Here is a 57671-nt window from a genome sequence, read left to right on the forward strand (position 1 = left end):
GAACATTTTGCATTAAAAAGGGAGGAATAGGCATGCATAAACAAGAAGTGCTTCAGCTTTTTGATAAAGAGATGAGAGTAGAAATGAACGATCCGCAGGTTCGACGAGAAGAAACAGAACATATTGTTCGCCACGTTTCTCTCTCAGATGAGCCAGGAACAGTCTTGTTTTCTCGTCTGTCTGCGGATGATGCAGATCAAGTCATCGCGCAAGAAATCGAGTATTTCTCAAGTCTTCAGCAGTCTTTCGAATGGAAGCTGTTTGACTATGACCAGCCCGCCGATCTGCTCGAACGGTTGAAGGCCCATGGTTTTACCGCAGGAGAGGAAGAAGCGCTGTTGGTGATGGATGTGACGCAGTCAGAGGACATGCGAAGCCGCAGCATTCCTCCTGAGATTCGCCACATTACCGATTCGGCAGGCATTGATGATATCATGCAGTTGGAGGAACGAGTATGGGGGAGTGCGAATCCGGAACTTGCAGAGAGATTAAAACGGGATTTGGCGGAAAACCCCGCAAGCTTGCTCGTATATGCCGCATACAGTGGCGATCAGGCAGTGAGTGCGGCTTGGATGTATTTGCATGAGGGGACGTCCTTTGGCAGTCTGTGGGGAGGCTCTACTTTGCCTGACTTCAGAAACAAAGGCTATTATACGGCACTCGTGGCAGTACGGGTACAAGCAGCGCACGAGCGCGGGTATCCGCTATTGATGGTTGATGCGAGTCCGATGAGCCGACCGATTCTGGAGAAGAAAGGCTTTGAATTTCTCGCCTATTCTTATCCTTGTTTTTTTGAGTATAAATAGTATCGCGGAAAACGGAAAAGGAAGCTGCCCATTGTTACGAAGGGCAGCTTTTGTAGTTGCAGATATACGCCTGTGTAACTATTATGAGAATAAGAATCATTTGCAAGAATATCCTACATATGGTTAGGCAGGGAGAAGGTCATGAATCAAGCATCTGTACATTCCATATACGATAGCTATATCAATGCATTGCCAGCTACAAAAAGTGATCGCATTGTGACCGAAGCGAATCGGTATACACTGACGAATAATGATGGCTACTTTCGGAGACTGACTCCTCGACCGGGATTGGAGCTGGTCGAATCCAGCTACACACCCGAGGAAAACCGCGTCATGGATATACAATCGCAGGCAGCCATGGTTGAGCTTAGCTTTTGCTTGGAGGGGAGCGGTGAGTTCGTCGTCTCGGGAAGTCAACACGAGTTTTTGCCTGGGAGCTGCTCCCTTCAATTGATGAACGACTTCCATGCACATTTTATGTATCGGGCGGATGTTGCGCATCGATCTGTCGGGATCGGTATTTCTGTGGAGCAATTTAATGAGTGGGTGGCTGAGAGCGATGTGGGAGCAGCGTATTCGTTTCAAGGACTGCTCGGCAATCAAGCCTACCGTCTGTTTCGGATGCCATTGCAAGCGAATATGGCTCGGATGCTCCAGCAGTTGAACGATTTTTCATCCTCCCATTTGAAGCTACGGAGATTGCATACAGAGGGCAAGATGCTTGAGATTGTGTCGTTAGCGCTGGATACGTTTTTATTCGAGCGGGAAGAGAATCGACCAAGGTCACAGTTATCTCGGAGTGATCGGGAAAAGATTCACACCGCCCGTGACATTCTACTCGAAAATATGGAGTCTCCGCCTTCCCTGATCGAACTGGCGCGTATGGCACAGCTCAATGAATACAAGCTGAAGATCGGCTTCAAAGAAGAGTTCGGGACGAGTGTTTTTGCCTATTTGCGGGAAAGACGTTTGGAGAAAGCGCTTGGATTGCTGCGGGAGGGCAATCTGAATGTCAGTGAGGTTGCACTCATCGTGGGATTCTCCAACTTCAGTCATTTCTCCGAGGCGTTTCGCAAGCAGTATGGACTTAATCCTTCCGAAGTGAAGAGGGGGAGGGAATGGACATGATCAGGAGGGCATAGGTTAATGCTCGTTTGGCCATAATCGCGCTTCACTCCGTCTCCTCTCTTCTAGCGATTCATCGATCACGTATAGTAAAATGATACAAAAAAGGGAACAGAAGGTGTAAGCCATGTGCCGAAACATCAAAACCTTATTCAACTTCGACCCACCCGCGACAGAAGATGAGATTGAAGCAGCAGCCCTACAATTCGTGCGAAAGCTCTCGGGCTTCAACACGCCTTCGAAGGCCAATGAAGAGGCTTTTCACCGGGCGGTCCAAGAGGTCTCCGTTGTGGCGAAAAACCTCCTGGATTCACTGATGACGAATGCAGAGCCACGTAATCGAGAAGTCGAAATCGAGCGTGCTCGCGCGAGAAACGCCAAACGGTTTGGTACGACAGAGTCTTGAGACAATGAAGACAAGCAGTCTATTTTACGGGCAGTCCATTAGGGCAACTGCCCATTTTTATTATGTGAGCAAATACGAGGTGAGCCTATGGAGGATAATCAGATATTTCAGCATCTTATCATCGTCTTATGAGATGATTTATCATTTCGCTACTATGTCTCTCTCCTGCAAATTATATTATCGTAGAGTGCAAAGGGGAGAGGATCATTATGGAAAAGGTGAACGTCGCACAACATTTATCACGCTTGCAAGATTCCTGGGGCTCTCTGGTTGTCGGAGAGATGAATGATACGTCTATTAAGCTAGAGAAGCTGCAAGGTGAGTATCCTTGGCAACAAAATGACCAGAAAGATGAACTGTTGTTTGTCGTCAAAGGCAGACTGCTGCTGATGTACCACGAGCGCAATATATGGGTGGAAGCCGGAGAGTTTATCGTTGTTCCAAAGGGAGTTTCCTACAAGCTGTTTATCCCGAATGGCGATTGTCATCTACTGGCGATTGAACCGAAAAAATTCGCTGCTCTCAAGCGCTGCTCCTAAGGCGATCAACATAGAAAATCGAGCGCTATTCGTTCACGGATAGCGATGATATAGAGCTGTCAATCGACCGGTCACTTGCGTTGGCTGGATAGTTGGCGGCTTTTTTGCTATGAATAAATGTTCAATTTGAACTGCCGCTAAAATAAAAAAGTGTTGACTTATGCGTAATTTGTAATGTAATAAATACTGATAGCTCCAACTCTTTTCGAGGTGATGAATGTTGGACGACGGCATATATGTATTGATTAAAAAAGGAGACCCTGAGCAGCTTCAAAAGCGTCAGTTTCTTCATAAGGAAGAGTGTACGATTGGGAGACGGGGCAATCAATTACAACCAGACATTGCTTTTTCCAGTCCGTATATATCCAGAAGGCATGCTGTGATACGGAAAATCGATAACCAGTATACGATTTCTGATTTGCAAAGCAAGCATGGGACAGAAGTGAACGGAAGTCCGATACAATCCCCGCATTTTCTTTATCACGGTGATCATATTACGCTGGCCAAGGGCGTGGTAGAGATGATATTTTTTGCAGAGGGTAGCGAGATGGATGTGACACGGGAGTTCTCATTTCCTTTGGCGAACCCAAAAGAAACAACCTCCACTTCTGGCTTGGTCATCAATCTGGAACGCAGAGAAATCCGTCTCGATGGCGCGAGAATCCATTTGACCGGAAAAGATATGGACTTGCTCATGCTTTTGTACCAACGTGCGAATCAGGCGGTCAGCTATGATGAAATCATGGTACTCGTCTGGCCGGAGCGGTTGTTGAATGCGGAGAGCAGCGTCCCGGATGTGGGACGAGCGGAGATCAACGCTCTCGTTTATCGTTTGCGCAAGCGGTTGGGCAGATATGGCGAGAACGTCACCACGATCCCGCGCTTTGGTTACATGTGGGAAGAATAGCAGGCAGTACGACAGACACAGGATGAATTTCCTGTGTTTTTTTGCATTTGATGTAACTGTCTGACACTTATCATCGTCCTATGAGAATAGTCTCATCTTGTCATCATATCTCTTCCATATATTATGGTATCCGACTGTAATATCGTGTGATAGGGAAGGTGAATGACTAGTGAAAAAGACATGGTTGGTATTTTGGACAGTGTTTGTCGTTGTTCTTTCAGGGTTTTTCTATTTTTTCTGGGACTTTTTAAAGGACACCGCGAAGTCGGATGGCGATAGGGCAAAGGCAGCATTCACCGCGTATGCGACAAAATGGGGACAACAGGAATTCTCTGGCATGTACGAGCAGCTTTCTTTACATACAAAAAAGACCATCAGTAAAGAAGATTTCGTTTCGCGTTACCAAAACATTTACGGAGGAATCGAGGCCAAAGCGATAGCGGTCGAGCCGATGTACAATGGCGACGTGACGCCAGGTGAGGATGGGCAGATCAACTTTCATTACCGGCTGACGATGGAAACTTTCGTCGAACCGATTTCCTTTACAGGGAAAGCAACGCTTGTCAAAGAAACACAGAACGACTTGGAGGACTGGTACATTCATTGGAATCCTTCTTTTATTTTTCCGGAAATGAAAGAAGGGGACAAAGTAAGAGCTAATACGGTGTATCCCAGACGAGGTGAGATCACGGATCGGGCAGGGCGTCCATTGGCAACAGAGCGTGTCGTGGTAGATATCGGGATACATCCGGGAGAATGGGGACAGACGTCACAGGCTGGGAAAATGGAGGTCAGCAAGCTTTTGCAAATTCCGTTGGATGACCTCACATCAAAGGCCCAGGCAACGACAAGCAAGTCGGTCAAGTTTATTCGGATCGCGACGCTGCCGCAGGACGATGCACGCATCCAGCGATTAGAAAAAATAGAAGGGCTCAAATTGCATAAAAAGCAAGTCCGCTATTATCCCTATCACGAAGCGACGGCCCATCTGGTTGGATACGTAGGCGCAATCAATCAGGAAGAGTACGAGAAGCGAAAGGATCAAGGCTATAAAACGTCCGATGTGATTGGAAAATCAGGACTGGAACAAATTTTTGAGGAGCAGCTAAGAGGGAGTGCAGGTGGACGTATCGTCATTACGGATGCAGATGGAACGGAAAAAAAGAACGTGGCGGAACGCTTCGCCAAGCATGGACAGCCACTGGCGTTAACGATCGATGCGGAGGTACAGAAAACGATTTACCAGGAGCTGAAAAACGAAGCAGGCACGGCTGCGGCGATTTCACCAAAGACCGGGGAAATCATGGCCCTCGTCAATTCTCCGTCCTTTGATCCGAATGCGTTTGTGCTTGGGATGTCGGCTACGGAGTGGAAACAAATCAATGAAAATCCGCAAAAGCCGCTTCTCAATCGATTCGCGCGCGGGTTTGCACCGGGTTCTACCTTCAAACCGATTACGGCAGCGATTGGCCTTACGTCAGGAGCAATTACCCCTGCGGACAGTATCCACGTCCGTGGACTGCATTGGCAAAAAGATGCGTCCTGGGGTGGATACGAGGTAACGCGGGTCAGCGACTACGGTGGGCCTGTCAATTTAGAGAAAGCATTGGTGTACTCCGACAATATTTATTTTGCGAAAGCGGCACTTTCCATGGGGGAGGAGCAATTCGTGAAAAAGAGCGAGCTGTTTGGATTCCATGAAGCTCTTCCACTTCCCTTTCCACTGGAAAAGTCGAAGCTGTATAACGACGGTTTTAAAAACGAGATTCAATTGGCGGACTCCGGATACGGTCAGGGCGAAGTAACGATGACGCCGCTTCATCTCGCGTTGGTGTACAGTGCTTTTGCAAATGACGGAAATATCGTCTATCCATCACTGTTGCAGGAAGACAAAAAAGAAGGGTATTGGAAAACGAATGTCATACCTGCTGATGTGGCTGGCACAGTGAAGCAGCATCTGATACAGGTTATGGAAGACCCACGCGGAACCGGACGAGGAGCACGCGTGTCTGGTATACGCATGGCGGGCAAGACTGGAACAGCTGAGCTGAAACAGAAAAAAGGCGAGCTCGGAGTGGAAAACGGATGGTACGCCGTTTTTAATGTAGATGATCCGCGTTTGCTGGTTACCATGATGATCGAAGACGTTCGTGGTCGAGGGGGTAGTCACGTACTCGATGCACGTATTAAACGGATATTCACGAAGGTACTGAAAGAGTAGGGAGAGCAAGTATGAAGAAAGCAAAAAATGATCGTTTGAAACGACTGCAAATCGTCTATATCGTCGTATTTCTCATGTTTGTGGCAATCATATTGAGATTGGCGCAAATCCAAATCCAGCAAGGGAGCGTTTATGCAAATGAGCTGGCAGACCGATCGTATAAAAAAGATTACATTCCCGCTATGCGAGGAAACATTTATGACCGCAACGGGTATGTCATTGCCGAAAGTCGACCTTCCCATCTCGCTGTCTTCCGTGAACAAGAGATTATGGGGAAGAAAGCGTACTTTGACTTGGTGGAAAAGCTGGAGAAAATACTGAAGCTCGACAAAGCCACGCTGTTAAAAAAGATGGATGTCGGCTATGCCTACGAGAAAGGCAATTATGTGGCAGCGGCGCGACAACTGCCGCGCTATTTGGAAAAAGAACTGAAGGTGGATTTGACGGAGAAAGAAATCGCGGTACTGGGTGAGCATCGCGGTGATCTGCCGGGGATTGAAGTGGTGACAAAACCGATCAGGAAATACGATCCCAAGCAAATCGCTGTACAGGCGGTCGGGTATGTCCGGCCTTATCACATTGCTGAAAATGTGAAGCTCGCCTCCTACAAGGATGAGAGCGCGCTGTATTTGCCCAACCAGTTAGTCGGGTTCGATGGGATTGAGCTCTCTTACGAAAAAGAGCTTCGCGGGAGTAACGGTTACCACATGTATGAGGTCGCAGCAGATCAGACGGTTGTGAAGCAAGTGGAGGAAGTTCCATCCATTCCCGGCAATCATGTGTATCTCACCATTGATCAGCGGGTACAGCTAGGTATTCGGGATTCGATCCGAGAGTTTCTTCCGAAGATGCGTGCAACAATCCCTGAGGCAAGGGCTGCAAAGGGAGCGTACGTCGTGGCAGTCGAGGTTAAGACAGGCAAGGTCGTCGCGATGGTCAGTTATCCGGAATACGATCCAAACGTATGGATTGAGGGACCGGATCAAAAAACGTATGACGAGATCAAGCTGGTGGTGACGAATGGGACGATTCGGGAAGCCCCATACGATACGCGGCCATTAAAAGGCGAAGCCGCCATTCAGGAGGGCTACAAGCACCCGGGCTCGATTGTGCCGTCAGGGTCTGTCCTCAAGCCGATTACGGTATTGCTCGGTTTACAGGAAGGCATCATCTCTCCCGCCGATCGTTGGAATGATGCAGGTGTGTATCACTATGGACGTGGTACCGACCGAATTAAGAACGACAGTTCCAAAGCGCATGGTATGATTACACCTGCAATTTCCCTGCAAAAGTCATCGAATACGTACATGGCGAGAATCGGGGAGGAGCTGTCCCGTCGAAAGGGAAAAGAATCAGCGTCCATCCTGCAATCGTACTATCACGCATTCGGATTAGGGGTTCAGACTGGCGTGGATTTGCCGAATGAAAACAAAGGCAAAGAAGACTATTTGGTAATGAATGAAAATTACGGTCCGTTAGCATCGATGGTGCAGGCTTCCTTCGGGCAGCAAGTACGGGCAACGACGATGCAATTGGCACAGTTTGCGGCGACATTAGCGAATAAAGGCGTTCGTTTGCAGCCGCAAATGGTTGATAAAATAACCGACCCAGAAGGAAAATTGGTGAAAACGTACACACCCAAAACTATGAGCACCTTCCCTCACCCTGATAAATACTGGGACATTCTAGAGCAAGGCATGGTGATGGTGACGAAGCCAGGGGGAACAGCAGTCCGTGCGTATGAAGGAATGCCGTTTCAGGTTGCCGCAAAAACGGGAACATCTGAGCAAGATATTTATGTACCGACGACCGTGACAGACGAAAAAACAGGAAAGCAAAAGACAAAGTGGAAAATGCACGCCCGCATTACGAATGGTGTCAGCATTTCGTATGCGCCTGTCGACGATCCTGTCCTGGCAGTAGCCGTGATTGTTCCTGAGGGTGGTTATGGGGGAAGATCGGCTGCGATCATTTCCCGTTCCGTGTACGACGTGTATGACAAGCATATCGGATTTAAGAGATAAGAATAGGCTGTTCGAAGTGGTTCTGGAGGGAAGCATGCGCTTCTTCTCCCGGTCGCAGCTCTGCTCGGTGCTACGCTCATGGTCGCGGCTGATGGGCTAGGCAGATGGCTTTTGCCGCCGATGGAGGTTCCCGTGGGAATCGTGACAGCTGTCATTGGGGCTCCGTATTTCTTGTATTTGATTGGAAAAGAGAAAAGAAGAGGAACATAAAACAAAGGACCGAATCTTGCAAAATGACTTGCGAGATTCGGTCCTATTTCATTACTTCGTATCTGCTTTTTGCAAAAAGCTGCGGATGACTTGTACGTATTCCTCGGTCTCTTCCAAATAGCCGACATGCGAGCTGTTCTCGAAGACATGGAGCTCGGCGTTTGGCACCAGAGACTGATAATAACCGGTCGATTCTGGAGTCGCTTCATCATAACGACCGCAAACGAACAGAGAAGGGATATGGATTTGATGCAGCTTGGGTGTGTAGTCGAACGTTTTCAAGTTCCCTGTCGGGCAAAACTCGGACGGTCCCCACATCGTCATGTACACCTCTTTGTTCGCTTTTGGACGACTTTCTGTCATGACTGTTGGCATTGGTTCAAGGCGGCACACATGGCGCTTGTAGTATTCCTTCATGGCATCCTGGTATTCTTGTGAATCAGTTGTGCCCTGCTCCTCGTGTGTGGCGATGGTTTGTTGCACATCAACTGGCAATTGCTCGATTAAACGATCGGCGTCCTGTTTCCAGCGCTCTGCACTCAGACATGGGCTGGAGAAGATGACGCTCTGTACCCCTTCCGGCTTGGCATCCACCAAATAAGCGGCTGCCAGCATCGTGCCCCACGAGTGCCCCAGGATGTGAACCTCTTTTAAGTTAAGTGCTTGTCTTACGCAAGCCAGCTCTTCCACAAAGCGCTCCGTTTTCCAAAGAGACAGATCAGTTGGTCGATCGGAATTTCCTGACCCGAGCTGATCGTAGAAAATGACAGGTCTGTCGTTTCCCAAGACATGAAGCGTTGATTTGAGCGGATCGTGCGTATTGCCTGGTCCTCCGTGAAGGACGATTAGAGGCGTTTTCTCCCCTTCGCCGACACGACTGTACCATACTCTTCCGCCAGGAACTTCAATATAGCCTTCTTGCATGCTCATCGATAATGCCTCCACTTCAGGTTCATGCTGATCTTTCCTTCTCTCAATATAGCATATGGAATTGTTTTTACACTTTTTTTAGAATTGATTTAGAGCGTGTTTAGACCCTCCTTTTATCATCACTGGTATAGAAAGCGATGACAGCTGCTTTCGATAAAATAGGAGGGATCAACATGCGAAAAAAATGGTTGGGTATGGGCTTGTCGGTTGGAATCACAGGAGCATTGATTTGGGGATACGGGGCATCGGCGAGTGCGGATAACACGACAATGGGCGTGTATAAATCAGCTCTGCATCAAACGAAGGAAGCGAAGAGCATGACGGCCCACGCGCAGCTAGCACTCACAGACAACGGAGCGCAGCTGCTCACTCTGGAGGGAGTCGCAAAGATCGATCATAACCAGCACATCGGAAATGTGGACGTGACTTTTACAGATATGTTGGGCGAGAAAAGCATGCAAGCCTTTCTGGAAAAAGATCAAGTCGTTGTTAAAAAAGGGGATAGTAACGTTTATCGGGTCATGGAAAAAATGGATAGAAGACACCAACCAGAAAATGACGCCGATAACAAACGCGGGGCAATGATGCATAAGCTGTTTGCTACGGTATTCGGCGATCTCGGAAAAAACGCGACCGTTGAGAATCTACCGGATGGAGGTAAGCGTACGTCGCTTCAGCTCTCCGAGGAGCAAATTCCGGCATTTATCCAGGCAGCCGGACCGATTATCTATGATAAGCTCGCCGAGCATAGTCAAGAAGCGTCTTCCGCTGAAAACCATCTAACTGTCAAGCTCCCTCGCTTGCAGGAGGATTTTCAAGTGGACCATGTATTGCTGAACGCCAAGATCGACGAAAAAAATCAAATCGAACAGCAATCTGCTGTGGTGCACCTCTCTGGAACGGACGCGTCTGGTAAAGAGCATAAGCTTCAGCTTTCTTTGAATATCCGCCTGTCCGATCTAGGTACGACCACACCTGATCGCATTGATCTTACTGGCAAGCAAGTCGAGAAGGTTTCCCGTGAGGACATGAAGAACAAATGGAGAAAAGACTGGACGAAGCATTCCGATTCCGAGTAATCCAAGACTGCAAGGGGGTGATGAACGATGTCAATCAAAACAAGACTGTTGCTCTCCTATATTGCCATGATTATCATTCCCCTTGTTTTGTTTGGTTTGGTTGCCTCGGGATTGGCGAATTACTTTTGGGGGGAACGAGAAGCAGGCAAACCGTTCCTTCGTGATACGCTCAATAAACGGGATGAGTTGTTTGCCGGTGTCACATTCATGGCCAAATACGCTCCCAATCAATTGACGAACCAGAACATGCTGACAGAGACGGATGAGCAGCTACAAGCAGTAGGCGGAGCATTGATACTGACAAAGGATGAAAAAGTGCTATTCGTCTCCCAGTCGATTGATGACGCTGACTTGCCTGACTATATGAAGGCTCAGTCGGATCAGGGGCGTATGCATAGCTGGAAACAGTTTAAAGAGGACGGCTACACGTTGGATACGGTCGAGTTTACGTTTGCTGATCAGAGTAAAGGAAAGCTCTACTTCCTCGCGAATTCTTTCCCGTATATGCAGACAGGCATTTATTTTTCTATCGCATTGATTCTCAGTTTGCTTACGATTGTGGCGTTGACGAACGGTGTACTAACGTTTCTTGTCTCACGCAGTATCATTCGACCCTTGTACGCCTTAAAGCAGGCAGCGAACGAAATTAAGGAAGGTAATCTGGAGCGCCCTGTTCAACTCCATCGCAAAGATGAGCTGGGAGAGCTGGGGGAAGCATTTGAAGAGATGCGTGGCAGATTGTATGATTCGATCCACTTGCAGCTTCAGTATGAGGAAAATCGCAAACAACTGATTTCCAGTATTTCGCACGATCTGAAAACACCCATAACTGGAATCAAGGCATGTGTGGAAGCAGTTCAGGAAGGGATTGCGGATACGGAAGTGAAGCGGGAAAAATATATGCAGATGATTGCCATCAAATCAGAACAGATGGACCGCCTGATTGATGAGTTGTTTTTATTCTCGAGACTGGATTTGAACAAGCTTCCGTTTCACTTTGAAGAAGTCGATATGCGAGCATATATGGCTCAGTTAGCCGAGGAGCTGCGGCTAGACCCGCGGATGCACGGCGTTCTAATTCGCTATGATGAGGAGAATGAAAGTCCGATTCCAGTCATGGCTGATCAGGAAAAACTCCATCGCGTGCTCATGAATATCGTGGACAATAGCCTGAAGTACTTGAACAAGGAAGAGAAGCTGATCCGATTGGAAGTGGAGAAAGCCGACGGTGAAGTGGTCGTGGCGATCTCCGACAATGGGACAGGAATTGAAAAAGGTGCAATGTCTCATATTTTTGACCGCTTTTATCGGGCTGATCCTTCGCGTAATTTGGCCACGGGAGGCAGTGGACTTGGACTCGCCATCGTCAAACAAATTGTGGAGGGGCACGGTGGTCGTGTATGGGCGGAGAGTGAGCGCGGACGCGGGACTCGTATTTGTTTTACCTTACCAGATCTCAAGAGAGCCGGGGGTGACACGGAATGAAGCACATTTTAATCATTGAAGATGACGCGGTGATCGCAGAGGTGCAAAAGGATTACTTGGAGGCAAACGGCTACTCGGTCGATGTCGCTATTTCTGGCGATACGGGCTTGCAAAAGGCACTGCAAGAGGAGTATGACCTCCTGATTCTAGACCTGATGCTCCCGATCGTGGATGGCTTCGAAATCTGCAAGCAAGTCCGGGAAGCCAAAAATATTCCGATCCTGCTCGTTTCCGCTAAAAAGGAAGACATCGACAAGATCCGTGGGTTAGGTTTGGGGGCCGACGATCATATCAGCAAGCCTTTTAGCTTAGGAGAACTGGTAGCGAGGGTCAAAGCCCATCTGGCCCGTTACGACCGTCTCGTCTCCGATTCCAAACCACGTACAGCAAAAGAGGAGATCAGGCTTCGTGGAATTCGCATCGACAAGCTAGCGAGAAGAGTTTACATCAACGGAAGCGAAGTGGCTTTCACTTCCAAGGAATACGACCTCCTGCTCTTTTTGGTAACCCACCCCAACTGGGTGTTTAGCAAAACAGAGCTATTTGAAAAGATTTGGGGTCTCGATTCGTACGGGGATATCGCCACGGTGACAGTGCATATCAGCAAGTTGCGGGAAAAAATGGAACGTGATCCGTCTAAGCCGCAATACATCGAGACGGTATGGGGTGTCGGATATCGATTTTTACTATAGTAGGTGGATTCGAGTAAAGCTTGGGTAAGAAAAGAAATGCTGCATACGTAAACACTTGGGTAATTAGTACCAAGTGTTTATTCTGTTTACCATAAATCGACAAACTTCGGTAAAATAAATGGCAGACATGGAATAGTGTGTGAGTAATGCGAGCTAAGGGAGACACAGATTATGGAGAGAAAAATCAAAATCCTCGGAACAGGGAAATACTTGCCCACTCGGCGAGTGACAGCGGCAGAACTAGAAGAAAAGCTGGGACTTGCGGCTGGATGGGTAGAGAAAAAGTCCGGGGTAAGCGTCAGGCATTTTGTGACGAATGAAACGGCTGCACAGATGGGGGCCATCGCTGCTAGGCGTGCTTTGGAAGTGGCGGGACTTTCCCTTCACGATATCGATTGTATCGTATGTGCAAGTGGGACGGCGCAGCAGGAAATTCCATGCACGGCTGCCTTGATTCAAGAAGAGCTTCAATTAAACAAATCAGGTATTCCCTGCTTTGATATAAATGCGACATGCCTAAGCTTCGTGACTGCACTGGATGTGATGTCGTGCCAGATAGCGCTTGGTATTTATGAGCGAGTTTTGATCATTTCATCAGAGATATCCTCCGCAGGCTTGAATTGGGAGCAAAAGGAGAGCTGCGTGCTGTTCGGAGATGGAGCTGCGGCTGTTGTCATCGGCAGGACGCCAGACACAGAAAGCTCCCGCATCTTGGGTTCAAGCATGAAAACATATAGTGAAGGAGCGCACTATTCCGAAATAAGGGGTGGCGGTACGCTTATCCACCCGAGCCAATTTGCACAAGGAAGAGAAGCTGACTTTGCATTCGATATGGATGGACGGAAAATTTTTCGACTGACCTCGCAGTTGATTACCGGATTTGTGGATCGCTTGCTGTCCGGAGCCTCCATAACCAAGGAGCAAATCCGTACAGTTATTCCTCATCAGGCAAGTGGGATGGCGATGCGGATCATGGCAAGCAAGCTCGGGTTTAACGACCAGCAAATGGTGAACATTCTGGCGGAGCACGGCAATGTCATCGCCGCTTCGATCCCGATGGCGCTGCATGAAGCGATTGGGCAGAATCGGGTACGGCGAGGCGATCATTTGTTGCTGCTGGGCACATCTGCCGGATTGTCTCTCGGAGGAATTGTGCTTGAATACTAAACAATCAGTCTTGCTGACAGGAGGCCGAGCTCCTGCTACGTTAGAGCTGGCGCGCTTGTTGGGCTCTGCAGGACATCGGGTCATTGTAGCGGAGAGTGCGCGGCGACATTTATGCCAGCACTCTCGTTATGTAAAAAGCTCCTATCAAGTTCCGCCTCCCCGCCAGCAACCCGATGCTTATATTGAAAAGTTGTGTGAAATCATGCAGCATGAGCGCATCGATCTTTTGATCCCGACTTGCGAGGAGATATTCTACGTATCGCGCGGGCGGGATCGCTTACTTGACTATGGTGAAGTGCTTGTGGAAGGAATCGAGGTACTGCGATCGTTGCACGACAAATGGCTTTTTGCCGAAATGGCGTGCGAGGTAGGAGCACTGGTTCCACAGACAGTGCGGGTACAATCTCCTACTCAATTGCGGGAGGCCATGCTGCAAGCTAGGGGGGCAGTTGTACTGAAGCCCGTGTATTCTCGCTTCGCAGCTCATGTACGGATCGTGGCAGACCCGTCATCTGCGGTAGGGCAGTCTACGCTACCCGAACCGACAGGTAGGCAACCATGGCTAGTCCAACAGTTTATAAAAGGGAAACAGGTGTGCAGCTACGCTGTAGCTCATAATGGACAGCTCACTCTGTACGCCGATTACGAAACAACACATACAGCAGGGCAGGGCGCCTCGATTCACTTTGCCTATTCAGCCCATCTACAGGTAAAAGATTTTGTTAGTCGCTTCGTGCAACGGCACAAGTTTAGTGGACAAATCGCATTTGATTTCATAGAGAATGAGCAGGGAGAGCTATATGTGATCGAATGCAATCCACGCCTGACAAGCGGTGTGCACTTGTTTACAGGACAGCTAGAGGCTGCGACTGCTTATTTTTCTGATCGGGGAAAAACCGTCGTTCCGGCTGGAAAACAAGCTAGCATGCTAGGGATGGCGATGCTGACATACGGCCTTCTTGGCATGACGAATGGCGAGGAAGCAAGGCGTTGGGGGAGAGACCTGCTTTCTGCAAGGGATGTTCTGTTTAGGCGGGATGATCCGCGACCTTTTTTTGATCAGTTCTCCATGCTGGCAGATTTGGCTTGGCAAAGTTTTCGAACGAGAAAAAGCATGATCGCTTGCAGTACAAGCGATATCGAATGGAACGGAGAAGAGGCGTAAGGACGTGAGGAAGAAATGAACAAGCGAGTTCTAGTAACAGGGGCGACGGGGTTTCTCGGACAGAAGCTGGCTACACGACTGCATGAAATGGGCTATGAGGTGACAGCGCAAGGACGAGACGAGCGGATCGGCCGGCTATTGCAGGAGCGAGGTATTCGATTCCTTCGGGCAGACCTAAGAGACAGAGAAGCCATGTTAAAGGCATGCCGCGATCAGGACATCGTGCATCACGCGGCTGCTTTTTCCTCCCCGTGGGGAACGTACCGTGACATGTACGAGACGAATGTGACAGGAACGATTCATGTCATCGAGGGCTGCCAGCAACACGGGACCCGGAGGCTGGTTCATGTATCGACGCCGAGTATTTATTTTGCTTTTGACGACAAGCTGGGAATCCGCGAAGATGAGCCGATGCCCGTACGGTTTGCTAATACATACGCACAGACCAAATATCAGGCGGAGCTGGAAGTCGACAAGGCATTTCTTGCAGGGCTTCCGACAATAACGATTCGTCCTAGGGCCTTGTTTGGCCCAGGGGACAATGCCATTCTTCCCAGACTGATTCGCGCTAATGAAAAGAAATTCGTTCCACTTATTGATGGAGGCAAGGCGATCGTTGATTTGACCTATGTGGAAAATGTCGTGGACGCGTTGATCTTGTGTATGGATTCTCCAGAGCACACATTGGGACAGGCTTACAACATTACAAATGGGGAGCCAGTGACGATGATCGAGGTGTTGTCAGATGTGTTTCGTCGCTTGGGAGTTCCGTTGAAAACGAAGGAGCTGCCCTATTGGAAGGCGTATGCGGTAGCTTGGGTGCTGGAGGCATTCTCCAAGACCGTTTTGGGCTATCGCGAGCCGGTTTTGACACGTTACTCGGTAGGTGTGCTCGCCAAATCACAAACCTTGGATATCTCCAAGGCAAAGCGCGATCTGGGCTATGAACCACGGGTGAGCATTGCTGAGGGCATCGAGACGTTTACAGATTGGTGGAGGATGCACGATGGACGTTAAATTGACGCTGATGGACACAGGTTACTGCAAGCAGCTCGAGATGTTTTCGCGAAAAGGCGGCCGGATGAAAAACATTCCGTTCCACGCCATCGTAGGGCTTATCGAGCACCCCGTCCACGGCTTGCTGCTCTTTGATACGGGCTATTCGCCGCGCTTTTTTGAAGCCACGAGCAAGCTTCCTTATTCGCTATACGGCAAAATAACGCCCGTATTCTCGGAGGCACACGAGAGCATTTCTGAGCAGCTCGCAGCACGCGGAATCAAAACGACAGACATATCGGGAATTCTCATTTCCCATTTTCATGCGGATCATATCGGCGGCTTGCGGGATTTTCCACACGCGAGACTATATTGCTTCGAGAGCGCCTACAACCACGTAAAGGGAAAGACGGGTTGGGCGGCGCTACGGGAGGCGTACTTGCCTGATTTAATGCCTGACGATTTCGAAGAACGGGTGACTTTCATTGATCGCGGAGGGCTTGTGGCATTGCCTGAGACTTACGCGCCATACGACGAAGGTTACGATTTGTTTGGGGATCAGAGCTTGTACATCGTCGATCTGAACGGACATGCAATCGGGCAGTTTGGCGTGTTCCTGCGCGATCGGGATCATGGGGATGTATTTTTGTGCGCGGATGCCGCTTGGTCAAGTGAAGCCTATCGCGGCAACCTGTTGCCTCATCCTCTGGCTAGGATGATCATGGCGGATCGACAGGCATATCGCGAGCAATTGCACAAGCTGCATGTGTTATCCCGCCAACGTCCCGATATGAAAATTATGCCGACACACTGCGGGGAAGTCTGGCAGGCCAGCAGAGGAGAGTTCACATGGAGATCATGACCCTCTTGAAGCAGTATGGAAAAACGAAGTGGCTTGCCCGTCGTTTTTCCACGCGTGAGCAGCTGGTGAAATGGCAAGAAGAGCAGGTCAGAGCGATGCTGTCTCGCATTTTGCCAGCCTCTCCTTTTTACCGAAAGAGATTGGGAACACAAGAACAATGGAGACAGATGGAGCCGATTGATAAAAAGCACATGATGGACCATTTTGACGAGCTGAATACGTGCGGGGTCAAGAAGGAAGAAGCGTTTGCAATTGCTCTGAAAGCAGAATCGACCCGCGATTTCACTCCCCAATTAAACGGCGTGACCGTAGGCTTATCCTCTGGAACATCTGGCAATCGCGGGCTTTTTCTCGTAGGGCCGCAGGAGCAAGCGAAATGGGCAGGGGTGATTTTGGCGAAAGCACTGCCTGGTCAGTTATGGTCTACACATCGGATTGCGTTTTTCTTGCGAGCGAACAGCAACCTGTACACGGCGGTCAACAGGCGGCGCATTCAATTCTCGTTCTTCGATTTGCAAATACCGCTCGATCAGCACCTTGATCATCTGAATCAGTATCAGCCGACGGTGTTGGTTGCGCCAGCCTCGATGTTGAGAATGCTCGCGACGGCTCAGCGACAGGGGAAATTGCGGGTATCTCCGACTAAGGTGCTCTCGGTGGCGGAAGTGCTGGACCCGTTGGATCGAACGTACATCGCAGAAGTGTTCGGGCAGGTCGTGCATCAAATTTATCAGTGCACAGAAGGGCTGCTTGCCGTGAGCTGCTCACACGGGACGTTGCATGTCAACGAAGACCTTGTGGTGGTGGAAAAGGAGTATCTCGATGAGCAAAAGGAGAGGTTCTTTCCGATCATCACAGACTTTTCCCGGACGACACAGCCGATTATCCGTTATCGTTTGAACGACATTTTAACGGAAAAGCGTACGCCATGTCCGTGCGGCTCTGTATTTATGGCGCTGGAATCAATTGAGGGCAGGGCAGATGATCTGTTTGTATTTCGCCATGAAAACGAAGCCCGTTGGATATCGGTCTTTCCCGATTTTATCCGTCGGGCTGTCATGACCTCGTCTGATGCGATTGAAGAGTATACGGTACGGCAGCTCAGTCATGAGCAAGTAGAGGTAGCACTGCTCATGAAGGATGGGGAAGGACCGTCCATGCGAGAGCAGGAGCGAGTGCGCCAAAGTCTGGAGCAAGTCATTGCCGATCAGCAAGGACAATTGCCAGCGATTGTGTTTGCGCCGTACCAGTTGAATCTCGGTACGAAAAAATTGCGTCGCGTAGAGAGGATGTTTGTTCAAGGTGAGCAGACAAGCGATTGAATGGTATGAAGAGGCCTCTGAGGGACACATCCCTTGGGAACAGGCGCAGGATCCCGACTACGTCAAAAGCTACTTGTTGCCCATGATGACGGAAGAGCCATCCCGTTATGTGCAAAACGTACAGACGAAGCTACATGCACTCCGTGTAGGCGATAGGATCATGCCCGTAACAGTGAACGATACCGAGTACGACAATTCGTATGTCAGTTCGGTGTTTACCCATTACGTGACGTATGCGAGGGAAGAGCTGGGCATGCTCGATTCGAGGCTGTTGAGGCGGGTATTGTCGACGGTTCTGACAGGGCTTGGACGCTGGATGAAAAAAAGCCAATGCAACAAAATGGTCATCGTTAACAATTGGCTGTTATCAACAAATCTGTATCATGATGTGAGTGCAGATGAAGTGAAGATGATCACGGACAGCTGCGTGCAAAAGTTCCCTGATCATATCATCGCGTTTCGTTCTGTTTGTCGCAGGCTGTATCCGGATTTCCACAAGGGGCTCGTAGAGAAGGGCTATCTCATGGTCCCCAGCCGCTACGTCTACCTTTTTCACCCCGACTGGCCATCCCAGGGCAAGTGGCGGGTCCGCAATACGCTCAACCGCGATCGAAAAATGCTTGCCAAATCCGGCTATCGCATCCTGCGTCATGAGGAGCTGGGGGAACAGCATGTCGAGCGAATCGTTGCTTTATATAACGCGCTGTATCTGGATAAATACTCCCAGCATAATCCACAGTTTTCGGTGGAATTCGTCCGACTGGCGATACAAAAGAAGACATTGACCCTCATCGGCTTGGAAAAAGATGGACGATTGGACGGCATTTTGGGCTACTTTGAGCGAAAAGGTGTGATGACGACACCGCTATTTGGCTACGATACGACTCTCCCCAAAGAGACCGGGCTGTATCGGATGTTGTCGTGTCTATTGGTACAAGAAGCAGAGAGAAAAGGCATCCTGCTCCATCAAAGTGCAGGCGTAGGCGCATTCAAAGCGGACAGAGGAGCCGAGGGGGAACCCGAATATACAGCGGTGTATGTCAAACATTTGCCGTTTTATCGTCAATCGGTTTGGAATGTGCTCGCTTTCTTGCTGAATCAGATCGGGATCAAGATGGTGGAGAAGTACCAACTATAATAGCATTTGACACTTCGACCCTCATCGAACTAACCGTCAGGTACACTACATGTAAGAAGAAACAAGTAGCTAGCCTGAAACGGGGGAACAACGCAATGAATCGAATTTTGTTCGGCATCCTTGTCGTCGTGACGACATCATTGATGGGCTCGTCTTTTGCGGTAGGAAAGATTGGATTGACCTATTTTTCACCATTGCTGCTGGTAGGTCTGCGTTTTACGTTGGCAGGACTGATCATGGCAGCGTGGGTATGGAAAAAGCCGCTCCCGAAGTCGGCGGGTGACTGGGGGAAGCTGTGTATGATCGGATTTTTGCAGACGGCCGCCGTCATGGGGTGTATCTTTTTGAGTCTGCGTACGATCACAGCGGGTGAATCCTCGATTCTGACATTTATGAACCCACTGCTCGTGGTCATATGGGGAACGTTGTTTCTAGGAATATCTTATCGGCTGACGCAATGGATGGGCGTTCTGATTGGATTGGTTGGGGTGTTCATCACGCTTGGCTTCCATCTGCAATGGGAGACGGGGACGCTGTTTGGCATCGGATCCGCCCTGGCGTGGTCAATTGCCACGATTCTCGTCAAAAAGTGGGGAGTCCGGTTCAACGTGTGGGTGATGACTGCCTATCAGATGTTATTCGGAGGAATTCTTCTCCTTGTAATGGGGTTCACGCTGGAAACGCCGAAGCTGATTGTGACACCAACCGCTGTGTTCGTCGTCCTATGGCTCGCGATTATGGCTTCCATTGTGCAGTTTGCGACGTGGTTTTATTTGTTGAATCACGGAGATCCGGGCCGAACGAGTGCCTTTTTGTTCCTCGCTCCGTTCTTCGGTGTTTTGTCGGGCTGGTTGTTATTAGGTGAGGTAGTGCAATGGCATGTGTATGCGGGAGGATTGCTGATTTTCGGAGGGATTTTCCTCGTGAACTGGACGTTTGCCCCGCGGAGGCGAGTAAGTGAAAAGGCACAGCTGGCAGAGTAGCTAGCTGTGCTTTTTATTCTGAAAGGGCGCTAAGTAATTGTTTCGAATGAAACTATTGGTGAGCTACAAATAGCTGACTTGAAAGAAAGCGATCTCTTGCTAGATTCGAGAAGGGGACGCCTTTTTCAAATGCCGGCATAGTCTTCAGCATGTAGTTAATTGAAAATTATTTTCAATTAGAAAAGAGTGTGTTATGCTCAGAATGTTTCGTGCGAAACAAAATAAGGAGGAGTGGTTTCCATGCAAGTCGATTATGAAGTGATTATTGTTGGCGGTGGACCAGTTGGAATGATGCTGGCTGCAGAGCTGGCGTTGGCCAAAGTGAAGGTGTGCGTGCTTGAGCGCTTAATGGAAACAACCCCTTATTCACGGGCACTCTCCGTACATCCGCGTACACTGGAAATCCTCGATATGCGCGGGTTGAAAAAGAAATTACTTGATAGAGGAAAAACGATTCCAACAGGGCATTTTGCAGGACTTGATACCCGCTTGGATTTCTCCGTATTGGATTCCTCCTCCAACTATTCATTGATTATTCCCCAACATGATACGGAGAAGGTACTAGAAGAGTGGGCGAAAAGTCTCGGGGTGGAAATACGTAGGGAAGAGGAGGTGGTAGCAGTACACCAAGATCAGCACAAGGCAGAGGTTGTGGCTGTTGGGCCACATGGAAAGTCTGTACTGACGGCACAGCGAGCGTTGTCCGCCAGCAGGGATGCATCGGGTGATCCTGATCGATCCGGAGCGAATGGCAGTCCCAAAGGAAGAACCAGTAAGATTGGAGGAACTACGTACTAGTTTACTGCGTATTCTTGGGGACGATTTAGGGATATCCGATCCGTTTTGGATGACTCGTTTTGGAAATGCGACCTTGCAAGCTCAGCGTTATCGGGAGGAACGGATTTTTCTTGCGGGAGATTCGGCGCATATTCATTTACCAGCTGGTGGACAAGGGATGAACGTTGGCTTGCAAGAGGCAATGAACCTAGGGTGGAAGCTGGCAGCCGAGTTAAAAGGCTGGGCACCAGATTGGCTGTTAGACAGCTATCATACGGAGCGTTTCCCCATCAATTCCGCATTACTAACGAATACACAGGTGCAGTCGCTGCTGTTCGGTGGTTCAGAATTCTCCCCATCCATCAAGGCATTGAGGGATATGCTATCCAACCTGCTGCAAATACCCGGGGCTAATTATCGGTTCGCCACCCAAATCTCTGCGTTCAATGTACAATATGAACTGGATGGGAAGACGAAACCGCATGTATTGAGTGGTCGACGTTTTACAGATTTGAAACTTCGCCTGGATAACGACGTGTGCCAGAATGCATACGAGCTTTTTCACTCAGGTTCTTTCCTCTTGCTCCATTTCGGCTCGGATGAACGATTGTACGATGCTGTAGATTGGTCGAAATACAAGCATATCCAAGTAGTTTTCACTTCGCTTGCTAAGGATGCTGCTGATTGGTATGACGTTCATACAGCATTGATTCGACCGGATGGATATGTCGCTTGGGCGGTTTCCCAGTCGGAGTCTAACCCGATGGAAGCTATTCGGAAAGGAATCATTCACTGGTGCGGACATGATTGATTGAAACAAGATTGTTTTGTGCAAAACAAAACAAAATTGTTTTTTGCGAAACAATCAGTATATAATGGAAAGGAGATGGTAATCTAGGAGACATGATATGCAAAACAAAGAGCTTTCCAAGCAGCGGATCATACAGCTCTACATACAACTCGTCACGCAGCAAGAGTTACGAGAAAGTAAATTGACTACGCGAATGGCGGAAGAGATGCAGAAGCTGGAATCCGAGATGGGAATGAAGCTAAACCTTACGCTAACCGAAATTCATTTCATTGCTTGTATCGGAGATCATGGTCCGATCAACGTCACCACGATTTCAGAAAAAATCAACTTAACGAAAGGGTCCATAACGCGGATCAGCAAAAAGTTATGGAAACTTGATCTAATTAAGAGGCAGCAGCTGGTTGATAATAAGAAAGAAGTGTACTATCGGCTAACTGCAAAGGGACAAAGGCTGTATAAGATTCATCACCGGATTCATCAAGACATAGAACAGCGATTTATGAGCTTTCTAGATAAATACACACCAGAGCAATTAGCATTTTCTCGCGAATTGCTGGAGGACTTGCTGGATTTGGATTTCTGAAATAGTAGACAAAGGGGCGCCATCACACAGATGGGGTCCTTTTTGTGCAGAGATAATAATAATGTTTTAGACTGATTAATAAAGTATTAGACTGGATAATAAAGTTCTAGGCTGGCGACCAAGTTAAACTAACGGGCAGAATAGTGTAATAACATAGAAAAGGCCCGTCCTCAAGGGGCCTTAGCATACCATCGATTAATTTATTATTTGGTATCCAATTTAACCATAGACTTTAGTACTTTTACTAATTGCTCTGGTGTAGTTCGCCCAGTTATTATGTACCACGTTTTTCCATTATCATAAGACCAACCAGCATCCGAACGGACACCCTCATTTGTATCAATAGCTGTAATCTGTCCATTTATTGCACCATGAACAGGATTACTTCCCTTTGGTATTGTAGCCATGACACGCTTCATGATATTAATAGCATTGTTAGTATTCTCTGCCTATACTAAGTATTCCCAGCCGTTATCTTTCCAGATAAATGCTCTTTTATTAGCAGAATACTTTACATCATACCCGTTAAATTTAGTGGCTCCTTCTGGTATTTCGAACATTTCGTATGTAGAGAAAGGCTGTTTTCGGTAACTAGGAAGAGTACCTGCTGACATTGTCATTACGTCAAAAGTAAGCATTTTTGATTCCCCATCACGCACTCTTTGGCGTGATATCTCGAATAAATAATGGTCTTTACTTACTTCAAGTTTGCTTACAAATAAAGAACCAAGTTTTCGAGAAAATTCAGATGAAGCTACATAAGAAGGAACATACACAGCAACATCTACTTTTTTTAGTTCATCAACATACTGTCTATCCCAAGTAAACGGTTCGACTTCCTCGTCTTGAATAGCGACAGCAACAGAAGCAAAACTGATAAGCAATGTAACAAAGAGCAAGATAACTTTCTTCTGCATAAAGCACCTCCTTACCTATCTTTTGTATATTGGTAAATTCTATGCGAGGTGTTTTATGAATCAAAAAGTGGATAGTCATTTGTCCAGTATTGAACTAACGGGTTCGTTAGTTCAAAAAACCAAATCCAGTCTAACACATTATTTTTGTGCTGTGACTGAATTTTTGCATGATAGGATTGAATAGTCTAATACCTAATTTTTTTCTAAGGTATGAGCATTTCTTATACAGAAATAGCGACAAATCAACAACATCAGTCTACTACTTTTCCTTGAACAACCTTGGCAGTCGCAACGCCTTCGCCGCGGCCGGTTCCTGTGAGGTGACCAGGCCCACCACACTCCGGGTGTGATGCGCCTCGATCTTTGTTTAGTTTGGGAATTCCTTAATCACCGTTTCAAGGTCTTTCTTAAATGAATCCAATTTAGACTTATCGTTACTGAAAAACCTATCATCATTTATTTTTCTCATAAGTTCACTTAGTTTCTTGAGTTCATCCTGTTTTCTTTGGATCTCCATAAGATTATTTTCATTTACTAATGGCTGAATTCTTTTTAGATAATCTTTTTTCTTCGAGTACAACGTTACGATTTCAGTTTGCAATTGTTCATCGGCAATAATCTGCTTTGTTTCTTGATTGTTAAAGATAATGGATGGAAGGAAAAGAGGGTTGGAAATCAAATAGCTATCAATCATTCCTGATAGATATGCCAACCTCTCTTTGTCTTTTATAGTGGAGAGTTCTTTCGTAATAAGTTCAAACTGATACACCGAGGAAATGTGTTGATGTTTGAATACATCGGTCAAAGTAATTTCAAATTGATTATGCGTAGGCTCCGATGATGTTGTGCTGCAAGAAGCCAAAATGAGGGATAAACCCAATATTATGGAGAATAATCTCTTCATGAGGTGTTTTCTTCCTTTCTTAAGATAAAAAAGCATTCGGTAATCCGAATGCTTTTTTAAATTTTCATATTATAATACTACCACTGCAAGGCACCATCGTCCCAGACTTGCCAACTTCTCTCTGTCATGCTTGGAGAAAGTGAAAACGATGCACCACCAGTTGGACCTAATTTTTCCCAAGTAAAGTTAGCCTGGAAATTACCGCTCCATGATACAGTATCATAGGTGTGAACATATTTAGAACCATACTCTAACGTAGAGTTAGTCTTTTTAGTTACATAGACAGCTGCATATGAACCAAAACCCAATTTATAATCGTGTACATTAAACAGGTAAACTCCTTCTAAACGTTTACTTCCATCTCTAGCTGTTGTATAACTTGTACTTCCTACGTTAGAGGAGTAATACTGTCCTACTTTAGGGTCCCATTCAATAGATACCAAATCATAAGTTGCGGGATATACTTCCGATATAGCAGGGTCCCAGGAAGCGATAAGGCGATAGAAAGATTCTCCTGTTCGCTTCGCGCTTGAAACTGAGAAATTCAAGTCACCTGCTTCAATTGCTGTAGGACCAATCCTATCATTTTTCTTTGTTTCTAATTCTACTCCAATTGGTTTTAATTTTTCTTTCAGTCCTTTATCATTCTCTTTGTTAGCCATTACCAAATTGTGAATAAATGAATCAAACTCTTTGTCTGAAAGCTTAGCGATGGCTGACTCCAAAGATTTTTGTTCTGATTTTACTTGTTTACTGCTTAAAGAAAGAACTTTACTGGCTAAATCTTTACTACTCAAACTCGAATAATCCGCTTTAGCTGCATCAGCTACCGGTGCAAGAAAGACTGATGTTAGCAAGACAGCACAAGTAATTATAGAAGATAAATTTTTCTTCATAAAATACCTCCACATTTTTTATTTGTCAATTAATTACATCTCACAACACTAGTTTTATCAGAAAATAAGCGCAAACGTTGTCAAAAAATGTATAAATATTAAAAACAGTAAAAAAGTCCCAAAGATAGATGTAAATTTACAATCGAAGAGCTTTTCTACCACTTGCTGTTCTGAGTACATAAAGTTTGTGGACTGAAAAATAAAGTGTTAGACTGGCTTTTTGTACGTCAGGATTGAATAGTCTAGAACTAATTTTTTTAAGTAAGAGCTTTTCTAATGCAGAAATTCCGTTTAATCAACTACGCCAGTCTAATACTTTGTTATTCTTGAACACTTTTTATTGCCGAGGCTAGATTTCCTCCATTTAGACTATTGAATACCGATATATGAAAATCGCCTGATAGCAACTCTCGAAAGTGTGTAAGGGAATCGTCTTTTTTAGTTCCTCTATTTCACTAAAATTGTACAGTTCAAGCTTTCTAACTCCTTTTGGTAGTTCTTCATAACGCATTGACAGTAGTGGACCTAATACACTGCTACGAATAAACGTAATATGATCGATTAGTTCAAACCCTTCTCCTCTTCCTAGCCCTGTGGCGCCATAATGAATCCAGACCCAGAAGCGGTCCTCAATCTGACTGCTGGGCCTAGTCGTAACAATCGTTGTTGCCCTGACCAAAAAGAAATGACCGCCCTTGAGACTGGCATCCAAGGCGGTCATTCTCGACTGATGTAAAATGTTGTTGAACCAATCCCCTTGTAGGGAAACGTCTGCTGTGCTGACCGGCTTAGGATGTTGAAAACATCCACAGGAGCTTTCACCCCGCGCTTAGCTGTGCTTTTTGCCTTCATCCACATGCAGTCCGAACTCAGTCATAAATCCAGAGCAGCCTAACGGCGTGACACGGATTGCTCTCCCTCCTGGCACTCGCTCGATCCAGCCGAGCTCAAATAATCGGTTGGTGAGTGAGGCACCAAGGCTACCTGCCAAGTGGTGGCGACGCTCGCTCCAATCCAAGCACGGACGGGCATAGCGACGTCTGCTTTTCGGCTTTGCTTGAAGGTCTACGCCGAGTGATTGCAGCTTGGTTTTTCCCGCTTCACTGAGCACGTAGTCTTGACCGGATGCTTCAATCAACTGCATTTCCAGCAATTTCTGCGTCAGGGCAACGCCCACTTCACCTGCGAGATGGTCGTAGCAGGTGCGAGCATAGCGGATGGCTTGCAATTGGTCGGACTCGCGCAAGGAACGGACTGGCTTAGGGGCAGCGATCGTCATTAATGATTCTAGGGCATGGGCGACATCAGGGCTGGCTAGTCGATAGTAGCGATGTCGGCCGTGTGATTCGCTGACCAAAAGACCGCCTTCCACCAGCTTTGCCAAATGCGTGCTTGCCGTTTGGGGGGTGATTTTTGCATTTCGAGCGAGTTCACTGGCAGGGAGTGCCTTACCGTTCATCAGGCTGACTAGGATGGAAACGCGGGATGGTTCTCCTATGAGGGACGCGACCTCTATAATATTCGGGCTGGTACTCATCAGACAGCGGATCTCCTCCATCATTTTTTATCTTCTTATCCATGACTCTAGCAGATTGTTACAGCTAAAAAAACAAGAGATGTTCCGCGTGGAGTTGTTGTAAGCTATATCCAAAGACGAATGGGGGGGATATCTACATGGAGTCCAAGCAATGGCGAGTAGGAATCTTTTTGTTTGACGATGTGGAAGTGTTGGATTTTGCAGGTCCACTTGAAGTTTTTTCGGTCACATCTATGGAAAATGACAGCCACACACCATTTCTTGTCAAAACGGTATCGGAAAAAGGGAACATGATTCAAACATTGAATGGTCTGAAGGTCCAACCTGATTACAGCTTTGCCAATATGCCTGTTTTTGATATTCTCATCATTCCAGGTGGGGTAGGTGCGAGAGAACGAGAAGTACATAATGAGCAAGTGATCAATTGGATTCGTGAGCAAATGCAGCAGGTGGAGCTGATGGCCTCTGTCTGCACAGGAGCCTTTTTACTTGCAAAAGCAGGTTTATTAACAGGAAAAAAAGCAACGACCCATTGGGCAAGTCTCGAACGGCTGGAAAAGGAGTTTCCCGAAGTCATTGTGCAAAAAGGAGTAAAATTCATAGATGAAGGAAATATCGTGACATCTGCTGGGATCTCAGCGGGTATCAATATGTCCTTCCATATCATCAAACGATTAGTAGGTGCGGAAGTAGCAGAACATACTGCAAAGATAATGGAGTACGATATTGTCCTCTAGAATAAAGCGGCAGTCTGCGATGGACTGCCGCTGATGAACAACTATACGTTTTACTTCGCGGTAATGCTTTCACCTTGACGCGGATTCAATCCGTTTTCCCATTGTATGCGAATGGATTTGTTATTAAACAAATCTTTGCCGTCAGAGACCTGATAATGCAGATGAGGCTCGCTGGAATTGCCAGAGTTGCCGCATAACCCGAGCAAATCTCCTTTCTCCACACGATCGCCAACCTTTACCTTGGCGGAGCCTTCCTTCAAATGGGCGAAGTAGCTGAATTCTCCGTTGCCATGATCGAGGATGACGACGTTGCCAGCAGGCTGCTGCGCGTTCATCGCTCCGACAGGGACATTATCCTTGATATCGTTGACGACATGCACGACTGTCCCTGCCTGCGGTGCGAGTATTTCTTGCCCGAATGCGAAATAGCTCTCGTTTTTTGCAGGCTCACCCTTGTAGGATAATCCGTCTTTGACCTGAATCAGATCGTATGCGTAGCGTTGGCTCTCCACCTCGTAGTGATAGTTCGAAAGGACATTCTGACCTCCCCAGAATACATACCACTCACCTGTAAACGGTGCGCTGTACGCCAGCTTTGTCAAAGCATTGTCGGTGTCAGGGTAGCTTTGCAGCGGCTTTAATAAAACGCCCGTAATGATCCCTTTTTCATCCGACGTAAGGACAAGTCCCCGTTTGGCGTCCTGATCCACCCAGGTGTCATAATAGCTGCCGTTTACGGACATGTGGGAATGATGATTCCACGATTTCAATCCCTTGCTAAAAGCGGCATACCCTTCTACAAACTGTGCTTTTGAAACCTGCTGTTTGAATGACGAGCTGGTCTGCTCATATACATCCTCTATTTTTCCGTCATGGAGAGCTTGCACAAAAGATTCCGCTTGAACAGTCATCGTCTTTGCCCCTTCTTCTTTCTTTTTGGGGGATTCAGTAGTAGAGGATATTGCGGTTGCTTCTGATTGCGTAGCACATCCTGTCAGAAGAATTGCTCCTACACCGAGTGAAATCCATACTTTTTTCATGTCGCCACTCCTATCTTTTTCTTAGCGCTAGCTCCATTATAGAAAGCCATTCTTATCGGACATGAAACGCAGGCTTACAGGATGCTTAAATCGATCGTGGCAAAATTATGTTTCCGTTAAGGTTGTTGCGGACGCGCGCTGACATTACGCATGATAAAATGGAGGATACCGCAAAAGCGCAAAAGGAGCGAAGTGAACGTGAAAGATGCAGCTATCCTTCTCGTGGACGATGAGCAAGCCATTCTCCAATTGCTTGAGACCGTACTGCACAAAGAAGGATTCCACTCGATCGACAAAGTGAAAACGTCCGAAGAGGCGCTCTGTGCATGCGAGCGAAAAAGCTATGACCTGATTGTCCTGGACGTAACGCTTCCGAACATGAGCGGCATAGAAGCATGTCCATTCATCCGCCGTCTGACGGATGCGCCGATTTTGTTCTTGAGTGCGAGAGATACTGATTTTGACAAGCTGACCGGATTTGCCGTTGGCGGGGACGATTACGTGACGAAGCCGTTTAACCCGATGGAAATCGTCGCACGCATCAAGGCATTGCTTCGCCGTACGCGCAAACGGAACCCCGACGTACCGACAACACCCGTTCATGGGGTCTTTGATTTTGGGCGTTTTCAAGTCTATGAATCAGCAGGGGAGCTCCATGTAGAGGGAAAAGTCATTCCTTGTCCGTCCCTTGTTTTTCAACTGTTGCTATTTTTGTGCAAAAATCCGAATCGCATATTTTCGAAAAGCGAGCTGTACGAACGAGTATGGGGCGTGAATAGTTTACGTGACGACAACACCATCATGGTACATATCCACCGGATTCGGGAGCGGATCGAGCCCGATCCAGCGCAGCCGGAGTTTTTGGTGAACGTCAGGGGACTCGGGTACAAAATGGTGAAAAAGGGCCTTCCCTATGAATATTAAAAGCAGAATCGCGCTCCATCTGGTCATGTGGTTGGTGCTGGTTGGTCTCATCCTCTTTGTGCTAGCCGGGTTTACGCTATATTGGACGCTTGAAGAAATGTCAAAAGTGCAGTCCTCACGTGAATTTGAGAGTGTCGGCTTGCAGCGGCTGATCCAGACCATTGAAGTAGAGGGAGAGGAAGTCCGTTTTGACCCGAAGCTGCTGGAGAAGGTGCGAGATAGCGGAGGGTGGCTTCAGCGGATTGATGAAAAGGGCTATGTCACCGACTCTTTCTTTACTCCACCTGATGTCCCCAGCTACTACGGTCCTGGACAATTAACAGCTTATTGGCTCCGTAAAAGCCCGTTTCCGTATCGGCTATCGCTATGGATACAGGAAAAAGACGGCGTGGTTCACACCTTGCTATATGGGATGACGAATCGCGATGACGACTTCTTGCAGCAGGTGATGAAGGAGGCTGTTCTTAAAAATAACGAGATCATGCTTCCTCCAAGCATCCAAAATCAACTGAAGAACAAAGCAGGCTGGGTGCAGCTCTTGGATCCGAAGGGAGCAGAGCTGGCTTCATTTAATAAGCCTGCAAAAGCGATCAAGGATTTCTCGGTGGAAGAACTGGCGCTGCGCTCGATATACCCGGATCGCTACGGAGCAGCAATTGTATCGCATTATGATCAAAATAGCGGTCAAACTTGGGTACTCAGTTTTCCATTGCCAGGAACGACTCCCGGGGAAGAACCGCTATTGACACCGGAAAGTAAAGCCCTTTTCATCGGGATGGGCATGTTGCTCTTGTCGGCAATGCTCGTCTTCGGGATTGTGTCTTACTTGTTCGGACAACGGTTTGGGGCACCTATTGTTCACGTTTTACGGTGGCTGACCTTTCTGCGTGGAGGAAAGTACGAGGAGCCTGCCAATGCGGATGGTGTTCCGCTCAGTCAAGACAAGCGGGGGAAGAGAAAGCGCAAATACCGTATCTACCAAGATGTGATCAATTCGATGGACTCCTTGTCGCAAACGCTTTACCGCAACGAAAAGCTTCGCCAAGAAACGGAGCAATTGAGAAATGAGTGGATCGCAGGCGTGTCCCATGATCTCAAAACACCGCTGTCCTCTGTGAAAGGGTACGCGCATCTGTTAGGAAATGCTGAATATACGTGGTCGACAGAAGAGGTACATACATTTGCCAAAATTATTTTGGACAAGTCAGCGTATATGGAAGACCTGATCAACGATTTGGCGCTGACGTATCGATTGAGAAACGGACAAGGCGCTCCTACAGTCGAGCTCGTTGACCTGAATGTTTGCACGACCGAAGCCATCACGGAAGCAGCAAAACATCCATTGTACCCGGAAGGCTGCATCCGGTTTACCCCCTCTGCCGAACCTGTTTACATGCTCGTCTACAAGCCTTGGTTTCAGCGTATCGTGGATAATCTGGTTGCCAATGCCTTGATTCACAACGAGAGCGGTACGATTGTGTCCATCCGTGTACAGGCAGTCGAGCCATCTAGAGCTGTGCTCATTTTTAGCGACAATGGTAGTGGGATGGACGAAGAAACAGCAGCTCGACTCTTTGAGAGGTATTATCGTGGCACAGACACCGAGTCTCGGACGGAAGGCTCTGGCCTTGGGATGGTCATTACAAAAGCATTAGTGGAAGCGTTTGGTGGTTCAATCGAGGTGAAAACGGCTGTCGGGCAGGGGACGACGATTTCGATTACGTGGGAAGCGGAGCAATCGCCTCGAGCTTAGATAGGCTTCTATGAAGAGGAAAGGCTGCGTTTGCGAGGTCAGGGTTGACCAGCAAAGGCAGCCTTTTTCGTTTACGAGATTATATGGTTACACCTTAAATTGCTGAATCGATTCATGCAGCTCGTCCGCCATTTTTGACAAGGAAGCAGCAGAGGACGAAATTTCCTCCATAGAGGCTAATTGTTGTTCAGCGGCAGCAGAAATGTTTTGTGTTCCGAAAGCCGTTGTCTCCGCAGTGGAGGCAATGGCTTCAATGGAATGGACAGCTTGCTCTGCTCCTGTTGTCATATGATGAGTGGCAGTGGTAACTTGCTGAATCTGACGTGCTACTTCTGTCGTTCCAGACAAAATTTCCTGGAATGCCTTGCTGGCTTCATGAACGACCTCGATTCCAGCCGATACCTCAGAGGTAGTCGTCTCCATCACGTATACGGCTTTGTTCGTATCAACCTGAATGGCACTAATGAGGTCTTTAATCTGCTGGGTCGATTTTGCTGATTGCTCGGCCAAGATGCGTACTTCATTGGCGACGACAGCAAATCCACGACCATGCTCTCCAGCACGGGCCGCTTCAATCGCAGCATTCAGTGCCAACAGGTTTGTTTGCTCAGCAATCGATGTGATGACCTCAACAATTTTACTGATTTCCGAAGAGCGGTGACCAAGCATTTTGATTGATTCTGCCAATTCGTGGACAGTAGTGCTGATGGAATTCATTTGAGCGATAGAACTACCAATGGCTTCGTTGCCGCTTGAAACCAGCATGTTTGTCGTATCGACAGTCAGAGAGACTTGTTCGGAACTGGATGCAATTTGTTGCAGGCGCGATGACATGTCGTTGATCGTCTTGACTGTTCCATCGATCGTTTTGGACTGATCCTCTGCTCCGATGGCGATCTCTTGCATCGTGACGGCAATTTGCTCGGTTGCCTTGCTCGTCTGTTCTGCACTCGCCGTCAGCTCCTCAGAGGTAGAAGCGACATGAAGAGAGCTGATGCGGACACGAGAGATGAGCTGGCGCAGATTCTCTGTCATATGGGTCACGTCATGTACCAATTGTCCGATTTCATCACGGTTTTTTACGACGATGTCTTTCCCGGACAGATCACCACCAGCAATTTCTTTCACCCGCTCGGCAACCAAGGCAATAGGCTTGGAAATGAACCCGGAGGCATACCACGAGACGAAGAATCCGATGATCAAGGAGATTCCCAGCACGATCAGCAAATCAGACAGTACACTTTCGGCAGGGGCATTGAAGTCTTCCATGTAGCTGCTTGCGCTTACGATCCATCCCCAGTGAGGGTCTAGCTTGGAATAGGCGATTTTCGGATAGAGAATATCTGGCTCCGCTGGCTTCGACCACTGATAGTACGTAAAGCCGCCATCTTCCTGACCGCGCTTAATCATTTCTTGGGTAAAAAAGATACCGTCAGGATCTTTTGCATCCCATTGATTCTTCCCCTCAATAGAAGGAGAGGCCAGCATGACACCTTTCTCATCCAGAACGAACATGTATCCACTGGCACCGGAATCGACATTTTTGTTAATCGAGCGGGTTCCATCCGACTGCTTGGGGCCGAGGATGTGAATTTTTACTTGCTCTTGTGCATCTTCTTTGCTGATTTTACCAACTTCGACCTGTTTCTGGAGAACATCAATCATTTCAATCGTCAAGTTCACGTTGTTTTTTAAGATGCGGCTGCCCAAGTCGTCCAAGCTGTAGCTAGCAGAATAATAGCCCTGAATTCCGATGTTAAGGCAAGGAATCGCCAATAGCAGGAGACATAACAGGACGACCTTGGTACGAAGAGAGCTTGAACGGGAGAACTTGGCTGTTTTCATAAAGAACACCTCGTTGGTCCATAGTATTTGATCTAGAATAAGAAAACACCAAGATGATAGCCCTAGACATACGTCATATATCGACAATCTGAAAACGTTTTTATAGAGGATTTTCAAAAAATCCACAAAAAAAATTAGATAAGTAAACAGTGCTGCATACATGAGCAGATTCGAAAGCAGTACAGACCAGCAGGAAATGGTATGATAGGAAGATAGAACGCTTACGGATGGAGGTTATCTAATGAAATTCATCGATAATCAAGGGATTACAGATCCGCGCATCAATTTGGCGATTGAAGAGTACGCCCTGAAGCATTTGCCCAACAGTGACGACTATTTGCTGTTTTATATCAATGAACCTTCTATTATTATCGGGAAAAATCAAAACACAATTGAAGAGATAAATGCCATCTATGTGGAGCAAAACAATATCCATGTCGTTCGTAGACTATCTGGCGGCGGCGCTGTTTATCACGATCTGGGCAATCTCAACTTCAGCTTTATCACGAATGATGACGGCGAGTCCTTCCACAATTTCCGCAAATTCACGGCTCCTGTGGTACAAGCCTTGAAGACATTAGGGGTAGAAGCAGAACTGACAGGACGAAATGACATTCAGGTCGGGGAACGGAAAATTTCTGGCAACGCACAGTATTCAACCAAAGGACGCATGTTCAGCCACGGTACACTGCTTTTTGATTCAGAGATGGAAAACGTCGTGTCTGCGCTCAAGGTAAACGCAGAGAAGATCCAGTCCAAAGGGATCAAATCCATTCGCAGCCGCGTAGCCAACATCTCAGAGTTTTTGGTGACCAAGATGAGCATTGAAGAGTTCCGTCTGGCGATTCTCCGCTCCATTTTTGGAGAAGGAGAGATTGAAGAATACAAGCTGACTGACGAGGATTGGGAGAAAATTCACGAGCTTTCCCGTTCCCGTTACCAGACTTGGGAGTGGAACTACGGCAAGTCACCGAAAAGCAATTACCGTCAATCCAAACGTTTCGATATCGGCACCGTGGAGATCCAGCTTGATATTGAAAAAGGCAAAATTAAAGAAGCGAAAATTTACGGCGATTTCTTCGGTGTACGCGATGTATCAGAGCTAGAGGCAGTACTGCGAGATACGCCGTACGATCGTTCCTCAATCAGTGAGCGACTGGACGATATCAATCTTCAGGAGTTTTTCGGGAAGCTGGATCAAGCGTCTTTTGTCGATCTATTACTCGTCTAAAAAAGTACGTCAAAAACCTAACTTTTGTTAGGTCAGGCTGTCGAGAAAGTCGACAGCCATGTTTATTTAATCTGATTTTAAAACGACTCCGCGTTACTATTGTAAAATTTCCCGGTTGACGGTTCCCCGAGTTCAATAAATCCCCTACTTGAAGGCTGCTGGGTCGAGTCAGTTCAAGTACCGCGTCGAATAGATCGCTATCCAAATAGACCTCCAAAAGATCGCTCACAATGGTAACGCGACCGATCTGCCCTGTTTCAGCGAGACACTGTTCGTAAAGGTGCATTGATTCCTCGTGCGCCCCTTTTTGGCGTGCAGAAGCGCTCATAAATGGTTCTTTTGAAGTTATCAACAAGTTCCCGGATATAATTTCTGATACTTTGCAGGTGGTGTCAGCCACGCTGGTAATGCCCCAACTATTTTGAATAACAATCAAACCGTTTACAGCCTCCCTTCGTTTCCTTTAATATACCGGGAAAATTTATTTATGAAATGGAGGAAGAATCATGAAGAAGACCGTGTTCCTATCAACTGTACTGCTCTTTGTCATTACGACTGCCGGATTGTCAGCCTATGCAAAAGAGGATCGTAAGCCGGCATCCCAGGCGACACAAATTTCCAGTCAAAGTGATCATGTCATCCGGGTGTACGGACCGGGCGGACCACTTGGACCGATCAAGGAATCTGCTGAACGTTTTTCAACTGAAACGGGAATCAAGGTGGAAGTAACAGCCGGCCCAGAGGGCAATTGGATAGGCCAAGCGAAGCAAGATGCAGATATTATTTTCGGTGGCTCCGAGTATATGCTGCAGGACTTCATCTTTAACCACCCCGAAATAATCGACACGAAATCACGAACGCAGCTCTACCCGCGTGCTGCAGGAATATTGGTAAGGAAAGGAAATCCTAAGAAGATTGAAAGCCTAGAGGATTTAACGAAAAAGGGAGTAAACATAATCGATGTGAATGGGGCTGGCCAGCTTGGTCTGTGGGAAGACCAGGCAGGCAGAAAAGGGCTGATCGAAGGCATTTCCCAAAATATAAACCTTTCTGTAAAATCGAGTGCCGAAGCCATTGAACAATGGAAATCGAATTCCAGCATGGACGCCTGGATTACCTATGAATCATGGCATTACCGGCTCCAGGATGTGACTGACTTGGTCGAACTGCCCGAAGAAGAAAAACTCTATCGTGGAACGCCGATTGCCCTGACGAAAATCACCGATCAGAAAAAAGAGGCGCAGCAATTTATTGAATATTTAAAAACAGAAGAGTCTCACCAAATCTTTCAAAAATGGGGCTGGAAGTAAGGACGAGCCTTACATCTAAACAACGGGAGGAACATACATGAAAAAAGGAATGTATATCCTTGCGATACTATCCATTCTTTTTGTTTTGGCTGCCTGCGGCAAAAGCACTGACGAAAAAATAGAGACGAATCAACCCGATCAAGCCCAAACGAAACAAACTAATTCGGAACAAGCCCCAGCGGAGAGCCTCCAGCTTTTGGAGAATGAGAAAGCTGGAAAGTACCTGGCGGATCCACAGGGAAGGGCCCTGTATTACTTTAAAAAGGACGAAGCAGGAAAAAGCAATTGCAGCGGAGACTGTCTGGCAAACTGGCCAGCATTTACCCAGGAGGATTTCGCCGTCCCTGAAGGTTTTGACAAAAAGGATTTCGCTACGATCACAAGAGAAGACAACGGGGAAAAGCAGGTCACGTACAAAGGCTTTCCTCTCTATTATTTTGCAAAAGACACGCAAAAAGGGGATGTAAGCGGACAAGGAGTAAAAGATGTATGGTTTGTCGTAAACAGCGAGACAGAATTTAAATAAGCCTACCCAGGGAACGATCAGTCGCGGTCGTTCCCATCCTTACTTTTACAATAGTACAATGGCAATATATTTTTATCCAATAGCAGGGAGTGCCACATGAAAGAAAAACACGATGCGGAATTAATGAGATTGGTAAACGAAAAACACCGTCACGCATTAGATGAAATTTATGATCGATATATAAAGCTTGTTTACGGCTTTGTTATGAAGTTTTGCAATGGGAATGAGGATAAGACGAAAGAGATTGTTCAGTTGGTCTTTTTGCGGCTATGGACAACAAACAGCCATTACGATCCCGCTCAAGGCAGCTTTGTCAATTGGCTCCTCACGATTACCCGCAATATTTGCATTGACTACCTCCGCAAAGAGAAGCGGCATACACGACACCATCAAGAGGAACATGAAGAGATCGCCGACCCTGCCAATGCAATCGAGCAACGAGTCAATACGAATGATATCGCGGTGGCGAAAAACAAATTGCCGACGGCGCAAAGAAAATTAATCGATTTGCTTTATTGGAAAGGGTATTCTCTATCAGAGATCGCCAAGCTGGAACAGGAGCCGCTTGGCACGATTAAAAGCAGGCTTCACCAGGCTCTTAAAGGATTGAGGAAGCATCTGGAACTGGAGGATATAAAATGAGAAGAGACTGTGAACATTTAATTCCATATATAGCAAATGAGCTCAAGGAGAGCGAACACATGGCCTTTGTGGAACATTTAAAGAATTGTACGGAGTGTAAGAAAGAATATCAGGAATTGTCCCAGGCCTGGCATGCTTTGCCGTTTGATTATACCGAAATCGAGGTGCCTGAATCGCTAAAAGGCGAGGTACTGGGGTTTGTTATTGATCACAAAAGGAAAAGCGGTACGGAAACATTTATGGCTAAGATGAGCAAGCTTGCCATGATGTTCAAAAGCCAGTTCACTCCAGTTTCAGCCAGTATCGTGGCTGTTTTGTTGCTCGCGATTACTGGCCTTGGAATAGCGAATGTACAGGAAAACAATCGCCATGCCGAAAATATACCTATTGAAATTTTAACGGCCATTCGCTTAAAAGCAGCCAATCAGAGCCACCCGGGAGCAAACGGCATCGCCTATATTGTCCAGCAGGGATCAGAGAAAAATTTGGTGGTGCAGGTTAACGAATTTCCAGACGTCGAAGGTTCACAGGTTTACCAGGTTTGGTTGCTGAAAGACGGCAAGAGGGAAAATGGTGGCATATTCAAGCCGGACGAAAATGGACTCGGATTATTGACCTACCAGCTCGCCGCAGGGCAGACTTTTGATCAAATCGGCATCACCGTCGAACCGGACGTCAACAGCAGCCAGCCAAGGGGACAAAAAATCGCCGGGTCATAGATAACTGCAAACGAATCAACACAAAATGAAAAGGCTTGGGTCCAGTACAATACCGGACTCAAACCTTATATGTGGCTTAATTACATTACATGTCTAACAATTCGGGGGCACACTTCAATGTGTCCTGACTGTTTTTTAAATCAATTCCTATCACATAGACGGTACCTTTCTTCCGCTAGGTTGTTTTACAGTTTTTCGGTATTGCAGTTGTTTTCTCTGGAAGTGGTTGTTTCCGATCAGAGCAAGAATCACGAGCAAGGTGCCGCACAATTCGTAACGGCTGATCTCATAACCTTGAAACGCCATTATGGCAAAAGTCGTGATCGGAACCAGATTGATAAACAAAATGCCGTTGAGCGGAGTGAGCAGCTTGATGCCTGCATTCCAGCTCAAAAGAGCTACAAAGCCGGGTAATAGAATCATGAACGCCATTTCGTACTTGATGGACATCACAGTTTCGAGGGTAGGAACCGGAAGCCATTGAAAGAGTGAGGAGACCGTGACAATCACGAAGTTAACTCCTGTTCCTAAGAGACACGTCAACGTGGAGTAGCGAAGCGTAGACCACATGTTAAAACGCCCGCCGCCGATCGAATAGACGACCCAACCCACAACACCGATGAAAATGAAGAACAACGGGATCAAATGCTGACTAGCTGTAGTAAAGAAGGTAAGATTGCCATTGGTAATAACAAGGACAGCGCCGACCAAAGCTATCAGAATCGTTGCCAACGTATAGTACGGCGGCAGCTTTCTAGTGGTAATGGACAAAAGTACAATCGAGATCATCGGCATGAGCACTTCCATAATGGACGCTGCAATCGTGCCTGGCTCTCCCATCAAATCCTGCCCGAGAAATACCCCCATATTATAGACGGTGAACGCCATGGTTCCAAAAAACAGCAGAGACTTCCCGCGCCCTTCAAAACGAAAAGCAGACAAGCCTTCTTTTGCCCAGAGCAAACCGCACAAAATGATCGTTACGAAAAAATAGCGAAGAAATGAGAAGTAAAATGGATCGATCTCTTGCAGCGCGATGTGCGCAACTGGAAACATCGCCCCCCATGACATACTGGCGACCATGCAGAAAATAGACCCTAAAAGTAGTTGCTTGTTCATTATGCGATTTCTCCCTTTCAATACGTGTTCAAAAAGACGTCTTTTCAGCACCGAGAAAGTGGCGAGAACCTGAAAAAGGAGGAGGCGGAGTGTAGGGGACCTACATGAGCACCGGACTTTGAAGGTGAACGCCTCTTTCGATGTCGTATAAGCTCTCAGTTTTACTTCGTGATCAAAAGACGTTTTTTTGAACTTCCTCTAGAAGCTGACTTACCACATCATACTGGATGGAAATATGTTAGTATAATGATTGATAATAACTTTATGTATCATTTTTAGTGATAGATAAGATGAGGAGAGAGAAACGTGGAGATCAATGATTTGAAAATATTTCAGATGGTAGCCACATTGGGCAGCGTGAGCAAGACCGCAGCCGAGCTGAGCTACGTTCAGTCGAATGTAACGGCGCGGATCAAGTTGTTGGAAAAAGAGCTGGGAACGCCTTTGTTTTATCGAAACAAACGAGGAATGACCCTAAATACAGAAGGGAAGCGCCTGCTCGAGTATTCGCGAGAAATCATCGCCAAGTTCGAAGAAATGCAAAATTATTTTCATCGGTCGTCTGAGCCGTCCGGGGTGCTGGAAGTCGGGATGGTCGAGACCATCAATGCCCTTCCGGGGTTGTTATCCTCGTATTGCAGCCAGTATCCGCATGTCGATCTATCACTCAAGGCAGGGGTGACGGAGAATTTGCTGCAAAAAGTGCTGGATCTCGCGCTGGATGGAGCATTCGTGAGTGGGCCTATCAACCATCCATTGATCGAGCAGGAGCAAGTGTTTCAAGAGGAGCTGGTACTGGTAACGAAAAACAGTTCCTTCACTGCCAGTGATATCACAGGGAAAGCTCTTTTGCTCTACAAAAAGGGCTGCGGGTATCGGGAGCGGTTAGAGACCTGGATGAAGGTAGAGGGCTTGATTCCGAAAAAAGTGATGGAATTCGGAACGTTCGAGACGATTATCGGGGGCGTAGCAGCGGGGATCGGCATTACCATTTTGCCGAAGTCGGCAGTACATCACTTGGTCGAGAGCAGAACGGTTCATATTCATCGCATCCCGGAGCCGTATCATGAGGTGACAACCGTTTTTATTCGCCGAAAAGATTCATTTATCACGAACACGATGCAAGCGTTTCTGGACGAAATCCGTTTGCAGAAAACGAAAGCGTAATTGCTGCAATTTGCTCCTTCCATCAACGAGAAAAATATGGTAAATTTTATTTCAGAACAAACGTTCTATATTTCGCTGTGCAAATGAAGGAGGGAGCGGCTCGACTGATGGACAGGTATACCGAAATTGACGAAGTGATCGCTTATATACATCGACATTTAGATGAGCCTTTACCACTTTCCCGGTTGGCGAATCATGTTGCGTATAGCCAGTATCATTTTGCGCGGATTTTTAAAGAAAGAATCGGTCTCCCCCCGCTTTATTACGTATCGACCATGCGACTCCAAAGGGCCAAGGATTTACTGCTACGCACGAACATGAGTGTTCGTGACATTGGTCTGGAAATTGGCCAGCAGAGCTTGGGGACGTTCTCTACCCGTTTTACGGAGCGTGTCGGGGTGTCGCCTAGCGAATTTCGAGAAACGGCCCAGCTAGCCAGTGACCATCTCCGTTCCTTGCAGCAGTTGACAGCGTGGACTCGGTTACATCCTGCCCCCGAGCGACCAATGACCATTGCAGGGACAATCGAGTCCACAGAGCCTTTTCAAGGCGTCATTTTGATTGGATTGTTTGCCAAGCCGATTCCAGAAGGTCTTCCTTTATACGGAACATTGCTACCCTCACTAGGCAATTTTTGTTTTACCAATGTCAAGCCGGGCACGTATTATTTGATGGCGACATCTGTTGCCTGGGGCATGCAGGCGATGGATTTTCTCTTGCCGTACGAGACATTGCGCACACGTTCGAAGAAACCAATTATTGTCACGCCAACTACGATCGTCCCTCATCAGCAAGTTACTCTCCATGTGCCTCATCCGGACGACCCTCCCATTTTGATTTCTCTTTCTTTGCTTATGAACAGATTTATTCAGCGGCTTCCGCAATAGTCCCAGAGTAGAAAATGGCGGCTTACGCATAATTAGGCTGCCTTTTTTTGCTAGGATCTCGACTAGATGAGAGCTACTTGGGAAAGCCTACTATCACAATAGTCAAACTTTTTTCCGTGAGCAGGATATTGGACGAAAAAGCGAAATCATAACTAGGCGTGAATATGATGCGCAAACGAAAGGAAAGCAGGGAGCGAGAATGTCAAAGCCTTACAAAAAAGTTTTTTGGGCAGCCGGTTTTGGCTGGATGTTCGATGCCATGGATGTTGCACTTTTATCTTTTATTATGGTGGCATTACGACAGGAATGGGGTTTGACAGGGGAAGAGGCAGGGCTTTTAGGGACGGGCAATCTCGTCGGCATGGCGATTGGGGCTATTGCAGGGGGCTACTTGGCTGACCGGATTGGCCGCAAGCCAGTATTTTTGCTGACCTTGGTCTTGTTTGGCTTGGCGAGCTTTGCGAGCGCTTTCGCGACTGGTTTTGCAACCATGCTGCTGTTTCGCTTCCTGATGGGACTCGGTTTGGGTGCAGAGCTGCCGGTAGCCTCGACGCTGGTAAACGAGTTTGCGCCGCCGGAGAAGCGAGGAAGTACGGTTGTGCTGTTGGAGAGCTTTTGGGCGGTCGGTTGGATCGCGGCAGCTGTCATATCGTATTTCATCATTCCGGACTATGGCTGGCGCGTGGCTGTCATGATCGGGGCATTGCCAGTCGTGTACGCCTTGTTTGCCCGGCGGAGCATTCCTGAATCCCCGCAGTTTCAGAAACAGGCAGAGAATATTCCTATTGCAACGCTGTTGACGTCCCATCGCACAGAGACGATTACGCTGTGGGTCGTCTGGTTTGCAATTGCTTTCTCGTACTACGGCATGTTTTTGTGGATGCCATCAGTTTTGGTCGACAAAGGCTTTACGATGATCAAAAGCTTCCAGTACGTACTGATCATGACGTTGGCTCAACTGCCGGGCTATTTCGTGGCAGCCTATCTCGTGGAAAAATGGGGACGGAAATGGACGCTGGCGACCTTCTTGTTCATGACCGGTGTGATGGCCTTTGCTTTTGGACAAAGCAGTGGCACGACAGAGCTGTTGGTGACGGGAGCCTTCTTGTCCTTCTTCAATCTGGGTGCTTGGGGTGCTTTGTACGCGTACACGCCGGAAAATTATCCGACACCGTTGCGCGCTACCGGTTCTGGGATGGCATCCGGTGTCGGAAGAATCGGCAGTATTATCGCGCCGTATCTCGTCGGTTACTACTCGTCGCATCATTACAGTTACACGTTCATTTTTAGTGTATTTACCGCGGTGCTGATCGTGGGAGCAATCGTCCTGCTCGTGTACGGACGAGAAACGAAAGTCCTTGCTAATTCGGGACCTCGTACAGGCCAAATATAGCACGCGCCTGCTCTACGACCTCACGTTTCAGTTCTTGGGGCTCCAACACCTGAATGTATGGGCCGAAACTGAGAATCAGTGAGCATGCTGATGCAAGTGTATGAAATTCAACTTCTGCTTCTATCCAGCCGTCTGTTGCGGCTTGGGTGGAAGCTATTTTTATATAACGCTCCTGTTTTACAGCTGGTAACGTCTCTTTTTTGACGAGTAACCGCGCAGGATAACGTGGAAGGCTGGATTTGAAGTCCATAGTAGATTGTTCCCAATACGAAGCGAGGTCGAAATCGCTTGGTCGGATGAAGCCATCATCTAGCAGCTGTGCATCCAACAGTCGTGAAATCCGATACGTCCGCATGTCCTCGTCCACCTGGGCGACCAAATACCAGATGCTTCGCTTGGCTACGAGTCCGAGCGGGCAGACAATGCGCTCTACGGCCACATCCTCGCGCATATAACGAATGAACAGCTTACGTGAAAGCCATACAGCATCTTGAACCGTAGACAAGAACGGAAAAGTCTCGGTCGATTCATGCCAGCCAGCCCCATCGATATGAAGCAGCTGGCGTACGTGGATGGCATCCTGCTGAACGGTCTTTGGCAGTGCGGACAGCAGCTTGAGAAAAGCAGCTTCATAGTTTTCATGCAGCCCGAGATCATTCAACAAGGCAGCAGGGGAGGCTACGAGCAGTGATTGCAGCTCATCTATTTTCATTCCGGTCAAATTACTGCGATATCCTTCTGCCAAAGTCCAGCCCCCATCTGCACCGCGCAGCGCATAGACGGGAACGCCTGACGCACTCAAGGCTTCCATATCGCGATGAACGGTTCGCTCAGACACCTCCAGCCTTTCTGCTAATTGCTTGGAAGTCATACGACCGTGGTTTTGCAAGAGCAACAAGATCGTAAGGAGTCGATCTGCCCGCATAAAAAGCCCTCCTAGAAGTAAAAACAAAATGACTTTGATTGTATCTTAACGAATATGACAGCGGTTGTCATATTTACTTCGTTATTCTTGATGTATGAATCGATAAAGGAGGCATAACGAATGAAACCATTACAAGGAAAAGTAGCGGTGGTAGCAGGCGGTACAAGAGGAGCAGGACGGGGGATTGCTGTCAGTCTCGGAGAAGCAGGGGCGACGGTATATGTAACGGGACGCACAGTACGTGGTCAGCACTCTGATATGGCGCGACAGGAGACGATCGAAGAGACAGCAGAGCTCGTGACGGCAAGCGGCGGAATTGGGCTCGCTGTGCGAGTCGATCATACGCAAGAGGAAGAGGTAAAAGCGTTCTTTGAGCGAGTAAAAGCGGAACAAAATGGACAGCTCGATCTTTTGGTCAATGACATCTGGGGTGGAGATCCGTTGACTCACTGGGGGACGCCGTTTTGGGAGCAGCCATTGGCAGATGGCCTCTTAATGCAAGAGCGTGCCATTCGTACGCATATGATCACCAGTCACTATGCGGTTCCGCTCATGGTAGCACAGAAAACAGGACTGATCATCGAGATTACAGACGGAATCGACTATCGGTACCGCGGCAATCTGTACTACAGCTTGGCAAAAATCTCGACGATTCATCTAGCTGCGTCGATGGCAGAGGACCTGCGCCCACACGGGGTTACCGCGTTGGCTCTAACACCGGGCTTCCTGCGCTCGGAAGCAATGCTCGAGCAGTTTGGCGTAACAGAAGAGACATGGAGAGAGGCTGTGAAGTTAGATAAGCACTTTATCATGTCGGAAACACCTGCGTACATCGGTCGAGCAGTCGTTGCGCTGGCTTCGGACCCGGCTGTCGCAGAAAAAACGGGGAAATCAGTCAGTACATGGGGGTTGTCGGACGAGTATCCATTTACAGATAGCGACGGTAGCCGTCCTCATTGGGGCAATTATGCTGAGGAACAAGGGTTTTACCGCTAGTTTCAGGGAACATACAAAACGGCTCCTCAGATTCATTCGAGGAGCCGTTTCTTAGATTGCATCTAGTACATCATCTTCCGTAAATCAGGAATGTCGATAAGACCATGATCAGCAATGGGAAAGACATGCGCAAAACCATTCGAGGAGTGTGTGGACTCCTTCGTCGTGCAAGCAGAGACGACCGCTAAAAGGAAAGCTGCAAGAGTGATGACACCAAACCGTTTTTTCACGGGACTCTCTCCACATGATAAGGCAGCTATGCCAACGGCTGCGTATTCTTCTTTTTCACAAACCAGCTTTTCACATTGCCATTCAAAATCAGATGGGTGATCACCCCCGCAATCAAGCCCCAGAAAGCAGCACCGATCCCGCCAATGGAAATACCGGAAATCGTGACGAGAAACGTAACCAGGGCGCATTCCCGTTCTTTTGCTTCACTCATCGCCTGTGCGAGGCTAGAACTGAGCGAGGCAAACAGAGCTAAGCCAGCAATGACGGCAATCAATTCTTTGGGCAAGGCAGCGAACACCGAAGCCATTGTAGCGCCAAACATCCCGAAGACCAAGTAAAAACCCCCGCAGGCAATCCCAGCAATGTAGCGTTTGGTATGATCCTGATGCGCTTCTTTACCCGTGCAAATCGCAGCCGTAATCGCCGCTAGATTGATGCCTGGTGAACCAAAAGGAGCGAGCAATAGCGAAGCGATCCCAGTAGTCGTTACGAGCGGTCCAGGAGGTGTATCGTACCCGTCTGCTTTTAATACGCTAATTCCTGGTGCGTTCTGAGAGGCAAGCGCGACGATGCACAATGGAATCCCCAAGCCGATGATCGCATCGAGAGAAAACGTCGGCATCGTAAAGACGGGCTGAACGAGTGACATCTGGACGTTGTCCATTTGCAAGCGTCCCAATCCGAAGGCGACAACCAAGCCGACCAGCAGTGTAAGCACGACAGCATAACGCGGGGACAAGCGCTTGGTGACCAGGTAGCAAAAGATCATTGGGAGAGCCAATGCAGGCAGGTGCTGCATGGAAACAAAGACGTCTACGCCAAAAGACAGGAGAATCCCTGCGAGCATGGCGGTTGTAATCGACTGCGGGACGTATTTCATCAAGACGGAAAAGAAACCGGAAACACCGACAAGCGTGATGAGCACGGCCGAAAAAATATATGCGCCAATCGCGTCAGGAAAGGAGTATACCGTTAAACTGGTGACTAACAGAACTGCCCCTGGCGTCGACCATGCTGTGATGATTGGTGTACGAAACCAGATGCTGAGCACAATGCACGTCAAGCCGCTCCCAATCGATATGGCCCAAATCCAAGAGGCGAGGACAGCGTCGCTGAGTCCGGCACCCTTGGCAGCTTGAAAGACGATCAGCAATGGTCCTGCATAGGAGACCATCGTGGCGATGAGTCCAACGATAACAGCGGATAGAGAGAAGTCAGCAGGGATTTTTTTTAGGGTCGAGAAAGGTTTTTCGGGAACCACGACTTGAATGCCTCCTAGATGCGCCAATGCAGACGTTATGCTTTTTCGTTCAAGATATAGCGGATCGTCCGTTTGGTGATGTTTAATTTTTTGCTTAAAAGCTGTCTGTTTCCGTTCGTTTCGGTCAAGCCCTTTTCGAGAATCGATCGTCCTATCTCGCCTTCGAGCTGTTTAATCCGCTTGATCAAATAATCGAAGTCGATCCCGTCTACAGAGGTGACAAGGCGGAGTATCGTATCGACAAAGCGCTCGCATTCGTGATCGATAACTTGCTCGATCCGCTTGGGGACAGCGGGCGGATGTACCTCTACCGTACGGCTCCGCAAATTCGCTGGCAAATGCTCGGCACGCAGTCGTTCGCATTCGTGCAACGCGATGGTTTGATTCAGTACGTTAATCAGTTGGCGGACATTGCCCGGCCAATCATAGCGCTGCAAGAGCTCGATGGCATCTTGTTCGATCTCGCAAGGCACTCCACTGCGCTTTTGCAAGTAGTAGTGCGCAATTGTGGGGATATCCTGAATCCGTTCGCGAAGAGGAGGAATCGACAGCTTGATCCCTTCCAGACGATACAACAGGTCACTGTGGAAACGATTCATTCCGACTTCATGCTCCAGATCGCGGTTGGTAGCAGAAATAAAGCGAATATTGCTCTGACCGATCTGCTCGCCGCCGACGCGCATGAATTCTCCCGTCTCAAGTGTTCGTAATAGCTTCACTTGAATGGAAGGGGGAGCCTCCCCGATCTCGTCAAGAAACAGCGTTCCGTTATGTGCCAGCTCGAACAAGCCTTTGCGAGATTTGATCGCTCCGGTAAAAGCGCCCTTTTCATAGCCGAACAGCTCACTTTCTAGCAAGGTTTCCGGCACTGCTCCGCAGTTAAAAGCCACAAAAGGCTGCTGGGCGCGATTGCTTGCTCCGTGGAGAAAACGGGCCATCAGCTCCTTGCCTGTACCGGTTTCGCCCTCAATGAGTATATGGATCGCCTTTTTTGCTAATTTTTTGGCAATTGCGGTCACATTGGCCATCGGACTGTCAGATGAATAAACGATACCATATTGGGCGGCTTCTTGGGATAGGTGATCACTGTGTTTGTTAGAAGAGGACAGCACCGAGTCAATGACCTGCTCCAGACTGTCCAGATCGTCGAACGGCTTCTCCAAGTAATCGCGCGCGCCCCATTGCATCGCTGTCACAGCCGATTTAATCGTACTGTAGCCCGTCATGATCAAGACTTCGCAGGCGGGAAATACGGCCTTGATCTGTTTGAGCAGCGACAATCCGTCGGCATCAGGCCGCTTCAGGTCCACGAGTGCAGCGTGAAAGCCGGTAGAATCCGAGTGAAGCAGCCGTTCCACTTCCTTGCCAGAATTGGCGACGACGATATGGCAGTCTTTTTTCTTGAGAAAATAGGTGAAAAAGGTAGTTACTTCTGTTTCATCATTGATAGTGTATCTAGGAGCGAGAAAGATTTACTCGGTTCCGATATTCCTCAAAAGAATAGAATACTCAATAAAGAAACACTTTCATTTTAGCAGAAAAGGTGTAATCTATTTAAAAATGATTCAAAACGATTAGATCATTCGTGGATCAATGTGCTATTATATCCATAAAAAGGAATCATCAGGAGGGTGTATTTGCTGTGATTTCAGAGGGAAAAACCTTTGGGGGCATATTACGAGCATATCGAAATAGAGCAAACTTAACACTGACTGAGTTATCGGAAAGAACAGGTGTAGCTTCTGGAAGCATTAGTAAGATAGAGTCCGATACACTTACTTTACCAAATATGCAGCATGTAATGAAACTGGCAAAAGAACTGGATATTCCACTTTATACGGCTATCGTACCATACTTATATAACATTAAGCGAGAAGCGACACTGCGGCTTCTATTAGAGGCTGTCATGGAACAGAAGAATGTGGTTCTTACCCAAAAAGTAGCTTTGCAATTGCTTAATTGTCCCAAAAGCAATACATTTCTATCTTTAGACTATCTGTATCAAACCGCAGGGACTGAAGGGAATGAAGAACTGCGCTTGGCTCTTTATGACGTGATCTCTGACTACTCACGTGAGCATGGAATTCCTTTGTATCTGGCAAGATCGCTTTTTCAACGATATATGATTCGACGTGAAAATCTTAGTCAGCTGGATCAAACCTACGTAGAGGGCAGGGAGCTATTGCACTACACGTCCTATCTGCATGTAAATGAGCGAATTCTGGCCTACTATAAATTTTCCTTCCATGCATTACGTCTTGGATTCTACTCAGATTGTATTCATCTGTGTAAACAAGGACTTGAAATCGACAATAGTCAGAGTGAGCAAAAAGCAGCAGCGATCCTTGCGATTATCATTTCCTATTTTGAACTGGAAGACTACACATTGGGACATTTTTATCTGGAAAGATACGAAATGTTCGATTATCCCGAAGTACATAAACATGCCAGACATATTCGGGGGAAACTATACGGAAAGACGGGGAAATTTGATAAGGCCATTCCGGTATTACAAGAGTGTCTGGCGCAACAATCGCAAGATGACAAGATTGTGATAGCGAATGATTTGTTGGAGATTTATATACAGGTAGGAGAGGAAGAGAAAATCCGTGAGCTATTCTTGGCAGAAGCATCTATCCTGCCAAAGAATCTATCTACTCCGAATCAATACAATCAATTGGGACTGTATTTTCGAACGAAGGGCATCTTTTGCATTCAAAAAAATGAGGTAGACCTAGGAGTCGATAGTCTTGTAGAAAGCGTGAATTACTATCGCGCAATCAATGAAATAAAACATGCAGACAAGAGTCTTAGCGCTCTTTTTGAATTCTATTTGTCACAGAAAAAAAATCTTCCAATTGATATACTCCATAAATTGTCAATTGTGTATAATGGAAGTAATCATAGAATCAAACAGGAGGTATAGGTCATGAAGAAATGGATATTGTCTTTGTGTATGTTAACTGCCTTCATTACATTACCAGTTTTAGTAGAACAACCAGCCAAGCAATCCAATCCGATTATCCAATATGGCTGGCCGGAGCCTTGGTAAGCGTCTCATAAGTGTAGAGGACTTGTTGATGCAGAAGCAATAAACAGAAAAATGCCATCAATGCCCTCCAATTGGAGGGCATTTGTAATACGTACAAAAAGTTTTCATACACGAAGAAATCCAAAGCTGTACAGAAGTCCTGTCACATGCTTGGAAGGAGACCGCCCGAACGAAGTGAGGAAAAAGGCGACTGGAAAGCATGTGGCAGGGCTTCCACCCGACCACAACAGTCGGAAGACGACTTTTTCACTTGAGTATTTCGTTATAATTGGTATGGGGGTAGCGGATGCAGATGGTGACGACGACGATGGTCAATTCGCAAAAATTATGGATGGTGGTTAAGCGGATGGAGCCGCATTTGATCCGCAATCAGGCCAATATGGAGAAGCTTTTGAAAATGCTGATGATCCACGATGTCGCCTCCGTGTCTGCAAAACGAGAAACGAGCCCGGAGCAGGAAGGTTTCTCCTTTCGCGGGCTGCGAATAGACGATGTTTCGAACGGCGACATCAAAGAGCTTTGGAGCGAGTTCGAAAGGAATGAGACGTATGAAGCAAAAGTCGCCCATGTCATTATTCGTCTGATCGACCAAATCGAAATCTAGATGACTACCATATGCTGTGTCCCGTGTGGACAGGCTATGGTAGTTTTTTTGCTTTCGCACACAATGGGCGCATGTGCCATAGGCTAGGGGTAGCTTTTTGCTGAGGTGATACACATGAGACGCCCAGATAATCAGCCGGATTTTATCGGTGCCCTTCTTAGTATGATCCTTGGAGTCGTCATATCGTTCGAGGCCTATCGTTTGGAGGCATTTTCGACGTCCTTGTACGTAGGGGATCACACGCTGCCTGCAATTCTCGGCTTATTGTTTTTCATGCTGGGAGGTGTGCTGCTGATCCAGTCATTCCGTGTGACCGAGGATGCCGCTTCGCCAAATTCCGGACTACTTGTTCCTGGAAAGAGGCTGCGTCTGCTGATTTGTTTTTTATTTCTGTTGTTGTATGTTTGGCTGCTCGGCGCGATCGGCTACACAATGGCTACCCTCTTTGTGTCCTTTGTCTTTTTTATTTTGATCGGCAGTTACCAGTGGCGTACGTCTATTGTGTATTCCGTTCTTTTGACAGGGGGGCTGTATGTGGTGTTCATCTACTCGCTACATATCACACTGCCGGGCGGAGATTTGTTTTAGGGCGCACATTTTTGGGAGGTGCTGATCATGGAGACGTTCCAATTATTACTGGCTGGTTTTGCTTCAGCCCTCACCCCGGAGCATTTGCTCATGGCAGCACTCGGTGCTCTTATTGGCACCTTTGTAGGCGTATTGCCCGGTCTCGGGCCCACCTCTGCCATCGCGATTTTGCTTCCGGTGACAGCCGTGTTAGAGCCGACACAAGGTATGATCATGCTGGCAGGAATTTATTATGGAGCAATGTACGGCGGCTCGACGACAGCGATCCTGCTGAATATCCCGGGGGAGCTATCCTCGGTCCCTACGTGCTTAGATGGCTATCCCCTCGCGAAAAAAGGAAGGGGCGGCCCGGCGTTGGGAATATCGGCACTGTCGTCGTTTGGTGCAGGGGTTCTTGGGGTGATCGGACTCGTTTTTTTCGCTCCGATTTTGGCAGATCAAGCGTTAAAATTCGGACCGCCTGAATATTTTGCGCTCATGATTTTGGCTCTCACGCTCATGGTCAGCCTATCAGGAGGATCGTTAGTCAAATCGTTTTTGATGGGGGCATTCGGCTATGCGCTCGCTCTTGTCGGGTTGGGACCTTCCTCAGGCATGCCGCGATTTGATTACGGCGTACTTGCATTGGTTGGCGGTTTTGACATGATTAGCATCATTATCGGATTGTTTGCGATTACAGAAGTCCTCAAAGGGATTGATGAAAAGCGCGCAGCTACCCTGATTGGCAAGCCAGGCAGTGTCTACCCGAAAAAAGAAGACTTGAGAGTAAGTGCCGGGCCGATGCTGAGGGGCGGGCTGATTGGTTTTTTTCTCGGATTGCTGCCGGGCTGTTCGGCTGCGATCACGTCGTTTTTGGCGTACGACATGGAGAAAAAAATCTCCAAGCATCCAGAGAAGTTCGGTCAGGGAACGATCGAAGGGGTGGCGGCTCCAGAAGCAGCGAATAATGCGACAAGCAGTGCGGGCTTCATCCCGCTATTTTCGCTAGGGATTCCCTCCTCACCGCCACTGGCGATCTTGTTGGCAGGTTTGATGATCTACGGATTGACGCCAGGCCCTGTTTTGTTTGAACAAAATGCGAGCTTTGTCTGGACGGTCATCGCTTCTATGTTCGTGGGGAATGCGATGCTTCTGGTGCTGAACCTCCCGATGGTATGGGTGTGGGTCAAATTGACGAGGGTTCCATATGGCATCATGGCTCCGATTATCTTGATGTTTTGCACGATTGGGGCATACAGTGTGCGGAACAGCATGTTTGATGTGTGGGTCGCCTTTCTGTTTGGCGGACTTGGGTATGTCTTTTTCAAATATAAATGGCCAGTGGTTCCGCTGGTTTTGTGCTTCATTCTGGGACCTCTTCTGGAAGAATCGTTCATTCAAACGATGGCGATGGGATCGGGTGATCTCAGCATTGTTTTGTTCCGTCCTTTATCGTTGACCATCTTGCTGGCAGCAGGAGCACTCTTGATCATCTCCATGATGTTGAACCGTCGGACACAGCAACGGTTGAAACAAGAACGGGATCGGGGAGTAGATGTGGCGTGAGCGAGTTAGAAACGGGAGGAAGAGTCATTGAGAGGATATAAACAATGGACGGCTGTCATGATGTCGTTCCTTTTGGCGGTAGCCGTTAGCGGATGTGGAAATCAAGGGACAGTCGAGGCGGCCTATCCATCGAAGCAGGTTGAGTATATCGTGCCATATTCTGCCGGGGGCGGAGTCGATCTCGTGGCCAGAGCGGCAGCTGATTATTTGAGCAAGGAATGGGGGCAGCCCATCGTCGTCGTCAACAAGGCGGGAGGTGGTGGGGCGGTAGGAGCGGAGTATGCTTTAAAGCAAGCCAAAAACGATGGGTACACAGCGCTTGCCGTCAATGTATCCAATACGACGATGCTAACAGCTGGGATGAAAACGCCGCCGATTACAAACGAGGATCAAGTCTATACAGCCAGGATTGGCAAAGGAACGCTTGCTTTTGCAGTAAAAGCCGACGCGCCGTGGAAAGATTTCGCTGAATTTTCCGCGTGGGTGCGCGCGAATCCAGAGCAATTAACGTGGACTTCTGTAGGACCCGCAGGTTTTTCCGCTTTTGGGGTGGCAGAGTGGCTGGATGTGATCGGAGCTGACTTCTCCAAGACAAGAATGATCGTGACGAAAGGCGCCTCCGATTCTGTCCCGAAAGTCGCTGGAGGGCACGCGATTTTGGCGGTGCATACAGTGGGAGAGATCATGCCGATGTTGCAAGCGGGCAAGGTCAAAATCCTCGCCGTATCCGGAGACACGCGAAGTCCGTTCCTGCCTGATGTCCCTACTGCGGGAGAGCAAGGGATTCATGGCTTGTCGGTTTTCTGGTGGACGGGAGTGTCCTTTGCCAAAGGAACACCAGAGTCGGTTATCCGCAAATGGGAAGAGGCAATTGCCAAGATGGAAAAGGACCCTGCCTTTTTGCAAAAGCTGAGTGAAATCCAGGTGGAGCCGGCCTATGCGGCCAGTGAAGCATTTACGAAGGAAACACAGACAGAAACGACGTACTACTTGGAATTGGCGAACAAAAAGGGGATTCGAAAATAAGCGATGAAAGAAAAAAGGGAGAATGGCATATAGCTGTTCTCCCTTTTCCATCTATTTATTTAGGTATCCGTTTTTCATACCTGAATTTATAAAAACCATTCGCTATGTTCGGTGCAGTCTCGCCGACCTTTTTATAACCGCATTTCTCGTAAAAGTGTTGGTTGCGTACCGCTTCATAGGCGGTATCGAGCGTCCACTTCTTGATGTGTGGATACGCTGCCTCCATGAACTGCATGGTTTGGCTTCCGATACGCAAGTTTTGCTTATCAGGATCGACATAGATGATCCCCAGCTCCAAATGCTCATGATCGACTGGAAGGAGGCAAAAACCGCCAACGATCTGGTCATCCAGCAGGATCGTATAGTAATGGGCCTTTTGCATGAACAAAACATGCTGGTCAGGCTGGTCATGTCCGGCAGGGCCTTCTCCATACTTTTGGACGTCTTCTGCAAAGCAGCGAACAGCAATTTGGGTGAGTTGCTCCGCGTTTGCGGGGACAGCCTTTTTGAAAAAAACCATAGGACTCATGAGATCATCTCCAGTTCGTCTGACTACTTCGAAATTGGTGTATGAATGATTAGTAAAATTCTTCTATATAGCAGACGGATGAACCCACAGAATGGTTACCCACTGATTTTTCTCATGAAGCTCTCCAACGGTCCCCTCTCAAACGAAAGTCTCCATAAGAGCGAGAGCACAATGGAAAAGAGGAAGAATCCAACGGCGTAGAGCATCGCAAAAGCGAGCGTTTGATTTTCGAATCTGCCAATCCACACGAGGAAGCCAATCCCGACAACGATATGGCTGACGTAGTGTGTCAGTGTCAGCTGTCCGGTTTTTACCAATGTCTGTGTAAACCAGCTGTTTGCGAACTTTTCCGCAAAGCTGACGCACAGAATGATGATGATAACTGCGGAGCTTGAGCTGGACAGCACATAAAACAGGTTGGGTGGAACTGGTTTCGTTCCCCATAAAAATAGAGCGATCTCGCTTCCGACGACTGGAATAGAGAGCTTGATCAACCAATACGATAAAACTTCCAAGCTGACGAACAGGGCAGTTGCCCATCCCAACATTTTTTTGCGTACAGATGGATCGAGCAGGTTTAGTCGACCCAGCCACAAGCCAAGAAGGAAAAAGCACATCCAGGGAAATACCGGGTGATATCCGTTGTACAGCAAGTTGCGCAGGAATCCTTCGACCGTCCAAAAATCAAGATACTCGATAAATGGTTGCTTCGGGTCCCACCCTTGCATATAGTTGAGCGACAATTGTAGCGTTTGAGCTGTGAGCAGGATGCCGCTGAATGCGAGAAGAAGCGTTTTCCCTGATACGACGAGGAGGAAGGAGGCAATGAGCATATAGACACCGTAGTAATGCAGGATGTCGCCGCTCCAACTACCGAGATAGAGCAAGATCCCGGTCACGAATAAAAACAAGGAGCGCTTCCAAAGGATGTGACGGCTAGCCTGTAAGAGGGCCGGGTCTTCTGAGGTCCTCACTTTTTTTGTCATATACGCAATACCGATTCCTGCTAAAACAACGAATACAGTAGATGCTCTGCCCTGAAACAAACTGGAAAAAGCAATGAGCCAATCAGGTCCATTATGTTCTGCGTTCAAGATGACGACGTAGTTGACGATCATCATGCCTAGCATGGCCCATGCCCTCGCAAAATCAAGTCCAATGACTCTGGTAGAAGATACTTTCATCCGGGTTCTTTCCTCTCCATTTTTATTTACTTACCGGTAAGTAAAATATATTGGGTGGGATTGTAAATAGCAAGCCCTAAAATGTTGGGCATGGAAAACAAAACTGTCCTTTGCCCGGACACCGATGTCTCATACCTGTCTGGATTTGAGAAGGGGCAGACCGCCTGTTGCTTGTAAAAATCACGTGCGACAAGGGGGGATTCGGTTGGTATCCAACTTGCAGTGTTTCTTTCTGAATGCGGATGCAATTGCTGAGGAAGGAGAGAATGGCTTGGATATGCGGGAAGTGGTTGCCATTGTAACGGGTGGTGCTTCCGGTTTGGGAGAAGCCGCTGTGAGGAATGTAGTTCAACACGGGGGAAGAGTAGCCATTCTTGATTTGGCGGTAGAGAAGGGGCAAGCGTTGGCGAATGAGCTGGGGCGAGAAAATGCTTTGTTCGTGCGTACGGATATCATGAGTGAAGCGAGTGTACGAGACGCAATCGATCAGGCTGCTGGCACATTCGGTACGATTCACGCCGTGGTCAACTGTGCGGGGATCTGTTTGACACAAAAAACGCTGTCGCGAAGCGGTCCACATCTACTGGAGTCCTTCAGCAAGGTCATTTCTGTCAATCTGATCGGTACTTTTAATGTCATTCGGTTGGCGGTGGAGCAAATGGCAGGAAACGAGCCGAACCAACAGGGGGAGCGAGGTGTCATCATCAATACCGCATCGGTGGCGGCTTTTGAAGGGCAGGTCGGGCAGGTTGCCTATAGCGCCTCCAAAGGCGGAATTGTAAGCATGACCCTGCCGCTAGCAAGAGACCTGGCTTCGTATGGCATACGTGTGATGACAATTGCTCCCGGTCTATTTGACACGCCGATGTTTGATCAGCTCCCGCGCTCTGTAAAAGATGCGTTGGGTGCGACTGTTCCGTTTCCCGCTCGCATGGGTGATCCGTCAGAATATGCGATGCTCATGAACAGTATCGTCACGAATCCGATGTTGAATGGAGAAACGATCCGGCTGGATGGGGCAATCAGGATGGCACCGAAATAGAGAAGACGTGTTGACAGGAAAATAGTTAGGTGCCATACTACATGCATGACAAACCATTCAAATGGAAGAAAACAAGAAGACGCGATCCCTTCGCTTGTTCAGTCGCAACGCCAGATTGATCGGTATGGGCTCGATGTTGATGCACAAGCTGTACTCGTCGCCGCCAGGCTGATGGAGGCAGGAGCAAAACTTGGGCATGCGGCCGAAATACATTTTGCTAGATTCGGCTTATCCACGGGACGATATCGGTTGTTGGCAGACCTTGAAGATAACGGAGGGGAAGTGCTGCCGTCACAATTGGCAGAGCACTTAGGGGTAACACGCGCTACTGTTACCGGTCTGATCGACATCCTGGAGCGCGATGGTCTTATTTCCCGACGAGCGAGTGCAAAAGATGGCAGGCAAAAATCTGTCATTTTAACAGAGCTCGGGGCAAGCAAGCTGCGTGAAATGGCGCCAGAGCACTTTGCGAGATTGGAAGCGATGGTCGGATTGCTAAATACAGAGGAGCGCAGTGTGTTTCTCGACCTGCTTGGCCGCGTGACACAAGGCATCTCGGTACTGACAGATGAATAAGTAAATAGCAGGCAAGTGGTAAAACGGGCTAGGCAGCTAGCCCATTTTCACTCCTATATAGTTAGGTTCCTAATCATTTTACCAAACAGGGGAAAGGAGGTGAATAACATGCATGACCCTGAAAAATCGGGAGTTGCTTATCCGATCAAGGTGGCACGATCCAAGCGAAAATCGTTTGTTCTATGGCGAGAAGCAATCATGGCTTATTTGTCTCCTGCGATCATGGCGAGCATTGGAGGGTGGATCACCGCTGACAAAGGTCTGCAAATAGGGGCATTGACCACGATTGGCGGTACATCCGCATTGATTGCCTTACTCCTTGGGCAATGGTTACAGAGCCGTGGTATGCATAAACGCTGGGTCACCCGCACACCTCGTTTGGCACTGGTAGCGGTTATAGGGATGACATTGGCAGTGATCGCTCTGCTGGCAGCATGGCTAACAACGGAGTTACTCGTCATCTTTGCTCCCGGTGAATCGTTGGCTTGGCTAAGTCGTGTGTGGGTCGACTTCCCACTATCAGCGATAATCGCCAGCACGTTAATCACATGGCGGTGGCGTAGTGCCATCAACCATGATCATCAAAAATGAATCGGTTACGGAGGAGATAAACAATGATCGTAGTTATGGGAGCAACAGGAACCATAGGCAGTGCACTTTTGAACAGATTGATAGAGCGTGGTGTCCCAACCCGGGCATTGAGCAGAACGCCGGAAAAACTGCAGATACGAATTGGAGAGGGGGCAGCATCCACGATAGAAGTAGCAGCAGCGGAGGCTTCAGACCCTGAATCGTTGCGCCGGGCGTTTGCAGGAGCGAATCAGCTCTTTCTTTCCCTGTCAAACAGTCCCAGTCAGGTCGAGTTGGAAACCTCGATAATTCGCATAGCAGCTGAGGCTGGAATCCAACATATCGTGAAAATCTCCAGTCCAGCCTACGACGAAAAGGCGCCAGTCGCCGTAGCGGGATGGCACCAGGAAATCGAGCACGCACTATCTGAATCCGGGATGATAAGCACTGTGCTGCGACCGTACGCCTTTATGCAAAATCTGCTCCGCTTCGCACCGACGATCCAGAGGCAACATGTTTTCTTCGGCACGATGGGCGAAAAAGCATGCAACTTTATCGATTGCCGTGATATCGCTGATGTTGCCGCAGAGGCATTGATCCATCCTGAAAAGGCAGGTCATATATACACACTGACTGGTTCTCGGGTTTTCAGCTATCCGCAAGTTGCGAGCATGCTATCCGAGTTGCTTGACCGCCCGATTACGTACATCAACAAGGATAGCGAAGTACTCCGACGTGATCTGATGGAGTATGGAAACATGCCGGAGTGGCTCGCCAGTCACGTCGTCGAAATTCAAGCCATGTCTGTGGCGATCCCGGAAAAGCCGACAGACGATGTAGAGCGTGTTCTCGGCAGAGAACCGCGTAAGCTGGACGCTTTTTTGCATGAGCATATCGAATTGTTCCGTTAATCAGCAGGGAGCGAAATTTCTTGCGCTTTTAGTAGAGCTTGCGTGCGATTGGTAACACCGAGCTTGCCGTATATCCGATGCAAGTACACCTTGACCGTCCCGAGCGTATTCCCTAGCTCATCGGCGATCATCTGGTTAGATGCTCCTTTGGCCAACATGGATAGGATCATCATTTCCTTCCCGGTTAGCGGCTCGATCAAAGGAGCTTTTCTTTTCTCTATTTTCTTTGGGAACATGGTAGCAAACACCAGATTCGCTCGTACAAAAAACAAACCGCTCAAAAACTGCTGTTGCTCCGTTGAATCCTCTATCGACGCAATACTTTGCTCTAATTCGGTGAGGGTCAGCTCTGCCCGATCCGTTTGAACGCAGGTAACCAAGAGGAACGCATAGATCAGGCGAAAAAGTGGTGAAAAATAGGTTGCGTGATCAGGGATGCTGTCCAGCGTTCTGAGAAAGCCGGAAAACTCGCCGCGTTGGAGCAGCACCGGAATATGTTGCGCAAGGAAGCTTACAGCCAACGTGTAATCGGCAGCGGCAATCGCATGATCGATCGCTTCGTCCATCATTCCGCGTTCGGCATAGCTTTTACTGGCTAGTCGGTGAAGCTCACGTGCTTCTCCAGGAGCTGTCTGCTCCAGTTGATTGCGCAAAAAATCGGCAAACAAGTGATGGTATCGATACCACGTCCCGTAATCATCCAGTGGGATTAAAAAGATGTTTTGGTGGTGCAAGCGGGTCAGCATTTGTTGGCAATGGTGCAGGCTGGTCAGAGCGTGGCACACGTAAGCATCCATTCGCGACAGCACAGAGGTTTTGAGCAAGAAGCTGCGCGCCTCTTCCGGCAGTCGCATGA

The 57671-nt window shown here is 47.9% G+C and carries 57 protein-coding genes and 2 pseudogenes (2 of these 59 running past the window's edge); 43 read left to right on the forward strand and 16 right to left on the reverse strand.

Annotated elements, in window-relative coordinates; translation table 11 throughout:
* From ACFYU8_RS26895 to ACFYU8_RS26935, 9 genes and pseudogenes are all read left to right on the forward strand, one after another.
* On the forward strand, positions 1-16 hold the 3' end of the coding sequence (locus tag ACFYU8_RS26895; protein WP_390305604.1) for an AEC family transporter. 878 nt of this gene lie to the left of the window's left edge; the window shows 16 of its 894 coding nt (coding positions 879-894); its start codon lies off the left edge, out of view; it ends in the stop codon at positions 14-16.
* Between the two features lie 16 nt (positions 17-32).
* Complete coding sequence (locus ACFYU8_RS26900) at positions 33-806, forward strand: GNAT family N-acetyltransferase (protein WP_390305602.1); 774 nt, start codon at positions 33-35, stop codon at positions 804-806.
* A 141-nt stretch (positions 807-947) separates the two neighbouring features.
* Positions 948-1934 carry a helix-turn-helix transcriptional regulator gene (locus ACFYU8_RS26905; protein WP_390305600.1) on the forward strand — a complete coding sequence of 329 codons (987 nt, stop codon included), beginning with the start codon at positions 948-950 and terminating at the stop codon, positions 1932-1934.
* Between the two features lie 124 nt (positions 1935-2058).
* Positions 2059-2337, forward strand: a complete 279-nt coding sequence (locus ACFYU8_RS26910) for a DUF2277 domain-containing protein (protein ID WP_390305598.1) — start codon at positions 2059-2061, stop codon at positions 2335-2337.
* Positions 2338-2546: 209 nt separating this feature from the next.
* Positions 2547-2876: a cupin domain-containing protein gene (locus tag ACFYU8_RS26915; RefSeq protein ID WP_017251270.1), complete on the forward strand. Its 330-nt coding sequence runs from the start codon at positions 2547-2549 to the stop codon at positions 2874-2876.
* A gap of 217 nt (positions 2877-3093) precedes the next feature.
* On the forward strand, positions 3094-3783 hold the full coding sequence (locus ACFYU8_RS26920; RefSeq protein WP_390305595.1) for an FHA domain-containing protein: 690 nt from the start codon (positions 3094-3096) through the stop codon (positions 3781-3783).
* 169 nt (positions 3784-3952) lie between these two features.
* The gene (locus ACFYU8_RS26925) at positions 3953-6004 is read left to right on the forward strand and encodes a penicillin-binding transpeptidase domain-containing protein (RefSeq protein WP_390305592.1); all 2052 of its coding nucleotides are present in this window, start codon (positions 3953-3955) and stop codon (positions 6002-6004) included.
* An 11-nt stretch (positions 6005-6015) separates the two neighbouring features.
* Complete coding sequence (locus ACFYU8_RS26930) at positions 6016-8028, forward strand: peptidoglycan D,D-transpeptidase FtsI family protein (protein ID WP_390305590.1); 2013 nt, start codon at positions 6016-6018, stop codon at positions 8026-8028.
* 24 nt (positions 8029-8052) lie between these two features.
* A pseudogene (locus tag ACFYU8_RS26935) lies at positions 8053-8238 on the forward strand (iron chelate uptake ABC transporter family permease subunit); the annotation flags it as partial.
* Positions 8239-8289: 51 nt separating this feature from the next.
* On the opposite strand, the gene ACFYU8_RS26940 reads toward ACFYU8_RS26935, so the two are convergent.
* Positions 8290-9168: a proline iminopeptidase-family hydrolase gene (locus tag ACFYU8_RS26940; RefSeq protein WP_390305588.1), complete on the reverse strand. Its 879-nt coding sequence runs from the start codon at positions 9166-9168 to the stop codon at positions 8290-8292.
* 173 nt (positions 9169-9341) lie between these two features.
* On the opposite strand from ACFYU8_RS26940, the gene ACFYU8_RS26945 reads away from it, so the two are divergent.
* The 12 genes and pseudogenes from ACFYU8_RS26945 to ACFYU8_RS27000 all read left to right on the forward strand — a co-directional run bounded on the left by ACFYU8_RS26945 (position 9342) and on the right by ACFYU8_RS27000 (position 22228).
* Positions 9342-10247, forward strand: a complete 906-nt coding sequence (locus ACFYU8_RS26945; protein WP_390305586.1) for a hypothetical protein — start codon at positions 9342-9344, stop codon at positions 10245-10247.
* A 27-nt stretch (positions 10248-10274) separates the two neighbouring features.
* A complete protein-coding gene (locus tag ACFYU8_RS26950; RefSeq protein WP_390305584.1) occupies positions 10275-11732 on the forward strand; it encodes a sensor histidine kinase in 1458 nt (485 codons plus the stop codon).
* Positions 11729-12424, forward strand: coding sequence for a response regulator transcription factor (locus ACFYU8_RS26955; RefSeq protein WP_390305581.1), 696 nt, complete (start codon positions 11729-11731; stop codon positions 12422-12424). The genes ACFYU8_RS26950 and ACFYU8_RS26955 overlap by 4 nt, the downstream gene beginning before the upstream one ends.
* A gap of 171 nt (positions 12425-12595) precedes the next feature.
* Entirely contained in the window at positions 12596-13591 is a 996-nt protein-coding gene (locus ACFYU8_RS26960) for a beta-ketoacyl-ACP synthase III (protein WP_390305579.1), read from the forward strand.
* Positions 13581-14756, forward strand: a complete 1176-nt coding sequence (locus ACFYU8_RS26965; RefSeq protein WP_390305577.1) for an ATP-grasp domain-containing protein — start codon at positions 13581-13583, stop codon at positions 14754-14756. The genes ACFYU8_RS26960 and ACFYU8_RS26965 overlap by 11 nt, the downstream gene beginning before the upstream one ends.
* A 15-nt stretch (positions 14757-14771) precedes the next feature.
* Positions 14772-15773: an NAD-dependent epimerase/dehydratase family protein gene (locus ACFYU8_RS26970; protein WP_390305575.1), complete on the forward strand. Its 1002-nt coding sequence runs from the start codon at positions 14772-14774 to the stop codon at positions 15771-15773.
* Positions 15763-16614, forward strand: coding sequence for an MBL fold metallo-hydrolase (locus ACFYU8_RS26975; RefSeq protein WP_390305573.1), 852 nt, complete (start codon positions 15763-15765; stop codon positions 16612-16614). Before ACFYU8_RS26970 ends, ACFYU8_RS26975 begins: the two co-directional genes overlap by 11 nt.
* On the forward strand, positions 16602-17936 hold the full coding sequence (locus ACFYU8_RS26980) for a F390 synthetase-related protein (protein ID WP_390305571.1): 1335 nt from the start codon (positions 16602-16604) through the stop codon (positions 17934-17936). The genes ACFYU8_RS26975 and ACFYU8_RS26980 overlap by 13 nt, the downstream gene beginning before the upstream one ends.
* Positions 17917-19074 (forward strand): GNAT family N-acetyltransferase, encoded by a 1158-nt coding sequence (locus tag ACFYU8_RS26985; protein ID WP_390305569.1) that lies wholly within the window; start codon positions 17917-17919, stop codon positions 19072-19074. Before ACFYU8_RS26980 ends, ACFYU8_RS26985 begins: the two co-directional genes overlap by 20 nt.
* A 95-nt stretch (positions 19075-19169) precedes the next feature.
* A complete protein-coding gene (locus ACFYU8_RS26990; RefSeq protein ID WP_390305567.1) occupies positions 19170-20057 on the forward strand; it encodes a DMT family transporter in 888 nt (295 codons plus the stop codon).
* Positions 20058-20297: 240 nt separating this feature from the next.
* Positions 20298-21645, forward strand: a pseudogene (locus tag ACFYU8_RS26995) (FAD-dependent monooxygenase).
* A 97-nt stretch (positions 21646-21742) separates the two neighbouring features.
* Positions 21743-22228 carry a MarR family transcriptional regulator gene (locus ACFYU8_RS27000; protein ID WP_390305565.1) on the forward strand — a complete coding sequence of 162 codons (486 nt, stop codon included), beginning with the start codon at positions 21743-21745 and terminating at the stop codon, positions 22226-22228.
* A 203-nt stretch (positions 22229-22431) separates the two neighbouring features.
* On the opposite strand, the gene ACFYU8_RS27005 is transcribed toward ACFYU8_RS27000, so the two are convergent.
* The 5 genes from ACFYU8_RS27005 to ACFYU8_RS27025 form a co-directional block, all read right to left on the reverse strand.
* A complete protein-coding gene (locus ACFYU8_RS27005; protein WP_390305563.1) occupies positions 22432-22635 on the reverse strand; it encodes a hypothetical protein in 204 nt (67 codons plus the stop codon).
* 42 nt (positions 22636-22677) lie between these two features.
* Positions 22678-23145 (reverse strand): hypothetical protein, encoded by a 468-nt coding sequence (locus ACFYU8_RS27010; RefSeq protein ID WP_390305561.1) that lies wholly within the window; start codon positions 23143-23145, stop codon positions 22678-22680.
* A 367-nt stretch (positions 23146-23512) separates the two neighbouring features.
* Positions 23513-24049 carry a hypothetical protein gene (locus ACFYU8_RS27015; protein ID WP_390305559.1) on the reverse strand — a complete coding sequence of 179 codons (537 nt, stop codon included), beginning with the start codon at positions 24047-24049 and terminating at the stop codon, positions 23513-23515.
* A gap of 77 nt (positions 24050-24126) precedes the next feature.
* Positions 24127-24945, reverse strand: coding sequence for a hypothetical protein (locus ACFYU8_RS27020; protein WP_390305557.1), 819 nt, complete (start codon positions 24943-24945; stop codon positions 24127-24129).
* Between the two features lie 829 nt (positions 24946-25774).
* Complete coding sequence (locus tag ACFYU8_RS27025; protein ID WP_390305555.1) at positions 25775-26482, reverse strand: ArsR/SmtB family transcription factor; 708 nt, start codon at positions 26480-26482, stop codon at positions 25775-25777.
* A 137-nt stretch (positions 26483-26619) separates the two neighbouring features.
* On the opposite strand from ACFYU8_RS27025, the gene ACFYU8_RS27030 reads away from it, so the two are divergent.
* On the forward strand, positions 26620-27219 hold the full coding sequence (locus ACFYU8_RS27030) for a DJ-1/PfpI family protein (RefSeq protein WP_390305553.1): 600 nt from the start codon (positions 26620-26622) through the stop codon (positions 27217-27219).
* 50 nt (positions 27220-27269) lie between these two features.
* Here ACFYU8_RS27030 and ACFYU8_RS27035 read toward each other — a convergent pair whose 3' ends face one another.
* Positions 27270-28259, reverse strand: coding sequence for a peptidoglycan DD-metalloendopeptidase family protein (locus tag ACFYU8_RS27035; protein ID WP_390305551.1), 990 nt, complete (start codon positions 28257-28259; stop codon positions 27270-27272).
* Between the two features lie 198 nt (positions 28260-28457).
* Here ACFYU8_RS27035 and ACFYU8_RS27040 point away from each other — a divergent pair, with 198 nt between their 5' ends.
* Both ACFYU8_RS27040 and ACFYU8_RS27045 read left to right on the forward strand, forming a co-directional pair.
* Entirely contained in the window at positions 28458-29183 is a 726-nt protein-coding gene (locus ACFYU8_RS27040) for a response regulator transcription factor (RefSeq protein ID WP_390305548.1), read from the forward strand.
* Positions 29173-30936 (forward strand): sensor histidine kinase, encoded by a 1764-nt coding sequence (locus tag ACFYU8_RS27045; RefSeq protein ID WP_390305545.1) that lies wholly within the window; start codon positions 29173-29175, stop codon positions 30934-30936. The genes ACFYU8_RS27040 and ACFYU8_RS27045 overlap by 11 nt, the downstream gene beginning before the upstream one ends.
* A gap of 87 nt (positions 30937-31023) precedes the next feature.
* Here the strand turns inward: ACFYU8_RS27045 and ACFYU8_RS27050 are convergent, their stop codons facing one another.
* Positions 31024-32781 carry a methyl-accepting chemotaxis protein gene (locus ACFYU8_RS27050; protein ID WP_390305543.1) on the reverse strand — a complete coding sequence of 586 codons (1758 nt, stop codon included), beginning with the start codon at positions 32779-32781 and terminating at the stop codon, positions 31024-31026.
* Positions 32782-33022: 241 nt separating this feature from the next.
* On the opposite strand from ACFYU8_RS27050, the gene lplA reads away from it, so the two are divergent.
* The 5 genes from lplA to ACFYU8_RS27075 all read left to right on the forward strand — a co-directional run bounded on the left by lplA (position 33023) and on the right by ACFYU8_RS27075 (position 37209).
* Positions 33023-34012 carry a lipoate--protein ligase gene (gene lplA / locus ACFYU8_RS27055; protein WP_390305541.1) on the forward strand — a complete coding sequence of 330 codons (990 nt, stop codon included), beginning with the start codon at positions 33023-33025 and terminating at the stop codon, positions 34010-34012.
* A gap of 506 nt (positions 34013-34518) precedes the next feature.
* A complete protein-coding gene (locus tag ACFYU8_RS27060) occupies positions 34519-35322 on the forward strand; it encodes an extracellular solute-binding protein (RefSeq protein ID WP_390305539.1) in 804 nt (267 codons plus the stop codon).
* Between the two features lie 37 nt (positions 35323-35359).
* Complete coding sequence (locus tag ACFYU8_RS27065; RefSeq protein WP_390305537.1) at positions 35360-35848, forward strand: hypothetical protein; 489 nt, start codon at positions 35360-35362, stop codon at positions 35846-35848.
* 96 nt (positions 35849-35944) lie between these two features.
* Positions 35945-36490, forward strand: coding sequence for an RNA polymerase sigma factor (locus tag ACFYU8_RS27070; protein WP_390305535.1), 546 nt, complete (start codon positions 35945-35947; stop codon positions 36488-36490).
* 59 nt (positions 36491-36549) lie between these two features.
* Positions 36550-37209, forward strand: coding sequence for an anti-sigma factor (locus ACFYU8_RS27075; protein WP_390305533.1), 660 nt, complete (start codon positions 36550-36552; stop codon positions 37207-37209).
* Between the two features lie 150 nt (positions 37210-37359).
* Here ACFYU8_RS27075 and ACFYU8_RS27080 read toward each other — a convergent pair whose 3' ends face one another.
* Positions 37360-38328, reverse strand: a complete 969-nt coding sequence (locus tag ACFYU8_RS27080) for a DMT family transporter (RefSeq protein ID WP_390305531.1) — start codon at positions 38326-38328, stop codon at positions 37360-37362.
* A 306-nt stretch (positions 38329-38634) separates the two neighbouring features.
* Between ACFYU8_RS27080 and ACFYU8_RS27085 the strand changes: the two genes are divergently transcribed.
* The 3 genes from ACFYU8_RS27085 to ACFYU8_RS27095 all read left to right on the forward strand — a co-directional run bounded on the left by ACFYU8_RS27085 (position 38635) and on the right by ACFYU8_RS27095 (position 41775).
* Entirely contained in the window at positions 38635-39495 is an 861-nt protein-coding gene (locus ACFYU8_RS27085; protein WP_390305529.1) for a LysR family transcriptional regulator, read from the forward strand.
* Between the two features lie 107 nt (positions 39496-39602).
* A complete protein-coding gene (locus ACFYU8_RS27090; protein WP_390305527.1) occupies positions 39603-40382 on the forward strand; it encodes a helix-turn-helix domain-containing protein in 780 nt (259 codons plus the stop codon).
* Between the two features lie 199 nt (positions 40383-40581).
* Complete coding sequence (locus tag ACFYU8_RS27095; protein WP_390305525.1) at positions 40582-41775, forward strand: MFS transporter; 1194 nt, start codon at positions 40582-40584, stop codon at positions 41773-41775.
* Here the strand turns inward: ACFYU8_RS27095 and ACFYU8_RS27100 are convergent.
* The gene (locus ACFYU8_RS27100) at positions 41744-42700 is read right to left on the reverse strand and encodes a helix-turn-helix transcriptional regulator (RefSeq protein ID WP_390305523.1); all 957 of its coding nucleotides are present in this window, start codon (positions 42698-42700) and stop codon (positions 41744-41746) included. The two genes, ACFYU8_RS27095 and ACFYU8_RS27100, sit on opposite strands and share 32 nt — an antisense overlap.
* A gap of 120 nt (positions 42701-42820) precedes the next feature.
* On the opposite strand from ACFYU8_RS27100, the gene ACFYU8_RS27105 reads away from it, so the two are divergent.
* Positions 42821-43696 (forward strand): SDR family oxidoreductase, encoded by an 876-nt coding sequence (locus tag ACFYU8_RS27105; RefSeq protein ID WP_390305521.1) that lies wholly within the window; start codon positions 42821-42823, stop codon positions 43694-43696.
* Positions 43697-43758: 62 nt separating this feature from the next.
* Here the strand turns inward: ACFYU8_RS27105 and ACFYU8_RS27110 are convergent, their stop codons facing one another.
* From ACFYU8_RS27110 to ACFYU8_RS27120, 3 genes are read right to left on the reverse strand one after another with little or no spacing between them, the layout of a single operon-like run.
* A complete protein-coding gene (locus tag ACFYU8_RS27110; protein ID WP_390305519.1) occupies positions 43759-43926 on the reverse strand; it encodes a hypothetical protein in 168 nt (55 codons plus the stop codon).
* A gap of 26 nt (positions 43927-43952) precedes the next feature.
* Complete coding sequence (locus ACFYU8_RS27115) at positions 43953-45188, reverse strand: benzoate/H(+) symporter BenE family transporter (protein ID WP_390305517.1); 1236 nt, start codon at positions 45186-45188, stop codon at positions 43953-43955.
* 35 nt (positions 45189-45223) lie between these two features.
* On the reverse strand, positions 45224-46660 hold the full coding sequence (locus tag ACFYU8_RS27120) for a sigma-54-dependent transcriptional regulator (protein ID WP_390305730.1): 1437 nt from the start codon (positions 46658-46660) through the stop codon (positions 45224-45226).
* Between the two features lie 170 nt (positions 46661-46830).
* Here ACFYU8_RS27120 and ACFYU8_RS27125 point away from each other — a divergent pair, with 170 nt between their 5' ends.
* The 6 genes from ACFYU8_RS27125 to ACFYU8_RS27150 all read left to right on the forward strand — a co-directional run bounded on the left by ACFYU8_RS27125 (position 46831) and on the right by ACFYU8_RS27150 (position 52003).
* On the forward strand, positions 46831-48114 hold the full coding sequence (locus ACFYU8_RS27125) for a helix-turn-helix domain-containing protein (protein WP_390305514.1): 1284 nt from the start codon (positions 46831-46833) through the stop codon (positions 48112-48114).
* Positions 48115-48117: 3 nt separating this feature from the next.
* Positions 48118-48240 (forward strand): hypothetical protein, encoded by a 123-nt coding sequence (locus tag ACFYU8_RS27130; protein WP_390305512.1) that lies wholly within the window; start codon positions 48118-48120, stop codon positions 48238-48240.
* A gap of 286 nt (positions 48241-48526) precedes the next feature.
* Positions 48527-48844 (forward strand): HD domain-containing protein, encoded by a 318-nt coding sequence (locus tag ACFYU8_RS27135; RefSeq protein WP_390305509.1) that lies wholly within the window; start codon positions 48527-48529, stop codon positions 48842-48844.
* 114 nt (positions 48845-48958) lie between these two features.
* A complete protein-coding gene (locus tag ACFYU8_RS27140) occupies positions 48959-49432 on the forward strand; it encodes a tripartite tricarboxylate transporter TctB family protein (RefSeq protein WP_390305505.1) in 474 nt (157 codons plus the stop codon).
* Between the two features lie 27 nt (positions 49433-49459).
* On the forward strand, positions 49460-50977 hold the full coding sequence (locus ACFYU8_RS27145; protein ID WP_390305504.1) for a tripartite tricarboxylate transporter permease: 1518 nt from the start codon (positions 49460-49462) through the stop codon (positions 50975-50977).
* 57 nt (positions 50978-51034) lie between these two features.
* Positions 51035-52003 (forward strand): tripartite tricarboxylate transporter substrate binding protein, encoded by a 969-nt coding sequence (locus tag ACFYU8_RS27150; RefSeq protein WP_390305728.1) that lies wholly within the window; start codon positions 51035-51037, stop codon positions 52001-52003.
* A gap of 55 nt (positions 52004-52058) precedes the next feature.
* Here ACFYU8_RS27150 and ACFYU8_RS27155 read toward each other — a convergent pair whose 3' ends face one another.
* Entirely contained in the window at positions 52059-52532 is a 474-nt protein-coding gene (locus ACFYU8_RS27155) for a GNAT family N-acetyltransferase (protein ID WP_390305502.1), read from the reverse strand.
* A gap of 95 nt (positions 52533-52627) precedes the next feature.
* On the reverse strand, positions 52628-53716 hold the full coding sequence (locus tag ACFYU8_RS27160; protein WP_390305500.1) for a DUF418 domain-containing protein: 1089 nt from the start codon (positions 53714-53716) through the stop codon (positions 52628-52630).
* 271 nt (positions 53717-53987) lie between these two features.
* Here ACFYU8_RS27160 and ACFYU8_RS27165 point away from each other — a divergent pair, with 271 nt between their 5' ends.
* The 4 genes from ACFYU8_RS27165 (at position 53988) to ACFYU8_RS27180 (ending at position 56815) form a co-directional block, all read left to right on the forward strand.
* Entirely contained in the window at positions 53988-54758 is a 771-nt protein-coding gene (locus tag ACFYU8_RS27165; protein ID WP_390305726.1) for a 3-hydroxyacyl-CoA dehydrogenase, read from the forward strand.
* A gap of 45 nt (positions 54759-54803) precedes the next feature.
* Entirely contained in the window at positions 54804-55334 is a 531-nt protein-coding gene (locus ACFYU8_RS27170; protein WP_390305498.1) for a MarR family winged helix-turn-helix transcriptional regulator, read from the forward strand.
* 108 nt (positions 55335-55442) lie between these two features.
* On the forward strand, positions 55443-55925 hold the full coding sequence (locus tag ACFYU8_RS27175; protein ID WP_390305496.1) for a hypothetical protein: 483 nt from the start codon (positions 55443-55445) through the stop codon (positions 55923-55925).
* A gap of 23 nt (positions 55926-55948) precedes the next feature.
* Complete coding sequence (locus ACFYU8_RS27180; protein ID WP_390305494.1) at positions 55949-56815, forward strand: SDR family oxidoreductase; 867 nt, start codon at positions 55949-55951, stop codon at positions 56813-56815.
* Here the strand turns inward: ACFYU8_RS27180 and ACFYU8_RS27185 are convergent.
* Positions 56812-57671, reverse strand: the 3' portion of a protein-coding gene (locus ACFYU8_RS27185; RefSeq protein WP_390305492.1) for a helix-turn-helix transcriptional regulator. It continues 637 nt past the right edge of the window; the window shows 860 of its 1497 coding nt (coding positions 638-1497); the start codon falls outside the window, past its right edge — the gene reads right to left on this strand; the stop codon is at positions 56812-56814. The two genes, ACFYU8_RS27180 and ACFYU8_RS27185, sit on opposite strands and share 4 nt — an antisense overlap.

The organism is Brevibacillus sp. NPDC003359 (assembly GCF_042878995.1).
In the GTDB taxonomy this organism is placed as follows: Bacteria; Bacillota; Bacilli; order Brevibacillales; family Brevibacillaceae; genus Brevibacillus.

Coding starts and splice junctions, on each gene's coding strand:
- ACFYU8_RS27015 (WP_390305559.1), bottom strand. CDS start 24,049: ATGAAGAGATTATTCTCCATAATATTGGGTTTATCCCTCATTTTGGCT.
- ACFYU8_RS26955 (WP_390305581.1), top strand. CDS start 11,729: ATGAAGCACATTTTAATCATTGAAGATGACGCGGTGATCGCAGAGGTG.
- ACFYU8_RS27155 (WP_390305502.1), bottom strand. CDS start 52,532: ATGAGTCCTATGGTTTTTTTCAAAAAGGCTGTCCCCGCAAACGCGGAG.
- ACFYU8_RS26970 (WP_390305575.1), top strand. CDS start 14,772: ATGAACAAGCGAGTTCTAGTAACAGGGGCGACGGGGTTTCTCGGACAG.
- ACFYU8_RS27160 (WP_390305500.1), bottom strand. CDS start 53,716: ATGAAAGTATCTTCTACCAGAGTCATTGGACTTGATTTTGCGAGGGCA.
- ACFYU8_RS27140 (WP_390305505.1), top strand. CDS start 48,959: ATGAGACGCCCAGATAATCAGCCGGATTTTATCGGTGCCCTTCTTAGT.
- ACFYU8_RS27065 (WP_390305537.1), top strand. CDS start 35,360: ATGAAAAAAGGAATGTATATCCTTGCGATACTATCCATTCTTTTTGTT.
- ACFYU8_RS27170 (WP_390305498.1), top strand. CDS start 54,804: ATGACAAACCATTCAAATGGAAGAAAACAAGAAGACGCGATCCCTTCG.
- ACFYU8_RS27180 (WP_390305494.1), top strand. CDS start 55,949: ATGATCGTAGTTATGGGAGCAACAGGAACCATAGGCAGTGCACTTTTG.
- ACFYU8_RS27130 (WP_390305512.1), top strand. CDS start 48,118: ATGAAGAAATGGATATTGTCTTTGTGTATGTTAACTGCCTTCATTACA.
- ACFYU8_RS27135 (WP_390305509.1), top strand. CDS start 48,527: ATGCAGATGGTGACGACGACGATGGTCAATTCGCAAAAATTATGGATG.
- ACFYU8_RS26930 (WP_390305590.1), top strand. CDS start 6,016: ATGAAGAAAGCAAAAAATGATCGTTTGAAACGACTGCAAATCGTCTAT.
- ACFYU8_RS27070 (WP_390305535.1), top strand. CDS start 35,945: ATGAAAGAAAAACACGATGCGGAATTAATGAGATTGGTAAACGAAAAA.
- ACFYU8_RS26950 (WP_390305584.1), top strand. CDS start 10,275: ATGTCAATCAAAACAAGACTGTTGCTCTCCTATATTGCCATGATTATC.
- ACFYU8_RS26910 (WP_390305598.1), top strand. CDS start 2,059: ATGTGCCGAAACATCAAAACCTTATTCAACTTCGACCCACCCGCGACA.
- ACFYU8_RS27050 (WP_390305543.1), bottom strand. CDS start 32,781: ATGAAAACAGCCAAGTTCTCCCGTTCAAGCTCTCTTCGTACCAAGGTC.
- ACFYU8_RS27030 (WP_390305553.1), top strand. CDS start 26,620: ATGGAGTCCAAGCAATGGCGAGTAGGAATCTTTTTGTTTGACGATGTG.
- ACFYU8_RS26945 (WP_390305586.1), top strand. CDS start 9,342: ATGCGAAAAAAATGGTTGGGTATGGGCTTGTCGGTTGGAATCACAGGA.
- ACFYU8_RS26940 (WP_390305588.1), bottom strand. CDS start 9,168: ATGAGCATGCAAGAAGGCTATATTGAAGTTCCTGGCGGAAGAGTATGG.
- ACFYU8_RS27100 (WP_390305523.1), bottom strand. CDS start 42,700: ATGCGGGCAGATCGACTCCTTACGATCTTGTTGCTCTTGCAAAACCAC.
- ACFYU8_RS26915 (WP_017251270.1), top strand. CDS start 2,547: ATGGAAAAGGTGAACGTCGCACAACATTTATCACGCTTGCAAGATTCC.
- ACFYU8_RS26960 (WP_390305579.1), top strand. CDS start 12,596: ATGGAGAGAAAAATCAAAATCCTCGGAACAGGGAAATACTTGCCCACT.
- ACFYU8_RS27005 (WP_390305563.1), bottom strand. CDS start 22,635: ATGGCTACAATACCAAAGGGAAGTAATCCTGTTCATGGTGCAATAAAT.
- ACFYU8_RS27105 (WP_390305521.1), top strand. CDS start 42,821: ATGAAACCATTACAAGGAAAAGTAGCGGTGGTAGCAGGCGGTACAAGA.
- ACFYU8_RS27075 (WP_390305533.1), top strand. CDS start 36,550: ATGGCCTTTGTGGAACATTTAAAGAATTGTACGGAGTGTAAGAAAGAA.
- ACFYU8_RS27080 (WP_390305531.1), bottom strand. CDS start 38,328: ATGAACAAGCAACTACTTTTAGGGTCTATTTTCTGCATGGTCGCCAGT.
- ACFYU8_RS27150 (WP_390305728.1), top strand. CDS start 51,035: ATGATGTCGTTCCTTTTGGCGGTAGCCGTTAGCGGATGTGGAAATCAA.
- ACFYU8_RS27020 (WP_390305557.1), bottom strand. CDS start 24,945: ATGAAGAAAAATTTATCTTCTATAATTACTTGTGCTGTCTTGCTAACA.
- ACFYU8_RS27090 (WP_390305527.1), top strand. CDS start 39,603: ATGGACAGGTATACCGAAATTGACGAAGTGATCGCTTATATACATCGA.
- ACFYU8_RS26975 (WP_390305573.1), top strand. CDS start 15,763: ATGGACGTTAAATTGACGCTGATGGACACAGGTTACTGCAAGCAGCTC.
- ACFYU8_RS26920 (WP_390305595.1), top strand. CDS start 3,094: ATGTTGGACGACGGCATATATGTATTGATTAAAAAAGGAGACCCTGAG.
- ACFYU8_RS26990 (WP_390305567.1), top strand. CDS start 19,170: ATGAATCGAATTTTGTTCGGCATCCTTGTCGTCGTGACGACATCATTG.
- ACFYU8_RS27145 (WP_390305504.1), top strand. CDS start 49,460: ATGGAGACGTTCCAATTATTACTGGCTGGTTTTGCTTCAGCCCTCACC.
- ACFYU8_RS27035 (WP_390305551.1), bottom strand. CDS start 28,259: ATGAAAAAAGTATGGATTTCACTCGGTGTAGGAGCAATTCTTCTGACA.
- lplA (WP_390305541.1), top strand. CDS start 33,023: ATGAAATTCATCGATAATCAAGGGATTACAGATCCGCGCATCAATTTG.
- ACFYU8_RS27010 (WP_390305561.1), bottom strand. CDS start 23,145: ATGCAGAAGAAAGTTATCTTGCTCTTTGTTACATTGCTTATCAGTTTT.
- ACFYU8_RS27175 (WP_390305496.1), top strand. CDS start 55,443: ATGCATGACCCTGAAAAATCGGGAGTTGCTTATCCGATCAAGGTGGCA.
- ACFYU8_RS26900 (WP_390305602.1), top strand. CDS start 33: ATGCATAAACAAGAAGTGCTTCAGCTTTTTGATAAAGAGATGAGAGTA.
- ACFYU8_RS27025 (WP_390305555.1), bottom strand. CDS start 26,482: ATGAGTACCAGCCCGAATATTATAGAGGTCGCGTCCCTCATAGGAGAA.
- ACFYU8_RS27000 (WP_390305565.1), top strand. CDS start 21,743: ATGCAAAACAAAGAGCTTTCCAAGCAGCGGATCATACAGCTCTACATA.
- ACFYU8_RS27060 (WP_390305539.1), top strand. CDS start 34,519: ATGAAGAAGACCGTGTTCCTATCAACTGTACTGCTCTTTGTCATTACG.
- ACFYU8_RS26980 (WP_390305571.1), top strand. CDS start 16,602: ATGGAGATCATGACCCTCTTGAAGCAGTATGGAAAAACGAAGTGGCTT.
- ACFYU8_RS27095 (WP_390305525.1), top strand. CDS start 40,582: ATGTCAAAGCCTTACAAAAAAGTTTTTTGGGCAGCCGGTTTTGGCTGG.
- ACFYU8_RS26905 (WP_390305600.1), top strand. CDS start 948: ATGAATCAAGCATCTGTACATTCCATATACGATAGCTATATCAATGCA.
- ACFYU8_RS27045 (WP_390305545.1), top strand. CDS start 29,173: ATGAATATTAAAAGCAGAATCGCGCTCCATCTGGTCATGTGGTTGGTG.